This window comes from Nocardia thraciensis, assembly GCF_054782435.1.
Genome location: NZ_BAAGSM010000018.1, coordinates 461,374 through 517,929, shown reverse-complemented (window position 1 = coordinate 517,929; position 56,556 = coordinate 461,374). Strand labels below are relative to the sequence as shown.

Genomic DNA, 56,556 nt, shown 5'->3' with positions numbered 1-56,556 from the left:
GGCTACTTATGGGGGTGCGTACAGCCGTGCCCGATGAATACGACGCCGTACGGCGAGACCTGAGCAACTACGAGCGCGGCCTGTACTTCGAACTCGGGCGGGCACACCTCCGCGGCGAAACACCCGAAAGGGGGTGGGTGAAACAATTTCAGATACCCACCGCTCGCGGCCCTCGAATACTCGACAACGCCAACACTCAAGGCAAAGGCGCCCGGGGTATCGAGCGGAAATCCGGTCGAGTTGATGACAGAACCCTCGAACAACTGAAACGTGAACGCGTCGGGCTGCAGACGGGGAAGATCACTCACAGCCGATGGGAGACTGTCGCCGGAGAGAAAATCAGCCCCCAGGTTCGTGAGTACATGGAACAACTCGGCCGTGACTTCCCCGGCCGATTCGAACACGCCGAGATATCCCGCAAGGATGCCGCGAGGGCTATCGAGGTCGGAAGGAGTCTCGCGTCCCGGCAACTCGAATTGGTCAAGGCGTACGCGCTGGATCGCGCCGACCGCGCCCGGAAACGTCTGGCCAATATCCGTGAGATCGTTCGCAGACGGGAAGCCGAGGCCAAGGCGAAAGCGGAACGCGAGCGACAGGCCCGAGAAAAGGCCGAGCGAGAAAGACGAGAACGCGAAGCCAAGGAAGTCAGAGACCGGGCCGAACGCACCCGAGTGCAGGAGAAGGCAGCTCGGGAATTCCCGACGCTCGGGGAGCTGATGTCGCGGGGGCAAGGCGACGAGAACACCGCGCGGGGGCGCGGCGCGCCGGACGCGGCCGAGAAGGCCCGCCAACGCGAAGCGGCCGACGCTGCCACCGCGAAGGCCACCAAGGCGCGGGACGCGGCCGACGCCGCCGCACGGAAACAGCAGCGGGACGCGGCGGATCGGCTCGGGCAGACGGCCCGGGAAGCGCGCGAGGCTGCGGCCCGGGGACAGCGGGGCGACATGGCTCGCGAGGTCGCGGACCTGCTGAGGGTCACCCAGCCGACACCTGGTGTGGAACGGCTCAGCCGCGAAGCGATAGAGGCGGCCCGGACGCGCGCCGGTCGGGAGGAGCGCGGCCGAGAACGCGAGCGGGAACCACGAGAACGCAACTGACCCAGCGGATTCCGCTGCGCAACCGGTAGATACCGGGAACTTTTGAACCCTCCGCACCCCCGAACGCCCTCGGCCGGGGTCGCGCGGCGGGGGTGGGGTCGGGTACCTCCCGGTGGGGTGGGCCGGGGTCAGCGCGCCCCCTTCGCCGAGTTGCATGACCTGCACAGAACTTGCAGCGGCCCGGCCGCTCGGCCACTGATCGCGACGGCAATTACGTGGTCGGCGGTGAGGTCGGTGGCCGCTGCCATCCGGGCACCAATCACCGTGCCGGGCCCGGTGTTGGGCGACGGCAGCGGCGCGGCGCTGGCGTTCTGCCCAGTCCAATGTTCTCTTGGTGGGCGTGGTGGCGCGCCGGTGCCGGTTGTCCTCGGCACGATGTGCAGCACATCGTGTTTCGGGTTGGAGCGCAGGACAACCGGGCACCGAGCACGGCCGCAGTGATGCTCTGGGCATCGGTCCGGGCTATGCCGCGTCGTAAAGGCGCACGAGCCCGGCGGGGTGCGGGAATCCGAACGCCAGGCGGGTGATTGCGCGGATGCTGATGCGGTCGCTGGTGAAGTGCGAGTGTTCGCTGATACGCAGGTCGGTGTCCTTGCGCAGCACCACGAACGTGCGGTCCTTCGGGATTCCCCAGATGGTTCCGGCGGCGACGGCCGGGGTCGGCATGAGTGGGACGCCGAGCACGGTTCGGTGGGTCGGCCGGGTGGGATCATTGCCCAGCAGCGGCTCATTCGATCCGGTGGCCTTCTTGACCTTGGCCAGCGCGAGCACGGTGGCAGGGTGGGCGGCAAAGGTGTTGATCTCCGCACCCACGGTCTCGGCCTTACTCAATGCCTCGGCGAACGGGTCGGTGTTCGCGATCGTCGCGCCGGTGTCGACCACTTGCACGCCGGTGACGCTGAGCAGCCCGTTCGGGCCGTTGGTGATGGTGTTGCCGAAAAACGCGGCGTCGATCTTCTTCGCCACGTCGCGGGCGATACCGGCGCCGATCACTTCCTGCGCCTCGGGCGAGCCGTCGTCGGCGAGCTCGGAGCTGATCACCGTCAACGTGGCGAGCTTCTTCGGGGTTACCACGATCTCATCCGAATCGGCGTCGGACGCAGGGATTTCGGCTCCTTCGGCGACCCAAGAACCCGGAGGGGACGCCGAAGCGGGAGGTGTTCATCGCAGACGAGGTGACAACCATCCTCAACGCGGCTGCGGCGCGCGGCCTACGGCTATTCATCGTGTGCCTGCTGGCGTTCGCTGGTCTACGGAAGGGTTAGATAGCCGGACTGCGCTGGGACGCAATAGATTTCAAGAACGAACGCATGTCGGTGTGGGAACAGCGGAAACGGAACCGACGCAAGAAGGCCGATCGCGCCGAGAGTGAGAGCGCGACCCTGGTCGGCGATACCAAGACTGAGGAATCGCACCGAGATTTGCCGCTACCGCCGACCCTCGCCGCCATGCTGAAGCTCGTGCGCCAGTGGCAACGCGAAATGCACATAGCCTCCGGTCGCCGGTTCGGTGTCGACGGGGAGCTACCCACACACGTCGTGGTGAACCCGTCCGGCGGCGCGGTACACCCGGAAACGGTGTACGAACGGTGGGCCGACTTCGTGCGGACGCTGCCCGTGCTCTACCTGCACTTGCACGCCGCGCGGGACACCTGCGCGACGCTGCTGGCGCTCCGCGGCGTACTCCCCCATCTCGTCGGCGCATGGCTGGGCCACAAGGCCAAGGGCATGATCGCATCGCCGGTGACAGGCGAATACATCCACGGGGAGTGGGAGTTTCGGGTGATCGTGGCCGCCGAGTGGGAGGCGATTTTCGCGCCCATTGTGACATCTTGTGACATGAAGAAGGCATTTCAGGGCGGGAAACACCAGCTCAGCGCATGATCAACGCTCGAAACCTGTCTTCCGAGGGGACGGCAGGAGCGCGGCCAGGGGTATTCATGAGTTCGAACAATGAAGGCGCGTCAACTCGACCCGGAAGCGCCGAGCCCGAGCTACTGGAGCCCGACGACCAAGTCCACTACCACCGCGTGATGGCTTTCTGGCTGAGTGCGTCGAAACGATCTCGGAAATCGCCGCCGATGGCGCATCGGTCCGCAGCACGCCGCACGGGTTCGAGCACGCGCAGGGTTCTGGTTGACGACACCTCGGAAAGCTTCTCCAGTACGGGAAGACCTTCATCGAGCGCCCCGCGCACATCGCCGGCGCCTACGCGTGTCGCGGCCGACCAGGCGCGCAGGTTCGTTGCGTTGCGGGTTCCAGCCTGCTCGGCGGCGGTAACCCGGACACGCGGCGACAGGGACGAACTCGGAAGAGAACGCGAGAAAGGTCCACGAACCAGACAGTGAAAGCAGCAGACGCATGACCGATAGGGAAACAGATCTACCCCTGCCGGCCACGCGCCAGAGATTAGCTGTCGGAGGACTCTTGCTTGGGGTGGTACCGAAGCAACGCGACATCGCCAATCTGCGTGACGTCGACCAAGTGCATTCGGCGCCGGGTTCCGCCCGGAAATTCCGCCGGGTTCAAAAACCGAGGCGCGTCGGTCTGACCGACCAGCAGCGGTGCGACAGCGACGTGAACTTCATCGGCGAGACCAGCGGACAACACCGCTGTATGGATGCTGGTACCACCTTCGATCATAAGCTGCCCGATTCCGCGGTCTCCCAGATCATCGAGCAGCGCACCGAAATCGACTGCCGCGCCCAGAGATACCACCGTGGCTAGCTCGCCGAGATGATCCCGCAGCTTCTCCGCCCCGGTGTCGGTGGTGTACACAATCGGCCGTCGTTCCTCGACACCGTGATGCCAGAACTTGGCGCCCGGGTCGAGGTCGCCGGACCCAGTGACCACGACCTTCTGCAGATGCCCCGGCTTGCCTGCCGCCACGCGGGCCGCCCGCCGTGCCTCGCACTTGATGATCAGTCGCGGATTGTCGCGCCGCAGCGTTTCCGCGCCGATGAGAATCGCGTCCGACTCGGTCCGTACCTGGTCGACGCGGTCGAAATCCTCCGCGTTGGACAGGTGAAGCCGCTCGGGAATCGCGTCATCGATACAGCCGTCGATGCTGACTGCAACGGAGCAGACTACGTACGGTCGGGGCAACTCGGGTCCTTCCACTCCTGGTACGCGGCAACGAACTCACCCACGCCGGGCTGCGCGCTGGCTGGGTCGATCGCTTCCCCCAGCTGTACCACCTTCGCCATGATCCGGCCCGACTCGGTACCGATCCCGATGCGGAGCGCCTCGAGGCCGAGTTGAGCGGCTGGCTCGATTTCTCCGGCCGCTATGTGCGCGACCGCGGCCCGCGCGAGGTAGACACCCTTGTCTCGTGGGTAGCCCGACTGCATGCGTGCGGTGGCGGTCGCGAACTGCTGTGTGGCGGAGCGGTATTTGCCCGTCTCGGCCAGGCTGTAGGCCTCGTAGGCGTCGATGTAGGACTGGTCCAGGAAGAACCCCCACGCGGGGTCTGTGTCGGCGCTTTCAACCATCGTCCGCGATTCTTGGTACCCACGGGCACTCGCGGCCGGTTCGCCCGCCAGCGCTTGGGCGTGGGCTCCGAATGTGACGGCCGCCGCGGCGAACAGCGAGTCGGGCGGGGCCGAACGTCTGGCTTCCTCGGCGAACTCCCGGCCGCCCTCGTAGTCGTCCATGTCGCAGGCCAGCTGGCTCATACGCACGAGCGACAACCCCACGTAGTAGTTATCCCCGAGCTGATGTGACCAGGTGAGCGCCTTCTCCGCCCAGTGCTGCGCCTTCTCGAACATCCGCTGATCCTGGAACTGCCAGGCCGCCGTCTCGGCGTACATGGCCAGCAGTCGCAGAATCGTCTGCGAGTCAACGACTTTGGCGCGGCGCAGCGCCTGCATCCGCGTGATGGCTGTGAGTACTTCGGGCAGCGTCTCCTTCGCGCCGTACAGGTTGTCGGACTCGATGATCGTCATCCGCTTATCGAGGAAGTGCTGGACGTGATCGATGTCCGTGTTGGCGAACATGGCGGCCAACGGCTGCGAGGACAACGCGGCACCGGCTACCCCGGCTCCGATACCGAGAACAAAATTGCGGCGCGGCACCGACACCAGAACAACCTCTCCCGTCGCCGTACGGGTCGGCACCAGCACATAGTCAGCGTCGATACCCGATTCCAGCAGCGCACCGAGTTTGTGCGCGGCATCGACGCCCACGGTAGTCGGACCGCCCAGTATGGACCAGAATCGCTCTACGACGCCGGTTTCCGCTTGCTGTAGCTTCCGGTCCAGCTGCTGCGCGTACCGCGGTGTGAGCTGAATAGTCTCCTTACGACGCTCCCACTTCTTCACAGCTTCGACGGAAACCCCAGCCCAGGCGGCAAATGCTTCCTGCCCCAGGAGAGTCGCCTCCCGCAGGGCCATCGCCTCACGGCCGGTCCATTTCGAGCACACATTCATCCGTTGAGCCCCTAATCAACAGGTTGAGTGCACCGAGGGTACCCCTCCGGTACACCGCCGGTACCTGGTCTGACCAGGCTCGTTGCGAAATGGTTGATTTGGCCCCCAGCCGCCAGGTTCGTAGCCGAAACGCCCAGGACCGCTTCTCGGCGGCGGGGCCGGTCACTGACCGAGCCGAGAGGAAGACATGGATACCAGCGCACAAGGCGCCCACAAACCGATCGCAGTCTGTCTGATCCGATCCGATGTACCGGGGCTCGAGGCACCGCGGCACGCGATGCTGGCGCAGCGCCACGCCGCACAACTGGGGTACACCTGCCTCTATACGGTGCGCCCGCCAGCCGACTCTCCGGACCCGATCGAGTACGGACTCGGCATGGCAGCCGGGCTCAACGCCAAAGCCATGATCGTCTACGACCTAGCCACGGTGAACGACAACCCCGCCCGCGTATGCGACATGTTCGACCTGGAGACGGTGAATCCGCCAACCACATGGGCGGCCGCGCTTGCCACCACCGCCGGACTGGACCACAGGCACCCCGAAGGCCCGCTCACTGCGCCGGAAGCGCACCGAATCATGCGCCAGCACATCGGTTGTCGTGCTGACGAGTGCCCACGCAAGGCAAGCGCCCACAACTGCCTCGTGCGGACGGGCAAGATCGTTCCCCCAGTGGACACCCTCCGAGAGCGAGCGGCCGCAAAAGGCATGGAACTGCCGCCCGCGATCACCGAACCGTCGCAGCCCTCCGGGCCGGACCTGCAGACGTTGCTGGATGTGCTCGACGGACTGGCAGACAGCACGACCGACTCCCAGCTGCTCGCGGCCCGGTTGTCACCAGGCTCCGAAGGCTAAGCGCGACAATGAGTTTCGACTGGTGGCGCGACCGCGCCGAGGAAGGGCACACGGTGCAGGAGATCCGCGAACGGATCACACAGGAACAACAGGCCGTCGGCTGGTACCACGCAGCACCCACCCCAACCACTGACAGTCGATAAGGCACACCGGATCACCCAACAGCACAAAGACTGCCAACTGGCAGACTGCCCACGCAAGAGCGCCGCATGGCAGACACTCATCGAGGCCGGGAAGATCAAACCCGACAGCGGCCGTATGCACTAGGCGCGGCCGATACGATCCGACATGTCATCGATGTCAACGGTTGCGAGGGGTGTGGAATTGGTGATCGACGAACGGATTAACCCTGGCTGGTTCGATGAGAGCGCTCAGCATGATCCAGCATGGCTCGCATGGAAGAATTCAGACCGCATCAGGAGCCAGATACAGAAACTGTTCACCGAATCCCTGCCGTCCATCCCTACCAGCGGGCCGGACCGGTGGCGCAGGTGGAACGGCGATTTCCTGCCACCGCTCCCCAGCGACGTGGACCACTACGACCGCGATTTCCTGGAGCACTGGATTCCCGAAGCTCTCGACTACTTCTTCCCTACTGTAGAGGACGCGTACGAGCCGCAGAACTGGGATATGGTCGACCAATTCACCTGCTACCTCGGCGAATACTTCGTTACCCGCTGTGGCGGGGTGTGGTTCAACGGCAGCAAAGACCCGAACCCCATGCACAACGAACAAGCGGTGAACCCGAGGGTCGGATACGAGTGGGCCTACGACACCGACCAGGAGGGGACGGCGGACGATCCCGTCGACTTGCTTTTCCAGGCGTTGACCCCGGTCGATGACGACGGCAACTCCGATGAGGAAGGCACGCGAGACTTCACCGTCGTCACGACCGAAATGGATGACCGCCTAGAGCAATACCGAGACATGCGCCAAGCGCAGATCTGACACGTAGAGGGGGCGATCGTGGACGGCGACGACGAGGAACGCCGCCACCGAGCCCGACGAGAAGGCAACACTCCCCAGGATCGGGGCCGCCAATTTCATCGGGGGATGGCCCAAGAACGCGGAGAAACCCGCGAAACCGGTTGGCGTCACGAGCAAACGATAAAAACTGAACTATCGGAAAGGCGGCACGATACGACCCGCACCAACGAAAAGGGTGGCCGCGACTTCACCGAATACAAGTACGGCAACCGCGTCGGCGGTCAGAAAACTCTGCTGCAAATCGACAAGGACCGCAACGTTCTGGAACGTGACCCGAACGCTACCGGGGCGTGGGTAGTGAAAAAGGGCGCCCTCGACCGGGAGGTCAGAGAAAAGCTCGGAACATTGATCCGGGATTTCCCGAACCGGTTTCGAGTGCAGGAGGTGAGCCGGGCCGATGCCGACCGGGCACGCCGACAAGGGAAGGCCCTGGAGGCGCGGGAGCGGTCGCAGCAGTTGGAACTGAACGTGAACGTGAATGCCTTGCTGCGGGCGCAGCGGGTACGCGACGCGGCCCGCCGAACACGAGACCGGGACCGCACCCAGGAAGCGGCCCGACGAGCGATCGACGCACGCAACCGAATGCAACGCCAGCGATCGGAGAGAGCGAAACAGAGAGAGGCCCAGGAGAAGACGGAGCGGACTGTCCGCGAAGTACGGGCCAAGGCTGCTCGTGAGGCGGCAATGCGATTCCCGACGCTCGGCGAGCAACTGGCACGTCACGGGGACTCGCAGGCCGCGGAGAAAGGAGCCCGAACCGAAGCGAACGCATCCGAGACGGCGCGCCAGCGCGAAGCTGAGGCCGCTGAGAAGGCCAGGAAGGCTCGCGAGGCGGGCGACGCGGTAGCGTGGCAGCGGCAGCGCGAGGCCGCCGACCGGCTCGCACAGACGGGACGGGAGGCACGAGAGGCAGCGGCCAGGGGTCAACTCGGCGATATGGCCCGCGAAGCCGCCGACATGCTGAGAGTTACCAGGCCGACACCCGGCGCCGAACCGCTGACCCGCGACCAGATAGAGGCAACCCGGACACGCGGCGACAGGGACGAACTCGGAAGAGAACGCGAGAAAGGTCCACGAACCAGACACTGAAAGCAGCAGACGCATGACCGATAGGGAAAACAGATCTAACCCCGGGCCCGCGCAGCGAGCCGGAAAACACACGTCACGGCAGGCGAGTGCACACCCAACCCGACGACGAACGGCTTCCGAGGGACGGCAGGATCGCGGACGGCGGGTGGCGGGCGGGCATCCGTTGCGGCGTTGTGATCTTGGTCGGCGGCGCGTCCGGCGATCTCGAGGAATGATGGGTGGTACGCGCGAATAAGGTTGGGAGCGACGATGGAAACCGCAGTCGTCTTCGTACTGGCCTGCCTGCTCTACTGGTGGGGAATGCTGTAGACCGGCCGGGCCGCTGCCCGTCACGACCGTCCATAACGAACTCTGCCCCGGCCTTAGCGGCCGGGGCAGAGTCATTCTCGGTTGTGGCCAGTGTGCGCCGGACAGAGTCCACTCGGTTGCGGCCAGTGTGCGCCGGGCAGGGTCCTCTTGGTTGCGGCCGGTGTGCGCCGGGCAGAGTCATTCTCGCTTGCGGTCAGTGTGCGCCGGGCAGAGTCGTCTCGGTTGCGGCGTGCGCCGGGGCGGAGTTGCCGTCGGGACTCGTCAGTGCGTGCCTACCAGTTCGTTGTCGGCGTCCTCGGCCGTATCGCCCTCGCCGCCAACGTTTTTCACATTGCGCATCAGCAGGGCCGCTACGATCGCGGCCGCCACGGCGCTCAGCGCGCCGATGGTGAAGGTGGCCGACATCGCGGAGCTGAAGGCGTGGCGGGCCAGGCCGATCACGCCGTCGTCGCCGCTGCCGAGGGCGCTGGCGATGGACTCCCGGGCACCGGTCGACACCCATTCCGGCATCTCGTCGGTGTAGGTCCCGGCGAGAATCGCGCCCAGCACCGCCACGCCCATCGACGCGCCCGTCTGCTGCACGGTGTCGTTCAGCGCGGAACCGACCCCGGCGTGCTCGGACGGCACGGCGCTCATCAGGGCGCCGATGGCCGCGGGCATCGCCAGGCCGCCGCCCAGGCCGAACAGCGCCGAGGCCAGGGCCACCGGCCAGAAGCCGCTGTCGGCGTCCAGCATCGCCAGTGCCCCGAAGCTCGCGGCGACGATCGCCAAGCCGGTCGCGGTGATGACCTTCGCGCCGAGCTTGGTCACCAGACTCGCGCCGATACCGTTGGCCGCCAGCAGCGCGATCGCCATCGGCGTGAACGCCAACGCCGTGCGCATCGGCGAGTAGCCGAGCACGAACTGCAGGTACTGGGTCAGCACCAGCACCAGGCCACCATTGGCGAAGTTGGCCAGGACCAGCGAGAAGCTGGAGCCGGTGAAGGTCCGGTTGCGGAACAGGTCGAGCGGCACCATCGGCGAGTCGGTGGTCACCTCGCGGATCACGAAGGCGATCAGCGCGACCACCGCCGTGCCGAACGCGATCAGGATGCGAGTGTCGTTCCAGCCGTGCTTGGGCGTCTCGATGATCGCCCACACCAGCGCCACCATCCCGACCATCGACAGCACCATGCCCGGGTAGTCCGGCTTGCGCCACGGACCTTTCGACTCCGGCATCAGCGCCAGCGCGGCCACGATGGCGATCACCGCGATCGGCACGTTCATCAGGAACACCGCACCCCACCAGAAGTGGTCGAGCAGGACGCCGCCGACCACCGGGCCGCCGACCATGCCGAGGGTCGCCACCGCGCTCCACGCCGCGATCGCCTTGGGCCGCTCGTCGTCGTCGAAGACGGTGATGAGGATCGACAGCGTGCTGGGCATGATCAGCACGCCGCCGATGCCCATGAACACTCGGCCCGCGATCAGCAGTTCCGGACTGTTCGCGTAGGCCGCGAGCAATGAGGCCGCGCCGAACAGCACCAGCCCGATGACCATCACCAATCGGCGGCCGTAGCGGTCGGACAGGCTGCCCGAGGTGAGCAGCAGGCCCGCGAACACCAGCAGGTACGAGTCGATGATCCATTGGATCTGCTGCGCGCTGGCGCCGAGATCGGTCGCGATATCCGGGATCGCGACGGTCAGCACCATGTTGTCGACCACCAGCACCAGCGAACTCAGGCACAGCACCACCAGGATCAACCAGCGGCGCGGGTTGCGGGCGACCGCATCCCGGGCGGCCGTTTCCAGTGTCTCCATCGTGAACCCTTTCCAAGAGCCTCCGCACGTCGTGCGCTATGGCGAACACTGTACGGTTAACGCACAGTGTGCGCAATAGGTACGTCGTTCGTGATTCCGCACACTGTACGAACGGTGCGCTATGCTCGGGGCACGAGGAAGGAGCGGTGATGGGCACCCCCACGGAGAAGGCCACGACGGCGCAGCAACTTCCGTCGGTATGGACGCGGCCGCAGCGGGCGCGGCGCGAGACCCCGGCGCTGAGCCGGGACCAGATCGTGAACGAGGCGATCGCGCTGCTGGATCAGGAGGGCTTCGAGGCGCTGAGCATGCGCAAGCTGGGCGCACGCCTCGACGCGGGCGCGACCTCGCTCTATACCCATGTGGCGAACAAGGACGAACTCCTCGAGCTCGTCGTCGACCAGGCCATGGGCGAGGCACGGATTCCGGACGCCATCGAGAATGGCGACTGGCGCGCCACCATCTTGCACGTCTGCCGCGAGATCCGCGCGACCATCCTGCGGCACCCGTGGATCGCGGTGGTCCTCAGCAGCGCGGGGCTGGCGCTGCTCGGCCCGAACATGATGCGGGTGACCGAGTCGATGCTGGCGATCTTCGAGGAGGCGGGCTTCGACGACGACACGACCGATCTGGGAGCCGACGCGATCTTCGCCTTCGTCGTCGGCACCACCTCCGCCGAGGCGGCGACGATGAGCTCGATCGCGCGCAGCGGACTCGAGGAGAAGGAATGGATCGGGCGCCTGCTGGATGCCACCGCGGCGGTGTCGAAACCGTATCCGCGGACCTACCGGCGCGCCGTCGAACATCGCGACCGGGACCACGCCAGCCTGCGCGAGGACACCTTCGAGCGCGAGGTCGGCCTGATCATGGACGGAGTGGAGGCGCAGCAGCGGCGCAAGCGCTGAGCAGGACGAAGGCCCGCACTGGAATCCCGGTGCGGGCCTTCATATCTCGTTATCAGGCGTGGCCGTTGAGGCCGGTGCGCACGCCCTCCTCGATGCGCTTGCCGATCTCCGGGTCGACGCTCTTCCAGTAGTCGAACACCCGGCTCAGCACGGGCTCCCGCACGCCGCCCAGCACATGGCCGACGACGTTGCCCACCAGGCGATCTCGCTCCTCGTCGTTGTACACCTCGCGGACCAGGGTGCCCGCCTGGGTGAAGTCGCCGTCCTCGCGGTGCTGGATGTATCCGGCGCGCACGGCCTCCTGCCCGAAGGTCCAGGCGCCCTCGTCACCCGCTCGGGCCGGATCGGCGTGCGGGCCGCCGTACGAATTCGGCGCGTACACAGGCACTTCCGGTGCGTTGTAGTCGTACCGCATCGCGCCCTCCTTGGAGTAGGTGTTCACCTCCGCGGCGCGGGCCCGGTTCGGCGGCAGCTGCGCGTAGTTGGTGCCGATGCGGTAGCGGTGCGCGTCGGCGTAGGAGAACACCCGGCCCAGCAGCATCTTGTCCGGCGAGAAACCAATGCCCGGAACGACATTCGACGGCTCGAAGGCGGCCTGCTCGATATCGACGAAGTAGTTCTGCGGGTTGCGATTCAGCGTCCACCGGCCGACCTCGATCAGCGGGTAGTCCTTGTGCGACCACACCTTGGTCAGGTCGAACGGGTTGAACCGGTAGCCCTCGGCCTCGGACTCCGGCATGACCTGCACGTGCAGGGTCCAGCTCGGGAACTCGCCGCGCTCGATGGCCTCGTACAGGTCCTGGCGGTGGAAGTCGGGATCGGTTCCGGCCAGCCGGTCCGCCTCGGCCTGGGTCAGGTTCTCGATGCCCTGATCGGTCTTGAAGTGGTACTTCACCCAGAAGCGCTCACCCTTGGCGTTGACCCACTGGTAGGTGTGCGAGCCGTAGCCGTTCATGTGGCGGTAGGTGGCCGGGACGCCGCGGTCGCCCATCAACCAGGTGACCTGGTGCGCGGTCTCCGGGCGCAGGGTCCAGAAGTCCCACTGCATGTTGTGGTCGCGAAGTCCGCTGCCCGGCAGGCGCTTCTGCGACCGGATGAAGTCGGGGAACTTGATCGGATCCTTGATGAAGAAGACCGGGGTGTTGTTGCCGACGATGTCGTAGTTGCCGTCCTCGGTGTAGAACTTCACCGCGAAACCGCGCGGGTCGCGCCAGGTGTCGGGGCTGCCCTGCTCGCCCGCCACCGTGGAGAAACGCACCAGCGACTCGGTGCGCGCGCCGGGCTGGAACAGCTTGGCCTTGGTGAAACGGCTGACGTCGTTGGTCACGACCAGTTCGCCGTACGCGCCCGCACCCTTGGCGTGCACGATCCGCTCCGGCACGCGCTCCCGGTTGAACTGCGCGAGCTTCTCGATCAGGTAGTGGTCGTGCAGCAGGATGGGGCCCTGCGTGCCCGCGGTCAGCGACTCGTTGTCGCTGGCGACCGGGATACCGGTGTTCGTCGTGGTCGGCTTGGTCATTCGACGCCTCCTCGGGCTGGTGAACGGCAGTCAGGGCACAGCCCCCAGTACACGACCTCGGCCTCGTCGATGGCGAAACCGTGCGCATCCGACGGGTCGAGGCAGGGGGCGCTGCCCACGGCACAGTCCACATCCACGACCGTGCCGCAATTCCTGCACACCAGGTGGTGATGGTTGTCGCCGGTGCGGGCCTCGTAGAGCGCCGCCGATCCGGCCGGTTCGATCCGCCGCAGCAGGCCGGAGTTCACGCAGGCGCGCAACACGTCGTAGACGGCCTGCGTGGACACCGAGCCCAACTGCTTGCGAACCGTGGCGGCAACTCGATCGGCATCCGAATGTGGTTGGGCTGTCACCGCATCCAGCACCGCGACCCGCGGGGCGGTAACCCGCAGGCCGACCGAGCGAAGTCGCTCGCGCGGATCGAAACCACCGGTGTGCATGAACCCAGTCTGCTCATTTTCTGGAATAAGTCAAGAAAAGACTTTCAGGTCTGTTGTGGGTGGCGGGACCGTCGACGAGGATGATCGCGTGACCGCTTCGGAGATGCGACGCAGGCTGGGGCTTGCGGACTCGGTGACCATCGGCTTGGGCTCGATGGTGGGTGCCGGTATCTTCGCGGCGCTGACACCGGCGGCCGCGGCGGCCGGGCGCTGGCTGCTGCTCTCGCTGGCGGTGGCGGCGGTCGTCGCCTATTGCAATGCGATGTCGTCGGCGCGGCTGGCGGCGCTGTACCCGGTGTCGGGCGGCGCCTACGTCTACGGGCGGGAACGTCTCGGGCCGTTGTGGGGGTATCTCGCCGGCTGGGGCTTCGTCATCGGGAAGACGGCCTCGTGCGCGGCGATGGCGCTGACCGTCGGCAGCTACGCGTGGCCCGAGCGGGCTCGAATCGTGGCGGTGCTCGTGGTCGTGGGGGTCACCGCCGTGAACTGTGCGGGAGTCCGGAAGTCGACGCTGGCCACCCGGATCATCGTGGCGGTGACGCTGGCGGTGCTGGCGGGTGTCGTCGGCATCTGCGTGCTCGGAAGGCATTCCGCCGCAACGTCGCTGGCCGAGGGCGTCGGTGCGACCGGTGTCCTCCAGGCCGCCGGGCTGCTGTTCTTCGCCTTCGCCGGGTATGCCCGCATCGCCACCCTCGGCGAGGAGGTGCGCGACCCGCGGCGCACCATTCCACTCGCGATCGGCATCGCGCTGGGGGTGGCGCTCGCCGTCTACGCGGCCGTCGCGGTCGCTGTGCTCACGGTCCTCGGTTCCGGCAGGCTGGCGGACGGGATCGATCCCCTCGCGCGCGCCGTATCCGCCGCGGGCGCGAGCGAATTCGCCCCGGTCGTCCGGGTGGGCGCGGTCGTGGCGGCAAGCGGATCTCTCCTGGCGCTGCTGCTCGGCGTATCGCGCACGACGCTGGCCATGGCTCGCGACCGGCACCTGCCCGGTGCGCTGGCGGTCGTGCACCCACGCCTCGAAGTACCGCAGCGGGCGGAAGTTCTTGTCGGCGCGGTGGTGGCCGTCATCGCTGCTACGGCGGATCTGCGTGCGGCCATAGGCTTTTCGTCCTTCGCGGTACTGGTGTACTACCTGATCGCCAATCTGTCGGCGGCAACATTGAGCGAGACGGAAGGCCGCCCACCCCGGTGGATTCCGGTCCTGGGCACCCTCGGTTGCGCGGTCCTCGGCCTCACGCTCCCCCTCACCTCCGTCCTGATCGGCCTAGGGGTGCTGGCCCTCGGAGCGGGTGTCTACGCGGTCCGCGGCAAGCATCGAGGCTGACGTCGGCGGAACATGCAGCGGTTATCGCGCGCTGTCCGCTGTGGACACGCGGGATAGCCTGAGATCATGGGGCGCATCCTGGGATGGCTGGCGGGTGTGGTGGTCATCGGATCGATGACGGGCGGGGTATTCGCAGTGCCCGTTCGGGCCGAACCGGAGGCTGTGTGCGAGGTGTCGTCCGGGCGTGAGTTCGCTCGAGTCGCGCCGGAACAGGCCGGGCTGGACCCTGGTCGGCTGGATGCCGCGATGCGATTTGCCATGGAGCGAAATCGGTTGAATGTCAAGGTGTTCCGGCACAATTGTCTGATCGGCGCCGGGCCGCGCAATGCGGAGACCGATCACATTCCCTGGAACGCCTGGAGCGCCACCAAGAGCGTGGTGTCGCTGATCGCCGGAGTCGCGTGGGACCGTGGCGCACTCGATATCTCCGCCCCGATCGGACACTATCTGCCGCCGGGCCTGGGCGACGCGGCGCACCGCGCGATCACGGTCGAGAACCTGCTCACCGAGACCTCCGGACTGCACATCGGGCTGCTCAACGAGGGCGCCACCGCGGTTGTCCCCATCGATCCCAACAGCGCCGTGCAGGCGCTGGGCCTGCCGCTGGACAATCCGCCCGGTACCGAGTTCGCCTACAGCCAGCGCAATGTGGATCTGCTGAGCTACGTCCTGGAGCTAGCGGTCGGCGAGCCGCTGCAGCAGTTCGCGCAGCGGGAACTGTTCGATCCGCTGGGTATCGCGCGGAGCGACTACTACTGGGCCCGCGACCGTTCCGGGCACACCTACGGGTACGCCCACCTGATGATCCCGCCCGACGACCTCGCCAAGCTCGGTCTCCTGGTGAGCAATGACGGCCGGTGGGGTGAGACCCGGGTGGTGTCGAGCGAATACCTGCGCCGCGCGACGCGTCCCTCGCCGGCCGATCCCTGCTACGGATATCTGTTCTGGGTCGGGTCCGGATGCGTCGAGATGCCGCAGTTCCTGCCCGCGGATGTGTACGAGATGTCGGGGCTGGGCCTGCAGAACGTCTTCGTCATCCCCAGCCTCGACCTGACCGTGACGTGGACCGGGTTCTTCGGCAATCACAGCGATCTCGGCGTGAGCGGCACCCTGCAGAACACCTCGGAGCTGACCCACGAGTTCTTCCGGCGCCTGTTCGCCGCGTTCGAGGAGCCACCGGTACCGGATCCGGGCCCGTATGTGGAGCCTCCCGTCCGCCTGGATCCCCGCAACTACTTCGACCCGGACATCACCCTGGGCGTATTCGGCCTCGGACCGTACGCGTATCCCGGCTGCAATGTGCTGTCCTGCTTGAACGCCCCCCTCGCGCCGCCGTTCACCGACGCTCCGCCGGGCTGCGCCCTCATCGCATGCCTCGGCCCCGACCCGCGAACGCCCGGAATCCGCTGACCGCCCACTCCCGCACCCCGCACGTGATCTCGCACCCCGTGCAAGCCCTGCAGCGAGTGCGGGAATGGGCGCGGGGTGCGTGGATGCCGGTCACCCGCGGCCGACGGGGCCAGTGACGAGTTGGGCTCGGAGGTCGGCGTTGAGGCGGGCGGCGGCGTGGTTGAGCCAGCTCTGGTAGTAGTCGAGAAACGCTGGGCCCAACGACCATTCGCCGCGGCGGTACCCCAGGTAGACGACCCGGCCACGAGACGCTCCGGCGACGACCAGCCCGATGAAGTCCCCGTATCCGACATCGCTGATCACCAGGAACCCACCGTCCGGCCGCTCCGCACCCGGCCCGAGCGAACCCTGTTCGCCACACGGAAACGATTGCGCACAGGCATGATTCGCCGACCGGGTCATCCGCTCCCAGCTGATCCCGCAGTAGGGGCCGGCACCGACGCCCACCTGGGTGAGAAACGCCCGGAAACCGGAGTCCAGCACACCCGCCATCACCGATTCCAGCTCCGCGAGCCGCTCCGGGTGTACCGGCCAGGTGAGGTAGGAGTGCAGGTTTTCCCCGGAGGGAACATCGCCGTCGAAGGGCCTCGGTAGCAACGCATCCCGCTCGCGCAACCAGTCGAGGCGCCCACGAATCCAGTTCAACCGCACATGCAGTTCGTCCTCCATCGGACGATCATGACGATCGAACACCTCTGAGCGCCAACATCATTCGTCGTTGTGTCGCAGAGAAATCCCAGGTGGCCGCCGAAGTTACACACCTTTCACCAAGATTGAACATTCCGGAAAAGCGGCGAGCCGAACCGAGGGGGAAGCCGAACGAATCTTGTCAGCGTTGCGCGAGCAACACTTCCGCGATCTGAATCGTATTGAGGGCGGCGCCCTTTCGGAGGTTGTCACCCGAGATGAACAACGCCAGGCCACGGCCCTCCGGGACGCCCGGATCCTGGCGGATGCGGCCCACCAGCGACTCGTCCTTACCGGCCGCCTCCAGCGGGGTGGGTACCTCGACCAGGCGCACGCCGGGGGCGCCGGCCAGGATCTCCTGGGCACGCGCGACCGAAAGCGGCTGCGCGAATTCGGCATTCACCGACAGCGAATGCCCGGTGAAGACCGGCACGCGCACGCAGGTGCCGCTGACGAGCAGGTCCGGCAGGCCGAGGATCTTGCGGCTCTCGTTGCGCAGCTTCTGATCCTCGTCGGTCTCGCCGGAGCCGTCGTCGACCAGCGAGCCCGCCAGCGGCAGCACGTTGAACGCGATCGGCGCGACATACTTGTCCGGCTCGGGGAACTCGACCGCGGAACCGTCGTGCGTCAGCTTCTCGGCGTCGCCGATCACCGCGCGCGCCTGCGCCGCGAGCTCGTCGACACCGGCCAGCCCGCTGCCGGACACCGCCTGGTAGCTGGAGACGATCAGGCGCTGCAGGCCCGCCTCGTCGTGCAGCGGCTTGAGCACCGGCATCGCCGCCATGGTGGTGCAGTTCGGATTGGAGATGATGCCCTTGGACAGGTTGCGGACCTGCTCCGGATTGACCTCGCTGACGACCAGCGGAACCTCGGGATCCTTGCGCCACGCCGAGGAATTGTCGATGACGGTTACACCGGCGGCGGCGAACCGCGGCGCCTGCACCTTCGACATCGTGCCACCCGCGGAGAACAGGGCGATGTCGAGCCCGCTCGGGTCGGCGGTCTCGGTGTCCTCCACCACGACCTCGCCGCCGCGCCAGGGCAGTTTCTTCCCGGCCGAGCGGGACGAGGCGAAGAACCGCACCTCGTCGGCGGGAAAGTCGCGCTCCTCCAGCAGTTTTCGCATGACGGCGCCGACCTGCCCGGTCGCGCCGACAACGCCTACGCGCACGCCCATGATCAGATCCCCGATCCGGCGTGCACGACCGCCACCTCGTCGCCGCCCAGATCGAAGGCCTTGTGCAGCACCTTCACGGCGTCGTCCAGTTCGGTGTCCTTGACCAGCACCGAGATCCGGATCTCCGAGGTGGAGATCAGGTCGATGTTGATCCCGTTCTGCGCCAGCGCCTCACAGAAGGTGGCGGTGACGCCCGGGTGGCTCTTCATACCGGCGCCGACCAGCGACACCTTGCCGATGTGGTCGTCGAACAGGACCTGCGAGAAGCCGATATCGCCCTGCCGCTTGGTCAGGAACTCCACCGCCTTGGGACCGTCGGTCTTGGGCAGGGTGAAGGTGATGTCGGTCTTGCCCGTCTCCACCTTGGAGATGTTCTGCAGCACCATGTCGATGTTGATCTCGGCGTCGGCGATGGCACGGAACACCTTGGCGGCGTAGCCCGGCTCGTCCGGCAGGCCCACCACGGTCACCTTGGCCTCGCTGCGATCGTGCGCGACGCCGGTGAGGATTGCTTTCTCCAAGGGGATGTCCTCCATCCATCCGTAAACGTAGGTGCCGTTCTTGTCGGTATACGAGCTGCGCACGTGCACAGGCACGTTGAAGCTGCGCGCGTATTCCACGCAGCGCAGCATGAGCACCTTGGACCCGCAGGCCGCCATCTCCAGCATCTCCTCGAAGGAGACCTGTTCCAGGCGCTGCGCATCCGGGACGATCCGCGGGTCGGCGGTGAAGATGCCGTCCACGTCGGTGTAGATCTCGCAGACGTCGGCCTCTAGCGCCGCAGCCAGCGCGACCGCGGTGGTGTCGGATCCGCCGCGACCCAGCGTGGTCACGTCCTTCGAATCCTGCGACACGCCCTGGAACCCGGCGACCAGCACCACGAAGCCCTCGTCGAGCGCCTCGCGCACCCGCGACGGGGTCACGTCGATGATCCGCGCGTTGCCGTGCGACCCGGTGGTGATCACACCGGCCTGCGAACCGGTGAACGAACACGCCTCCGCACCCAGCGAGTGGATCGCCATGGCGACCAGCGCGTTGGAGATGCGCTCGCCCGAGGTCAGCAGCATGTCCATCTCGCGCGGCGGCGGCGAGGGCGCCACCTGCTGGGCCAGGTCCAGCAGTTCATCGGTGGTGTCGCCCATCGCGGAGCAGACGACCACGACGTCGTGGCCCTGCTTCTTCGTCTCCACGATCCGCTCAGCGACGCGCCGGATACGCTCGGCTGACTCGAGCGAGGATCCTCCGTACTTCTGAACGACGAGAGCCACGACGGGGTCCTCCAAAGATCGACTAGCTGCATTACCAGGACCCCAGAGTACCGATCGGCATCCAGCGATTATCGATGCACCTCTACCGGGGGCATTGCCGACGACGCCATCCGAGCGTCGAATTTCGCGGTCAGCGGGGCCAGGATCCACGCGTACTTCGTATTGTGGAAAGCCGAAATTTCCCAATTGTCGCCGCGGCGGACCAGCACCCACGTCTGCACCTTCGTGTTACGGCGGGTGCGGCGCTGCTTGCCCTTCACCAACGCACCCCTGCCGTGCACGACGGCGACGTCCGGGGTGAGAAATCGCACCTGGGTGATCTCGCCGTCCTGGCGTGAGCCCTTCTGGAACTTCTCGAACAGCGGCACGTGGCTCGCCTCGATGTCGGCGCGGCCCTTGTGATGGGTGCCCAGGAAGGTCACATAGTCGGCATCGGGCGCGAAAACGGCCGCGTAGGCCGCGGCATCGCCCGCCGCCCATGCGGCGCTCGCGCGGTCGAGGACGGCACGGACGGCGAGTTCGTCGGCGCTGCGGTCGGTCATGAAGGTCTCCATTCCATCTGCTTCATGCAGTAACTGCATGACACATTAGCTGCATCACTAAGATAATGATCGGCCGAAGGGCTATCGTCAAGGCCCGCGCCGTTCGGCGCGCGGGCGAGTCCGGCCGGGGATTGCCGCGGACCGGAAGTGTGCTGCCGATGCGACGGGAGATGCGGTGACGACGAACAAGGCGGACTTGGGCGAGAAACTCACCCTGGCCGCGCAGCGCAACGCCACGGACGCGGTGATGATGCACCAGGCGGTCGCGGACCTGCTGGGCCTGCATGTGACGGATCTGCGCTGCCTGAACCTGCTGCGCCTGGGCGGGCCCGCCACGCCCGGCGAGCTGGCGACGCGCACGGGGCTTACCACCGGCGCGGTCACGCGGATGATCGATCGCCTACTCACGGCCGGATTCGTCACCCGAGAACACGACGCCCAGGACCGCCGCCGGGTCATCGTCACCGCCGTGGAGGACCGCATCGCGGAGATCGCCCCGCATTACGAACTATTGGCGCGCGAATTCGGAAAGATCATGGGCGACTACAGCACCGAGCAGCTGGAACTGCTGCTCGAGCTGTTCGACCGCCTGCACGAGACCTCGTTGCTCGTGACCACGAGGCTGCGTGAGATCCCGGCCAAAAGCGCGCCGGGAATGCAGGAGTGACGCCGCCTGCGCGGTGCGGAAGGGATACGGGTGTGCCGTCGCCTGCGGGGTGCGCCCGGGAATGCAGGAGTGACGCCACCGGCGGGGTACGGCAGGAATACGGGAGTGCCGCCGCCTGCGGACGCGACCGGGATACAGGAGTGCCGCCACCAGCGGGCGCGACCGCAATACGGGAGTGACGCGACCGGAGAGGGGACGATGGGATCATGAAGAGCACAGAGATCGAGGTGAGCACGGGGCGGTCCGAAGTTGTCCACGACCTCACCCCGCAGTGTGCGGCCTTTCTGCGCGAGGCCGCCGGGGGCAGGGACGGGCTGCTGCACGTGTTCGTCCCGCACGCGACCGCCGGGATCGCGCTGATCGAGCTCGGCGCCGGGAGCGACGACGACCTGCTGGCCGCGCTGGGTGATCTACTGCCCGCCGACGACCGGTGGCGGCACGCGCACGGCACGCGCGGGCACGGCCGCTCCCACGTCATGCCCGCGCTGATCGCGCCCTATGCCACGATCCCGGTGCTGCGCGGCGAGATGGCGCTGGGCACCTGGCAGTCGGTGGCCTTCGTCGACCTCAACGTCGACAACCCGAACCGCCGGGTGCGCCTCTCCTTCCTTGCCGACCCCAGTTGACAGTGCGGATGGGACGCACGGGGCGATTGGCGAACCGCTGCTGAACGGCGTAGTTACGGACCGGCTTTCGCATGGGAGTACCACCTTTGCTGAACAGTCTTTCGACACTTGCTGATTCGGGCCTTACGCCCGGGTGAACCAGGTGACCTAGGCGCCGTTGTCGAACTCGTGGCGCTGGGTCGGACGGAACAGCGTCGGGCGGAAGTTTCCGGACAGCACCGGCACACCGGCGCCCGCGATCACCGGGTAGCTCTTGATGATCAGTTCATCGATCTCGTCGACGAGCTGACTCGCGAGCTTCCCGCCGCCGCACAGCCAGATGTCGCGCCCCTCCTCCCGCTTCAGCCGCCGCACCAGCTCGACCGGGTCGCCCTGCACGACCTCGACGTTCGGATCGTCGACCGGATCGAGCGCGGACGACACGACGTACTGCTTCATGTGCGCATAGGGACTCGGAATCCCGGCGTCGATCGCGGGCTGGTAGGTCCCGCGGCCCATGATCAGCGTGTCCCACTCCTTGTTCGGTACGTCGACGGCCATTCCCACGTGCGGCCGGATGTGCGTCGGGACCACCTCCGGGTACCGCTCGTTCATCCAGGCCGTCATCTCCTCGGACACCGGATAGAACTCGACCTCCCCGGCGGGCCCTGCGATGTAGCCGTCCAGGGACACGCCGACGTAGTAGACAAGCTTTCGCATTTGGTTACCGCCTTGATTGTTGTACTCTGTTTATAGTGATTAGAAATGTAGTACTACGGATGGAGTGGTGTCAAGTGCGGACCAACCCGGAACGTCGACAGACCCTGCTGGATGCGGCGATCGAGGTCCTGGCCAGGGACGGGGCACGCGGCCTGACGTTCCGCGCGGTGGACCGGGAGGCGGCCGTACCCGCGGGCACGGCCTCGAACTACTTCGCCAATCGCGACGACCTGCTCACCCAGGTGGGCAGCCGGTACTACGAGCGCCTGCAGCCCAGCCCGGAAACGCTGGCGCAGGTGACCACCGCGCCCCGCACCCGGGACGCGGTCGCGGACCTGATGACCGAGGTCGTCGAGCGGGTGGCCGCCTTCCGCACCGGCTACCTGGCGCAGCTGGAGTTGCGGCTAGAGGCGGCCCGGCGCCCGGAGCTGCGGGCGGTCCTCACCGAGCGGGTGCGCGCCGACCTCGATTTCAACGTCCGCAATCACCTGGACAACAACATGCCCGGCGACGAGACGACCGTGCTGCTGCTGTATCTGTCGCTGAACTGGCTCATTCTCGAAAGGCTCACGCTGCCCGAGATCTTCACCGAGGAGCAGAGCCGCGAACTGATGCGCGCCGCGGTCGCGCGCGCGATTCCCGAGGACGCGGGCCGCGGATAGCGGCGCGGACTGGCACTCGACCACCTTGTGATGCTCATCACTGTCGGCCGATAATGCGGTCATGCAAGCGAATGTCGGTGACCAACTTCTGGTGCACAGCCGAGTGGTGGGGATGCGCGTCCGAACGGGCGAAATCATCGAAGTGCGCGGCGACGACGGGAACCCGCCGTTCGTGGTCCGGTTCGATGACGGGCACGAAAGCCTGATGTTCCCGGGCCCCGAATGCGAGATCCGCCCGCCGCGTTGACCGGACTCGCTCCCGCCCCCGCGATGAGTCGCCGCGGCCGGACCAGCCGAGAGCGGCGAAAGGCCTTGCGACTCTTGCGCGGATCGAGTCTGTCTGCTCAACAGACCACACGGTTGACGAGCGCTGTGGCCCCGGAGACAATCGGGCCGAAGCATTTGGGGGGTGGAGGGCATGACATGCGCACGAAGACCGACCATCGATTCGTCATAGATATCGATCCCGAGCAGGTCATGGAAGCGTTGCTCGCGGTCGATCGGATTCCGGAATGGTCACCGTCGCACAAGGACGTGCGCGTGGCGACTCACGATGACTACGGGCGGCCCAAGCGGGTGTACGCCACCGTGACACCTTTGGGCAACTCCGATCGCCAGGTCATCGAATACGACTGCGCCGACGACCGGATCACCTGGGAGGTGATCGAGAGCGGCGCCGGCGGCGGCGGGCGCGGCTGGTTCGAACTCGACGTCAGCGACGAGGGCACCGAGGTCTGGTACCACGCCGAGCTCTATCTGCCGATCCCGGTGCCGGGAATCCTGATGAAACGCAGCATTGCCCGCGTCAACGAGGAAGCGGTGCAAAATCTGATCGAGTTCATCGAGAAGTTCCGATTCGAGAACTACGAAGTCGGCTGAACTTACCCTTTCAGCACCCGCCGCAACCGCCGAGAACTGGCACGATATCCCCCATGACCGGTGTAAAACGGCGGATTCGCGCGGTTTCCGAGGATGCCTCGGTGACGCAGCTGGAGCTGTTCTTCGATCTCGTGCTGGTATTCGCGTTCACTCAGGTGACCGATCTGGCCGCGCACGAGGCCACGGCGGCGAACATGCTGCGGGCGCTCCTGGTGCTCGCGGTCATGTGGTGGGTGTGGATTGCCTACGCCTGGCTGGGCAATGTGGTGAAGGCCGACGAGGGCATCGCGCGGGTCGCGATGTTCGTGGCGATGGGTGCGGCGCTGATCGTCGCGCTCGTCATTCCCGAGGCCTTCCACGACATGCCCGGCGGCTGGTACGCGCCGCTGGTGTTCGCGATCGGCTACCTGGTGATCCGGCTGGTGCACCTGTGGGTGTTCTGGCTGGCCAGCAGCGAGGACACGCAGTTGCGCGGGCAGGTGACGCGCTGGGCCGCGGGCTCGATCACGATCGGCACCACGCTGCTGATCATCGCCGCCCTGAACCACGGGACGGCGCAGTTGCTGCTGTGGATCGCCGCCATCGCGGGCGACATGCTGTGGACCTTCTTCGCGGGCAACGAGTGGCGGGTGAATTCGGTGCGCCACTTCGCCGAGCGGCACGGGCTGATCGTCATCGTGGCGCTCGGTGAGTCCATCGTCTCGATCGGCATCGGCGTCGCCGGACTGCCGATCTCCTGGCCGATCACCGTGGGATCACTACTGGCACTGACGGTTTCGGGTCTGCTGTGGTGGGCCTACTTCGACGTGGCGGCGGCGATGGTGGAGCGGGCGCTGATCCGCGCCCACGGCGAGCGGCGCGTCCAGATCGCGCGAAACTGCTACACCTACTGGCACTTTCCGATGATCGCGGGCATCATCGCGCTCTCGCTCGGGTTGAAGAAGGTGCTCAACTACCTCGGCGGCGCCGAAGGCCACACGTTGCACGATGCGCTGCACGGGATTCCGCTGTTCTCGCTGTACGGCGGCGTGGCGCTGTATCTGATCGCACTGGTCGGATTCAAGCAGTACGCCACCGGGCAGGTGTCGACGGCGCGGATCGTGACCGCGGTGGTGCTCGCCGCGCTGACGCCCGCGGCGTGGCACCTGCCCGCCATGGCGCAGCTGGGGCTGATGTGTGCGGTGCTGCTGGCCCTGATCATCTGGGAGACAGTGCGTTTCGCCGAGCCGCGGGAGGAGATTCGACACGGGGCGGAGCATTGATCCCGGCCAAAAGCATGCCGGGAATGACGGGGGTCAGCGCTCTCGCGGGGTCGCGTGGTAGATCGTCTCCGGGACCTGGATACCCTCCCGCACTGCCTCGCGCATTTGATTCACGTTCTCCCGCAACACGTCTCCGATCAGTTCGTCGGTGCGCGGGTCGGACAGCGCCTGGAACAGGATGCGGAAGCTGATGTCGGCGATGGTCCGGATGATGTCCTCGTGGAACGGGAGGTAGCGCACGCGGCCGATCTGCGGATCCTTGCGGATCAGCTCCACGATCATGGCGTCCAGTTCGCCGCGGTTCTCCTCCAGCGCCGCGGCGATATTGCGGGTGTACTGTCCCGCCCGCAGCACCGTAGCGACTTCCTCCAGCACCGCCATCGTCACCGGGCGCTTGATGGTCTCGACGATCGTGCCGACCGAGCGGTTCACCACCGCCGCGGTCACCCGGTCGCCGAAGGCGCGGTCGGCGACCCGGGCCAGCCGGACCAGGACCACCACGATGCGGAGCAGCCGCAAGCCGCGGAACAGTGGGCTGGTCACCGGAATCATGCCCAGCACCTCGTACCAGTACACGAACGGGAACGTCCACGGCCAGCCCGCGCGGTGCCAGCGCCACAGGAACTCGGCGGCGAATATCGCGCAGATGGTGTAGTCGGCGATCACGATCGCGTGGTAAGCGCCGGGCGGGACCGAGAAGAAGGTCACCCAGCCGACCAGCACCACCGACACCACGGCCAGCGCGAGCATGACGAAATCCGTCCACAGCGCCGGTGGTTTGCGCGGGAACTTCTCCGACCCGGCCGCGGGCTCGGGCTTGCGTGCCCACCCCGTGCCGGTCCGGCCCCACGGGTCCGTTCCGGTGCTGTACTGCGCCACGGCGATCCCTTCCACATCGAACGGTCCCGCCGAGGGTAATAGGTATCGGCAACCATCGGGCACATCCGGCCGCTACCGGCCCGCGCGGATGATCGCTTCCACGTTGCGTTCGGCGAGGGCGGTGATGGTCAGGGATGGATTCACCGTGCCTGTGCTGCCCGGAATTGCCGCGCCGTCGACTACGTACAGGCCCGGATGGCCGTGCACGCGGCCATAGTTGTCGGTGGCGCGGCCGAGCACCGCGCCGCCCAGGGGGTGGGCGGTGAAGACGGCGTTGGCGTCGTAGCCGAGTGGGGTGACGTAGTCGAATACGGCGCCGGCGCGCTGGGCGATGCGGTGGTCGACCGCGCGGCACGCCTCGACCACCTGGTCCTGCGCGGGCCGCGGCCAGCTCAGGGTGGCGGCGTTGCGACCGGCGTCATAACCGAAGCGCGCACGGGTCGGGTCCAGCGCCATGCCGAGCGACGCCAGGGCCCCGGTCTCCATCGGAATGCCGGGAATGAACCAGCTTTCCAGCGTCAGCGGCATTCCGGAGTCGTCGAAGATGCGACTGACGCTCGGCACGCCCTGGCCCGTACCCGACAGCGAATTGTCGACCCGGGCCAGCACGACGTCGCCGTTGGTGCCCCAGCCGTCGCCGACGTGCTCGTTCAGGCGCGGCAGCGCGCCGGTGGCCTGGGCACGCACCAACAGCTCGGAGGTCCCGACCGAGCCCGCGCCGAGGAACAGCCGATCGCAGGTGAGCGTGCGGGTGGCCAGCACCGCGCCGGTCGGGTCCAGTTTGGTCACGGTGACGACGTAGCGGCCGCCCGGCTCCTGCGCGATGGCGTCGACGCGATGGCCGGGGTACACCGCCGACTTGCCGGTCCCCTGAGCGTATTTCAGGTAGTTCTGGTTGAGATCGAACTTCGCGCCGTTCGAGTTGCCGAGGTTACTGCGCGCCGCCGTCGCGGAAGGCCTTGTCCCGCCGGACAATTCGCTACGCAGGATATCCCAGTTGAAGATGGAGTCGTTGGCCTGCGGCTGATAGCCCGCCTTGCGCACCTGCTCGTCCCAGCGCCGTGAATGGCTGAACGGGGACGTGCCGTACAGGTCGGGCGGCAGCGGGCTCAGCCGCAGCTGCTGACGCACCCGCGGGTAGTACACCCGCTCCATCTCGTCGAAATCGACAGCGCCGCCGAAGACCTGGTCGAACCAGCGGCGCTCCGGGGCGACCATGGCGCCGGTGAACACGACGGAGCCACCGCCCACGGCCGCCGCGCGCCACACGTCGATGCCGTGGAACTCGGTGACGTCGAGGACGCCGCCGAAGTCGGCGAACTGCATGGGCACCTTGGTGACACCGGTGAAGCTGGTGCGATGCCAGAAGCCGCGCCCGTCGGGCAGGTCGTCGCCGGTGAAGATCTCCCGCCACGGATCGTTGGGCCAGCGCGAGCCGCGCTCCAGGACCGTGTTCGCGATGCCCGCCTCGGCCAGTCGCAGCGCGGTGACCGCCGCGCCGAATCCGGAGCCGACAACGATGGCGGGCGAATGCTCGGGGGGATCCGGCAGCGGAGCGAAGATCTCCGGCACCCAGCCGCGGAACAGCTCGTTCCAGAGCGGATCGGCCGCGGCGGTACCGGCGCCGTGCGCGGACCCGGCCACACCCAGCAGGGCCGCCGCTCCGGCGGCCTTCATAAAGGTACGTCTGCGCACCCGGGCCACCTCCCTCATCGCGCATGGCCGCGCGAAGAGTACCCGGCAGATACCTTCCGGCTCAACAGAATCGGTATTCCCAACAGCCCAATCGAATAGCATGAAGCTATAACTAGTGATCAGCGCCCCGTTTGAGAAAGGTGAGGAAATCGTCGGCGGCCGAACGGGTCGTCCTGCGGCCGACATTGCCCCACTGATGCGGCGGGGTCAACCGCGGCGGACATGCGTCCGCGTGCTGCTCAGGCGCGGAGGCGTTCGCGGCGGAGCTGGTCCACCTCGGGGAGGTCGAGGGGGGCGAGTTCATCGACGCCCAGGGCTCGCAGGAGCAGATAGTCGGCGAGTTCCGGATTGCGGGCCAGGGCGGGGCCGTGCATGTAGGTGCCCAGCACCGAGCCCTGGACGACGCCCTCCAAGCCGTCGCCGACGCCGTTGCCGACGCCACGGGTGACGCGCGCCAGACCGGACGCGTCGCTGCCGAGTTTCGTTCCGCCGCGGTGGTTCTCGAACCCGGTCAGCGGCGCCGAGAGGCCGGGGAGCAGCGGCGTGGAGGCCACCTCGCCGATGGACCGCTCGGCCTGCGGCGCCGTGGTGACGTCGAACAGGCCCACACCCTCGACCCGCTCGCCGCCGGAGGTCTCGTACCAGTGGCCAAGCACCTGGATCGCGGCGCAGATCGCCAGCACCGGAACACCTCTCGCGGCGGCCCGCTGCATGCCCGGATAGCGCCGCAGGTGCCGGGTGGCCAGCCGCTGCGCCGAATCCTCCGCGCCGCCCAGCAGATACACGTCCAGTGATTCGGGAACCGGGTCGTTCAGGGTGATCTCGATGATCTCGGCGGCGTAGCCGCGCAGCCGCAGCCGCTGCCGCAGCACCACCGCGTTGCCGCCGTCGCCGTAGGTCCCCATCACATCGGGCAGCACCAGCCCGACGCGCACGGTCGAATCACTCATGCCCGGGCCTCCAGATCGCGGTTCAGGTCGCGGAACGCGGTGTAGTTGGCCAGCACCTCCACCTGCCCGGGCGGGCAGGAAGCGATGGCGCGCAACGGGTTCGGCACCGTGGTGTGCCGCACACCGGCGTAGGTGAGGCGCACCGCGAGATCGGTGGCGCGCTCACCGGCGGCCACCACCTGGGTGCCCTCGAAGTGTTCGAAACGCACGTCCCACAGCCACGACAGGTCTTCCCCGTCGGGTACCTGGCCGTTGACCGCGATCACCAAACCCGTTGCGGCCGGGTCGATCATAGACAGCGCCTCCTGCCAGCCAGCCGGATTCTTGGCCAGCAGCAGCCGCGCGCTGTGGTCGCCCACCTGCACGCTGCGGTAGCGCCCGGCGATCTCGCGCACCGTCCCGGCCGCCTCGGCCGCCGCCTCGGCGCGCACGCCCAGCGCCACCGACGCCGCCACCGCCTGCGCCGCGTTACCGCGATTGGCGCGGCCCGGAAGCGCAAGGTACAGTGGGAGTTTGAGGCCGTCCGGGCCGTGCAGATGCTCCTCGTCCACCCACCAATCCGGCTCCGGCCGATGGAAGTCGGCGCCGGTGCTGCGCCAGTGCGTGCCCTCCCACACGATCGGCTCGCCGCTGCGCGGGCAGCTGGTGGCGTCGACCGCCCAGCCGCTGCCCGCGGCCACCCACACCACGTTGGGGTGGTCGTAGGCGATCGAGGTGATCAGCACATCGTCGCAGTTGGCGATGAGGACCGTGTCCGGGTGCCGCGCCATGCCCGCGCGCAGCTTGCGTTCGATCATGTTGATCTCGCCGACCCGGTCCAGCTGATCGCGAGACAGATTCAACAGCACCACCGCGGCGGGGCTCAGCGCGTCGCTGACATGGGGCAGGTGCAACTCGTCCACCTCGATGGCGGCCAGCGGCGCGGTGCGGTCCGTGCTCAGCGCCGAGACGATCCCGGCGTCCATATTGGCGCCGTCGGCCTGGGTCACCACACGTCCCAGCGTGCCGAGCGCGGCCGCGGTCATCCGGGTGGTGGTTGATTTGCCGTTGGTGCCGGTCACCAGCACCGTGCGCCGCCCGCGGCCGAGCTGGGGCATCAGCTTCGGATCGATCAGCAGCGCGATCAGGCCGCCGATCATCGAGCCCTTACCGCGACCGGCCTTCTGCGAGGCCCAGGACGCCGCCGCCGCCGCGCGCAGCGCCAGCCGTCCGCGCACCGAGATGTCTGCCACCACTGGATCCTATCCGCAGCGCGCAGCGCCTCCATCGAGGGCGGCGGCAGTGCGCGAGCGGCCGACGTGAGCTTGACTACCGGCGCTCGTACAGCAGTTTTTCGTAGGTCTCCGGCGAGTAGTACTGCTCCAACTGCTCGACGGACTCGGTGATGTGGGGCTGCACCTCCTTGGCCAACCGGCCGGGGCCGGGCAGTTCGTCGACCGGCCAGCCCTCCGGCTGCCACAGGCTGCTGCGCATGAACGCCTTGGCGCAGTGGAAGAAGATCTGCTCGATCGCGACCTCGACGGCCAGCACCGGGCGGTGGCCCTTGACGATCATGTCGTCGAAGTACGGCGCGTCGCGCACCAGGCGGGCGCGACCGTTGATCCGCAGCGTCTCGTTGCGGCCGGGGATCAGGAAGATCACGCCCACATGCGGATTGGCGAGGATATTGCGGTAGCCGTCCGCGCGGCGGTTACCCGGTCGCTCCGGGATGGCGATGGTCCGGTCGTCCACGACCCGCACGAAGCCCGCCGGATCGCCCTTCGGGGAAGCGTCGCAGTTGCCGTCGGCATCGCTGGTCGCGAGGACGACGAAGGGCGAGGTGGCGATCCACTGTCGGTCGCGCGGATGTAGCGCGACGCGTTCCTTGGTGGCCGCGCGGTGGTTCGGCTCGCCGAGCAGCTCACGCAGCTCGGCGGCGGACGTGATCTCGCTCATCCCATGATTGAACTGCCGATCCCCGCTCGGCGCCAGGGGTTTGTGAGCAATCGAATTCTCAGACCGGCACATCGAACAGGTTGGGCTGCCCGGCCGCATAGCGGTCCGCGTCGAGTCCGCGCAGCGGTTCCAGCTCCGCGGCGCGGTACAGCGTGAACAGTCGGCAGCGTTCGGCAGCGGAACCGGACACGTCCAGCAGTGCGTTCACCGCCGCGCGGGCCGACTCGCAGGCCCCCTCCATGGTCGCGAGGTCCACGTTGGTGCGCACGTAATCGCCTGCCAGGAACAGGTTTTCGAGCGCACCGTGCGGATGGGGACGTGCCGACCAGGAGCCCGCCGTATTGACCAGTAGCGGATCGGCGTTGCGGTTGCCGCGTCGCGCGGCATCCCAGGTGATGCCGGGATCGAGCGACCACGAGTGCAGGTCCCCGTCACGCAGGTCCGCGGAGCCCGTCAGATGTTCCCGCAGCTGCGCCCAGACCTCGCGGGCGATCTCGTCGTGCGTACACTCGGCCGCCGGTTTGCCGAACAACACACCGGGCGTGTTCCAGTCGGAGACATCCACCGACAGGCAATCCCGGACTGTGCCGTCACCGTACTCGGAAAGCTTTGCGCGCGACCAGAATTGGTTCTGGGCGATCGAGGTCAGCGACCACGGCGAATCGACATACGCGGTGTGCCCGCGAGCGATGTGCGCCGGGCGCCGCAGATAGAACTGGATCCCGGCCATCCAGTCGGTGACCAGCCGATCCATCGCGGCCAGTTCCGGTCGCGCGTCGAGGATCTCGGGCGTCCACAGGCCGCGGGCGACCTCGACCGGCACGGCCAGCACGAAATAGTCTGCGGCGACGGTAGTTCCGGCCCCCGCACCGTCGGCGACGCGGGCTCCCGAGATCCGGCCGTCGCGCACGTCGAGGCCCCGCAGTTCGGTGGTCACGAATCGCACGCCCAGCTCGCGCAGCCGCCGCACCCACGGATCGATCCACGCCTCGTTGGTGGGCCCGTCGAGGACGCGGTCCCGCGGGCCGTCGTCGCCGATCCCGAACGGGTTGCCGAGGAACTGCTCTCCCATGTTCCCGATCGTGCGGGCGCTGGCGTGCTCGTCCTTCGCGGCCACCAGCAGCGTGGTCAGGGTGCGCGACAGCAGGGCGCGGAACTCGTGCGAACGCCTGTGCGCGCCGACGAAATCGCGCCAGGGCAGATTCTCCCACTGACCGAATCTGCGGGCTTCGCAGCTGCTGTTGAACACCAGCAGGCGGTTGGCGAAGTAGGCGGCATCGGCCGCGGGCATCCGCGTGGAGGTGGCGATGAGCGAGGCCACAGTCTGCCGGAAATCGTCCGGACCGGACCATCCCCGGCTGCCGCCGCTGCGCATGGGGAGGATCGCGTCGTCGGCGTCCTGCCGGGAGAATCGCGCCTCCGACGCGGGGACCAGATTGCTCCACACCCCGTTTGCTCTGCCAGGGAACGGAATTCGCCGCATGGTGTCCGGAAGGTGGCGGTAGAAGCCGGGGAAGAAGCGGAAACCGTGCTCGCCCGGCAGGTCTGGTCGGCCGTCGCGGCCCGTGCCGGGGACCGGGATGCTGCGCGCCTTGCCGCCCAGCGCGCGCCGCTCGTAGACCGTCACCCCGAAGCCGCGCTCGGCCAGCTCGTGCGCCGCGGTGAGACCGGCCACGCCGCCCCCGAACACCGCGACCCGCGGACCCGCGTCCGCCGCCGCCCGCGCCGGTCGCAACACCGCCGCGCCCGCCATCCCCCCGACGAGTACACCCGCCGACCCACGAAGCATCTCTCTCCGCGAGACGGTCCCCTGCCGTTCTGCCATCTACCGAAACCTCCAAGCCGCGCCTACTGTATGCGCTCGAGGCCCACATGCAGAGCCAGACAGTTCAGACCCCACAGCACCACGACGGCCAGTCCGAGTATGTTCGTCGACGCGGCCGCCGGAGGGTGTCCGGCGGCCGCGGGTGAGGGTGGATGTGGTTAGTAGCCCTGGGGGCCCGGGTAGCGGTCGTGGCTCGGGTAGGGGTCCTGACCGGGGTAGGAGCCCGGGTAGCCGCCTTGCGGGCCTCGGGAACTCGGGTAGCCGCCCTGCTGCGGGCCGGAGTACTGGGTGTGCGGGCCGGGGAACGGGGGCTGCGGGACGTGGTAGCCGAAGTCGTCGGCGACCATGGCGGCCAGTTCCAGCAGGGCGGTGCGGGTCGGCTTGCCGACCAGCTCCAAGTCGATCTCCGCGCCCTCGGCCAGGTGGTCGTCGAACGGGACCACCTGGACGGCGCGGGTGCGGTCCAGGAACAGCTTGCGCAGCTGATCCAGGTCGACCGTGGAGGCGCCGCGACGAGAAGCGTTGACCACCACCACCGTTCGCTCGACCAGCTTGCCGTAACCGTGATGCTCGAGCCAGTCCAGCGTGGCCGAGGCGCTGCGGGCGCCGTCGATCGCCGGTGAGGTGACCAGGATCAGCGAGCTGGCGAGATCGAGCACACCCTTCATCGCCGAATGCATCAGACCGGTGCCGCAGTCGGTGAGGATGATGTTGTAGAACTGCTGCAGGATGCCGATCGCGCGCCGGTAATCGGCCTCGCTGAAGGCCTCCGATACCGCCGGATCCTGTTCGCTGGCAAGCACTTCCAGGCGGCTGGGCGCCTGGGAGGTGTGCGCCCGGACATCGGAGTAGCGGCTGATGTGCTGGTCCTCCAACAGGTTTCGCACCGTGGAGCGAGTCTGCCGGGGCACCCGGTGGGCGAGCGTGCCGAGGTCGGGGTTGGCGTCGATGGCGATGACCCGGTCGCCGCGCGACGAGGCGAAGGTGGAGCCCAGGCCCACGGTGGTCGTGGTCTTCCCGACGCCGCCCTTCAGCGACAGGATCGCGATCCGGTAGTCGCCGCGCACCGGCTCGTTCACCCTGTCGACGAGCTCGCGCTGGATCACGTCGGCCGGGGCCTCGCCCGGGTTGATCGCACCGCCGGTGACCTTGTGCACGGCCTTGCGCCAGCCGCTGCGCGGCGCGCGGCGCTGCCGCTTGAGCAGATTCAGGTCGCCGATCGACTGACCCGGACGTCCGGGCGGTCCCGGATGCTGCGACTGGAAGCCCGCGGGCAACTGCTGCGGCGGGCCACCCTGCCAGTTGTCGTGGGACTGCGGCTGCGGCGGCTGCTGATACGACGGCTGCGGCGGTCGCGGCGGCTGCTGCGGTGGTAGCGGCGGCGGCGCCCAGCTGTACTGCTCGCTGCCTCCGCCCGACTGTTCCGGACCCGGCGGCGGGCTGGGCGGCTGGTCCTCGTCGAAGACGCGGCGGACCATGCCGTCGGCGCCGATCTCCTGCCGTATCTCGCCGTACGCGGTCTCCTGCCGCACCTCACCGTAGGGCGCCGATGCGAACGAGTTCGGATCTCCCGGACCACCGGGCCCGGAGCCGTACTGCTCGGTGGGTTCGGCCGAGGGCGAGGGGTACTGGCCCGTGGGAGGCTGCGAGAACTGCCCCTGCTCGCCCGGAGGCGGGAACTGGCCGCGCTCGCCGGGAGACGGGAATTGGTCACCAGGGGGCAGGAATTGGCCCTGCTCACCCGGGGCCGCGAATTGGCCCTGCTCACCCGGAGGCGTGAACTGCCCTTGCTCACCCGCAGGCGCAAACTGACCGTGTTCGCCCGGGGGCGGGAACTGCCCCTCGCCCGGTGGGGCGAACTGCCCCTGCTCACCCGGGGGAGCGAAGGGACCGCCCTGCTCGGGCATCGGGAACCCGCCGCCCGGCGGGAAGCTCTGGTTCGGCGGATACGGGCCGCCGGGCGGGCCGTAGGGCCCCGGCGGCGCGAAGCCCGGCTGCTGCGGCGGCGAGAAGGGGCCGAACTGCTGCTCCTGGCCGTACGGCTGGAACGTGGTCTGCTCGATCGAGTCCGGAACGGGCGGAAGGATGCCCGCGGCCTGCTCTTCGTGCGCCGAATCGGAGTCGGTGGACTCCGCGTCCGGAGCAGGCGGCGACCCGGCGTCGGCCTGGGCGGCCTCGGCATCGTCGGCCTGTTCGTCGTGCACCGGCTTCGAGGTCGGATCGTCCTGCTCGGCGGTCACGTCCACGCTGTGGTTCTGCAACCAAGGTGGTGAGGTCGAGTTGTCGTTAGGTGTCACGTTTCCCCCATCTGCTCGGGTCGTTTCGAGCAGAGAGCTCGGCGCTGAATGCCCCCCAAAACTAGCACGCTGGGCAGCGGCCCGTGCCGCCGCAGACCGGGTCGGTACCAGCGGCGAGCCGGAGTTATCCACATGTGGACAACCCGAATTCGCACTCCCCCCGGGAGTGGGAACCGCCTCGCGAGGGCGAGGCGGTCCCACTTGCTGCTCAGCCGTTCCGCTGGGCGCGGTTGACCGCGGAGACCACGGCGCGCAGCGACGCCGTGGTGATGGACGTGGCGATGCCGACACCCCACGACACCTTGTCACCGACGGCGCATTCGACATAGGCCGCGGCCTGGGCGTCGTCGCCCGCGGACATGGCGTGCTCGGAGTAGTCCAGCACCCGCACGTCGTAGCCGATGGTCGACAGCGCGTCCACGAACGACGCGAGCGGGCCGTTGCCCTCGCCGGAGATCTCCTGTTCGACGCCGTCCACCTTCACCACGGCATCGATGTGGTCGGTCCCGCCGTCGGTCTCGGACGCGCTCACCTTCTGTCGCATGCGCTCCAGCGGCACGATCGGGTTCAGGTACTCCTCGGCGAAGACGTCCCACATCTCCTTGGGCGTGACCTCGCCGCCCTCGCCGTCGGTGATCTGCTGGATCGCCTGCGAGAACTCGATCTGCAGCCGCCGCGGCAGCGCCAGGCCGTGATCGGTCTTCATGATGTAGGCGACGCCGCCCTTGCCGGACTGCGAGTTCACCCGGATCACGGCCTCGTAGGTGCGACCCACGTCCTTCGGGTCGATGGGCAGGTACGGGACCTCCCAGGTGATGTCGTCGACATCGGAGTCGGCGGCGTCCGCGGCCACCTTCATGGCGTCCAGACCCTTGTTGATGGCGTCCTGGTGACTTCCGGAGAACGCGGTGTAGACCAGATCGCCGCCGTAGGGGTGGCGCTCGTGCACCGGCAGCTGGTTGCAGTACTCGACCGTGCGGCGGATCTCATCGATGTTGGAGAAGTCGATCTGCGGATCCACGCCGCGGGAGAACAGGTTCATGCCCAGCGTGACCAGGCAGACGTTGCCGGTGCGCTCGCCGTTGCCGAACAGGCAGCCCTCGATGCGATCCGCGCCCGCCTGGTAGCCCAGCTCCGCGGCGGCCACGGCGGTGCCGCGGTCGTTGTGCGGATGCAGCGACAGCACGATCGACTCGCGGCGGGCCAGGTTGCGGCTCATCCACTCGATCGAGTCGGCGTACACGTTCGGGGTCGCCATCTCGACGGTCGCGGGCAGGTTGATGATCATCGGCTTGTCGGGGGTGGGTGCGATGATCGCCGAGACCGCGTCGCAGACATCGCGGGCGTACTCCAGCTCGGTACCGGTGTAGGACTCCGGGCTGTACTCGTAGCGCCAGTTGGTGTCCGGGTACTGCTTTTCGATCTGCAGGCACAGGCTCGCCGCGTCGGTGGCGATCTTCTTTACGGCCTCGCGGTCGGCGCGGAACACCACCTTGCGCTGCAGGATGGAGGTGGAGTTGTAGAAGTGGACGATCACATTCGGCGCACCCTGGCAGGCCAGGAAGGTGCGCTCGATCAGCTCGGGGCGGCACTGGGTCAGCACCTGGATGCTGACGTCGTCGGGCACCGCGCCGTCCTCGATGATCTCCCGGACGAAGTCGAAATCGGTCTGGCTGGCCGACGGGAAGCCGACCTCGATCTCCTTGTAGCCCATCCGCACCAGCAGGTCGAACATGCGGCGCTTGCGGGCCGGGCTCATCGGGTCGATCAGGGCCTGGTTGCCGTCGCGCAGGTCCACGGCGCACCACGCCGGGGCGCGGTCGATGACCTTGTCGGGCCAGGTGCGGTCGAACGGGACCGGCTCGGCGATGCCGCCCGGCACCTCCTCCGCGAAGGGCCGGTACCGATAGCTCGGCATGGACGAATTGCGCTGCTTGTTCCACGCGGGCTGGTCGGCGGGCGCGGGCTTGGACGGCGCGGTGATGGTGCGCGATCCGGATACGAAGGCGTCAGCGGGTGACATGCGATTCTCCGAGAGTGTGGGTTTGGTGTGTCCCAATTACTTGGGTCGACCGGCACAGCTGAACCCCGCGACGGGAGCCGGTCCGTATCAGACCCCGTCGCGGCGGCCGAGAAGGAGTGCCCGCTGCATGATGATCGCGAGCTTACAGGTGCGCGATCGGGGGGTGAAAGTCCGACCCGCCGAACGGCCCCGGCCAAGGGTCTCCACCCCCGGAACTCGGCCGAGAAGCGTTGGCCAAGTAACTTCACCCCGCAAGGGTTTCGGAGCGAAGCGGAGGCCAAGAACTGAGCATGACCTTGCTGGAGCAATTGGCCGTGTTCGGGGCAGGTATCGCGGCGGGATGCATCAATACGATCGTGGGCTCCGGCACGCTGATCACCTTTCCCGTGCTGCTTGCGCTGGGCTATCCGCCGGTGACGGCCAATGTCTCGAACACGATCGGCCTGGTGCCGGGCGGGCTCAGCGGTGTGGTGGGCTACCGGCGCGAACTCGCCGGGCAGCGCGACCGGCTGCTCCGGCTCGGCGCGGCATCGCTGCTGGGCGGTGCGGCGGGGGCGATTCTGCTGTTGAAACTCCCCGCCGAGGCGTTCAAGGCGATCGTGCCGGTGCTGATCATCGCCGCCTTGGTACTGGTGGTGGTGCAGCCGCGGCTGTCGAGATGGGTCAGGCGACGACGAGAGGCCGACGGCAGCGCACCCGAACACGGCGGGCTGCTGCTGTGGCTGGCGGTGCTGGCGACGGGCGTGTACGGCGGCTATTTCGGCGCGGCTCAGGGCGTGCTGCTGATCGGGCTGCTCGGAATATTCGTGCACGAGGAACTGCAGCGCCTCAACGCCGTGAAGAACTTCCTGGCGCTGCTGGTGAACGCCCTGTCGGCGCTGATCTTCATATTCATCGCCGATGTGGCCTGGCAGGTCGTCGCCCTGATCGCGGTGGGCTCGATCATCGGCGGGCAACTGGGGGCGACGGTGGGGCGGCGGATGCCCCCGGCGGTACTGCGCGGGGTGATCGTCGTGGTCGGCATCATCGCGGTGGTACGACTGCTGACGACCTGACTACAGGCTTCCGGTTTCGAGGAAGGTGCGCAGCCGGGACTGCCAGGGCTCGATGTCGATGCCTTGGGACGCAAGCCAATCCGTGGAGTAGTACTTGTCGATGTAGCGGTCGCCCGGATCGCAGAGCAGGCCGACCACGCTGCCCTGTCGCCCGTCGCGCGCCATTTCGGACATGATGTGGAAGGCGGCCCACAGTCCGGTGCCGGTGGAGGCGCCCGCCTTGCGGCCGATCAGGTCCTCCAGCACCTGGATCGCGGCGATGGCCGCGGCGTCGGGGACGTGGATCATGCGGTCGATCGCGGGGGCGACGAAGCTGGGCTCCACGCGCTGGCGCCCGATTCCCTCTATGCGCGAACAGATCTCGGTGGTGACGGTGGGATCGTCGTCCCGCCAACCGGGGAAGAATGCCGAATTGTCCGGGTCGGCGACGCAGATGCCGGTCGCGCGGCCGGTGTAGCGGATGTAGCGGGCGAGGGTCGCCGAGGTGCCGCCGGTGCCCGCCGTCGCGACGATCCACGCCGGTTCCGGATGCCGCTCCTCGGCGAGCTGGTGGAAGATCGACTCGGCGATGTTGTTGTTGCCGCGCCAGTCCGTGGCGCGTTCGGCGAAGGTGAATTGGTCCATGTAGTGCCCGCCGGTCTCGCGTGCCAGGCGCGCCGCCACATCGTAGACCTCGTTCGCGTTGTCCACGAAATGACAACGCCCGCCGTGGAATTCGATCAGCCGCACCTTCTCCCGGCTGGTGCCGCGCGCCATCACCGCAATGAACGGCACCCCGATCAGCCGGGCGAAATAGGCCTCGGAGACCGCGGTCGAACCGCTGGACGCCTCGATCACCGGGCGGTCGGGGCGAATCCAGCCGCTGCACAGCGAATGCAGGAACAGCGAGCGCGCCAGCCGATGCTTCAGCGACCCGGTCGGATGCGTCGATTCGTCCTTCAGATACAGGTCCACCCCGGGCACCGCGGGCGTCGGCACCCGCAGCAGGTGGGTGTCGGAGGAGCGCCGCATATCCGCCCGCACCTTGGCGACCGCCTCGGCCTGCCAGCGCCGGTGCTCCGCGTCGTACCGATTGATGTCGACCATGCCCGGCTCGGCGCCGGTGGGTGTGACGGCGGCTGTCATGCGCACTCCTCGCCCTGAAACCCGTGGAGGTAGAGGTCGATGATTTCACAGCGGCCGGTACCGGTTGCGGAGGGGTTGCCCTACCGGACCTATCGTGCGCCCGGCCGTCACGGGGGCTTCCGGACAACCGCGGACGACACGCTGTCAGGGTCGCGAGCCTGTCGGACGGGAATGGTAGACCGATAGTGCGGACGGTCTTCTCATAGGAGGTCTTCATGCACGTGCGGGTCTGTCTCTCCTGCGATTCGGCGCTCGACCATTGCCACGGCACGCTTGTCGTACACCGCGACAGGTCGGTGGAGTGCACCGATGCGGACTGTTACGACGCCGACCATTCCCGGCACGCCTTCGTCGTCGATTGTTTCGACGTGGCCGGAGGCTGCGGCTGTGCGGTCACGGAGACCTGCACCGGGCCCCGTAGCCTGGCCGGGTGAGCTACGACCACGTACTACTGCCGTCAGGCGCCGCCGCGAGCCCCGACGAGGTCGACGCGTATCTGACCGCCCAGCGGGGGCTACCGGAGGCGGAGACGGTGACCCAGATCGCGGCCGAGCTGAACAAGCGCAACGAGCAACTGCCCGAGCCCGACAGCTTCCTGGCGAACCCGCCGGTCGGCGGCGCCGAAACCGGTGCGGCACTGTATGTTTCGAGCCCCTACGATGCGATCGGCCACCTGCGCGGGCTGCTGTTCGATCTCGCCACGCCGCGCGGTTACGCCGTCTACGACCCGCAGCTCACCTGGCTGATCGATCCGGCCGGGCTCGTCCCGGTCATCGTCAGCCACGGCGGTGCGGGCGAATTCCCGTATCTCACCGAGGTCCTGATCCACGACTGGATCCCGAACCTGGCCCCGCCCAATCCGTATCTGATCGTCGAACGCGCGCCCCAGGACTACATCCAGACGTTCCGCGACGGCGCGGGCGCCTACACGCTCGAGTACCGCGACGGTTCCCCCGAGCGGCATTTCGGCACGCGGCTCACCGACGCCGCCCAGGTGGCCGACCTCATCTGGGACTGGACCACCGGCGACCGGACCCGCCTCGACGCTCTGGACTGGCAGTCCGTCGAACTCTGAACTCACCTACTGGTTCTGGAGAGCGAGGCGGCCCGCGAGAGCGAGGAACGACGCGCCGAATACGCGACACAGCCAGGTGGTGATGGCGGGGCGGTCGATGACATGGCGGCGCACCGCGGCGGCGCAGGCGCCGTAGGCCGCGAACACCAGGAACGTCGCGAGCATGAAGACCCCGCTGAGTTCCAGCATGCGCGGCAGGGCGTGCGCCTCCTGCGGGCTGACGAACTGCGGCAGGAACGCGAAGAAGAAGATGGTCAGCTTGGGGTTGAGCAGGTTGAGCAGCACCGCCGACACGATCACCCGCAGCGCCGTGGGCGCGGGCCCGGACGCGCGCTGCTCATCGAGCGCGAGCGTCCCCCTGTCCCGGAACGTGCTCCAGGCCATGTAGAGCAGATAGGCGACGCCCAGATACTTCAGCGTCTGGAAGGCGATCGCGCTGGTGTTGAGCAGCGCTGCCAGGCCGGTGATCGCCGCGACCATGTGCGGAACGATCCCGAGCGTGCACCCGAAGGCGGCGATCACGCTCGCCCGCGTCCCCCGGCTCAGCCCCGCGGCCAGCGTATACAGCGCACCGGTCCCGGGCGTAACGACGATAACCAGCGTTGTCAGCAAGAACTCGGGACTCACCTCCGTGACAGTAACCGGAAGTGCCGTTTTCCGCTGTTCCCGGCGTGTTTTCGGCCGGGATCACAAGGTGCGGCGGCCCGAGAGGGCGCGGCCGAGTGTGAGTTCGTCGGCGAATTCCAGGTCGCCGCCCATGGGGAGGCCGGAGGCCAGGCGGGTGACGGTGAGGCCCGGGAAATCGCGCAGCATGCGGACCAGGTAGGTGGCCGTCGCCTCGCCCTCGGTATTCGGGTCGGTCGCGATGATCACCTCGGTGACGTCCACGCCGTCGTCCTGATTTCCGATGCGCGCCAACAGTTCCCGGATGCGCAGCTGGTCGGGGCCGACCCCGGACAGCGGATCCAGCGCGCCGCCGAGCACGTGGTAGCGGCCGCGGAACTCGCGGGTCCGCTCCACGGCCTGCACGTCCTTGGGCTCCTCGACCACGCAGATCAGGGTGCGGTCGCGCCGCGGATCGGCGCAGATGCGGCACAGCTCACCGTCGGAGACCGTGCCGCACGCCGCGCAGAACCGCACGCCGTCGCGGACCTTCTGCAGGACGGCCTGCAGCCGGTCGATCTCCGGCGGCTCCACCGACAGCAGGTGAAAGGCGATGCGCTGCGCGCTCTTCGGACCGACGCCGGGCAGCTTGCCCAGCTCGTCGATCAGATCCTGAACCGGACCCTCGTACACCTCGCGCCTCGATCAGAAGGGGAGGCCGGGCATGGAACCACCGCCCATGCCACCGGCCAGCGGGCCCAGTTTCTCCGCGGCCAGCTGCTGCGCGTTGGACATCGCGTTGTTGACCGCGCCCACGACGAGATCCTGCAGGGTCTCGACATCGTCGGGATCGACGACCTTCGGATCGATCCGCAGCGACTGCACCTCACCGGTCGCCTTGATCGTCACCTTGACCAGGCCTCCCCCAGCCTCGCCCTCGACCTCGGCCTCCGCGATCTCGGCCTGTGCGGCCATCACGGCCTCCTGCATCTGCTGGGCCTGCGCAAGCAGTGCCTGCATGTCGACCTGTCCACCGGGCTCCACGGGCTGTCCTCTCTGCGGGAAGTGGTTGTGCTCCAGCGTAGTCACGGTTGGGTCTACTCCCCTATCCACCCGGCGATAGCGATCTACGATCGAAGACGGGTCGGGTTACTGGTGGAGGCAGCAATGCGTGTAGACCGTGCGAATGTAGGCAAATCCGTCGCGCGTTCGGTGGCGCCGGTATGCCTGGCGGCGGTGCTCGCCCTGGTACCGGCCGCGATCAGCGCGCCCGTCGCGCACGCCGACGCCGACTACGGCGGCGGTTGTGCGCTGTACACAGACAACCCGCAGGCGACCATCATCGCGCTGCGCGATATCTGTTCCCCGGAGCAGCAGGACCGGATCTTCATGGATTCGGCCCCGGGGGCCGTGCCCAGCGGCGTCACCAACGGCTGGGTGGCGCGCCCGCCCGTCGTGGAGGCGATGGCGCCGACGTTCTGGCTCGGCAAGAAGTTCTACACCGGCCCCGACGGCGGCCGGTTGATGAACCGCATCACCGGCGCCGGAATCGAGGGGTTCCCCGCCAACGTCTACCTCGCGCCCTCGCTGATCGACGGGCAGCCGATGTGGGCACTGGACTACCAGCCCTCGGTCACCCCGCAGATCTGGGACGAGATCCGCGAGGTCACGCCGAACGTGTGGTTCGGCTACTCGTGGTGGAGAGGGGCGCTGCAGACGACCCCGCTGCTCACCTTCGTGCTCACCTACCCCTGACGCCCGGCGGCTGTTGACTCTCCACCGACTGGAGGGTGTTTGCTGTGAGTCATGACCGCGACAGTCTCCATCGGAGAATTTGCCCGGCTCACCTACCTGAGCGTGAAGACGCTGCGGTATTACCACGAGATCGAGCTGCTGGAGCCCGTCACGATCGACCCCGGCTCCGGGTATCGGCGCTACTCGACCGGGCAGGTCGCCGAGGCGCACCTCATCCGGCGCCTGCGTGACCTGAACATGCCGCTGCCGGAGATCCGCACGGTACTGGCCGCGCCGGACCGGGCGGCGCGCGACGAGGCGCTGCGCGCGCACCTGGAACGCATGGAGGCGGAGCTGGCCCGCACCCGCGACGTGGTCGCATCGCTGCGGGCCCTGCTGCTGCCGAGCGCGCCGATCGCGGTCGAATACCGTTCCGTCCCCGCGTTTCCCGCGCTGTCGATGACCGATGTGGTGGCCACCGCGGGCATCGGCGACTGGTGTGGCGTCGCCTTCGACCGGCTGTTCGGACTGCTGGACGCGGCGGGTGTGGCGCCGGCGGGCATCAGCGGCGCCACCTACTCCCCCGAATTCTTCGAGAACGAGGTGGGCCAGGTGGTCGCGTTCGTACCGATCACCGCGGCCGACCGCGAGCGGCTCGCGGATGCGAAAGGCGCTGCCGTGATCGAACTTCCGGCCCGGCGCTTCGCGATCGCCGTGCACGCCGGGCCGTTCACCGATTTCGACCGCACCTACGGCACGCTGGGCAGCCATGTCGCCGAGCACGACACCGCGCTGCACGAGCCCATCCGGGAGATGTACGTCGTCTGCCCGGACGACGTCGACGACCCCGAGACGCTGCGCACCGAAGTCTGCTGGCCGGTCGGCCAGCTCTGAAGAGAGGAAAACCCATGCCGCCCAGGCTCGTGAACATCACCATCGACTGCACCGACGCGGCCGCGCTGGCGCAGTTCTACGCGGAACTGCTGGAGCAGCCGATCGATCCGGAGGCGAACGCGGAGTTCGCGACGATCGGCCGCGAGACCCTATCGCCGACGCTGATGTTCCTGCGCGTCCCGGACCGGAATCCGGGGAAGAACGTCGTCCACCTCGATCTGGCCGCGACCGACTGGCGCGACCAGATCGAGCGGGCGATCTCGTTGGGCGCCAAGCACATCGCCGATTTCGACGAGTACGGGATCACCTGGTCGACCCTCGCCGACCCGGAGGGCAACCTGTTCGATATCGCGAAGGGTTGACGAGCTAGGAGAGTTCCTTCTTCAGGTTCTCCAGCACCTCGGCCTGAATCTTCTTCAGCCCCAGGGGTGCGAAGATGCCCTCGAAGAATCCGGCGACGCCGCCGGCGCCCTTCCAGCTGGTACGGATCGTGACCAGCGAACCGGTGCCCGACGGCGTCACCGTCCAGGTCGTCACCAGCGTGGAGTTCGAATCCCGCTCGGTCACCATGGAATCCGATACCGACACCACCGCGTGCACGTTGCGCGACCGCTTCTCGGTGGCCTGCAGCGTCCACTCGGCGACGGTGCCCGCGCCCTTGCCGCCCTCGAGCACCTTGTAGTCGTGATAGTGCCCGGAGAGGATGCGGGGGCGCACCGTCTCGTAGTCGGCGATCGCCTCGAGTGCGCGCTGCGGATCGGCCGGAACGACGATCGAACTGGAGGCGTTGACCTGTCCCACTGTGAACTCCTTGTTTGAGTCTGCGGTGTGCACGTTGACTACCGCCGGGCCATGCTACGCCGCGGTCCGGGGCCGCCGGGTCGCCAGCGTTACCGGGGCCACCTGCGTCACCACCGGCAAGCACGAATCCACCTCTGCGATGGCGGATCCCGGCCGAAAGCATGCCGGGAAATAGAGGAGGGAAGCGCCTCGCCGGAACTGGAGAGCGCGGGCCACGTTGCCGGAACTGGAGAGCACGGGCCACGTTGCCGGAACGGGAGAGTGAGGCGTCTTGCCGGTGAGGTCGGCGAGTTGGTGCGCACCGGGATCCCGAGGGTGATTTCGCGTGGATGTTCCTGGATGTGGCGTTAGGCTGCGACGTGGCCCCGGCTATCGGGAGCCGGTATCGAGCGAAATGCAGGGGGGAACATGGTGAAGGCTAAGCGGAGCGTTGGGGCGGTGGTTCTGTGGTGTGCGATCGGGCTGGTGGCCGGAGTGGTGCCGTTGGGGTACGGCATTCATGGTCTGGTCACCTCCGGGAAGGTCACGTGCGACAACCGGGTGATGAAGCCCGGTGATACCTGCACCACCAAGAAGCGCAAGCGCGGCATGACCACCCGCAGCTACCAGGAGCAGAAGAAGCGGGATCGCAATTCCGCCCTCATCGCGCTCGGCATCGGGTCGGTGGTCACCCTCGGCGTCGGCACGCTGCTGGTCGTCGGGTTGCGCAGACCGGACGAGAATCCACAACCCTGATCGTCGATCGGTGATCCGCGTCCCCATCGGTCGCGGGCACACATGTCGACGGCGGCCGCTGTGCCCGGAAACCCCGGAAATCACACAGTTAGACCCGCTAATTACCGCCGTGAGCTGCGTGGAAGCCTTCGAATCGGACATCGGGACAATTCCCCAACGCTGTGCAACATGTGCGTGAAAATTCGGACGGATAGGTACCCTCACAGTGGCCTCTCTTTTCGGAGAGAGATAGCGTCATGGGGTGGCAGTGAGTCTGTTGGGGAAGGCCGGCCGCGCACCGGCCGCACACGAATCAGGATTTGCCGCGCATCGGGCGGGGGTGGACCGACTGCTGGCGAGTTATCGCGCCATACCTCGGGACGCGAACGTGCGGCTGGCCAAGAAGACGTCGAACCTGTTCCGCGCCCGGGCCAAGAACCCCGCACCCGGCCTCGACGTGTCGGGCCTGACCCGGGTGATCGCGGTCGACCCGCAGGCCGAAACGGCCGACGTGGCCGGTATGACCACCTACGAGGACCTCGTCGCCGCGACGCTGCCGTACGGGCTGGCGCCACTGGTGGTGCCGCAGCTGAAGACGATCACGCTCGGCGGCGCGGTCACCGGCCTGGGCATCGAGTCGACCTCGTTCCGCAACGGTCTGCCGCACGAATCGGTCCTGGAACTCGACGTGCTGACCGGCGCGGGAGAAATCATCACCGCGACGCCCGAACAGCACGCCGATCTGCTGCGCGGATTCCCGAACTCCTATGGCACGCTCGGCTATTCGACCCGGCTGAAGATCGAACTGGAGGCCGTGCAGCCCTACGTGGCGCTGCGGCACGTGCGCTTCCACGATCTGAAAGAGCTGGAAGCGGTGATGGCGCAGATCGTCCTCGACCGCTCCTACGCCGACGAGCGCGTCGACTACCTCGACGGCGTCGTATTCACCGCCGACGAGAGCTACCTGATTCTCGGCCGCCAGACCGACGAGCCCGGCCCGGTCAGCGACTACACCGGAATGGACGTCTACTACCGCTCCATCCAGCACGACTCGAAGCAGCCCAAGCGCGACCGGCTGACCATCCACGACTACTTGTGGCGCTGGGACACCGACTGGTTCTGGTGCTCGCGAGCCTTCGGCACGCAGAACCCGAAGATCCGCCGACTCTGGCCCCGGCAGTACCGGCGCTCCAGCTTCTACTGGAAGCTGATCGCCCTGGACCACAAGTACGACATCGCCGACCGGCTCGAGGCCCGCAAGGGCAATCCGCCACGCGAGCGCGTGGTGCAGGACATCGAGGTGCCGATCGAGCGAACCGCCGAATTCATGCGGTGGTTCCTCGACGAGATCCCGATCGAACCGGTGTGGCTGTGCCCGCTTCGATTGCGTGACACGGGGCATACCACCGATGAACGCCCCTGGAGCCTGTACCCGCTGGAGCCCGAGCGCACCTACGTGAATGTCGGCTTCTGGTCGTCGGTCCCGTCCGTGCCCGGGCAGCAGGAGGGAGCCGCGAACCGCGCCATCGAGCGCAAGGTGTCCGAGCTGGACGGGCACAAATCCCTGTACTCGGATTCCTACTACGACAAGGATGAGTTCGCCGAGCTGTACGGCGGCGACGTCTATCCCGAACTGAAGAACCACTACGACCCAGATCATCGTTTGCTGGATTTGTATTCGAAGGCGGTGCAACGCAAGTGACCACGTTCAAAGATCGTTCCGACGTCTTCGCGGAACTGGGAACCAGGCTGACCATTGCCGAGATCTTCGAGACTCTGGTCGATGGCCCGGTGCCGATCCGGTTCACGGCCTACGACGGATCCAGCTGCGGCCCGGAGGATTCGCAGTACCGCCTGGACATCCGCACGCCGCGCGGGATCAACTACATCGCCACGGCCCCCGGCGATCTCGGCATGGCCCGCGCCTACATCTCCGGCGATATGCTCGCCGAGGGTGTCCACCCGGGCGACCCCTACGATTTCCTGCGCGCGATGAGCGACCTGAAGTTCCGGCGCCCGTCGGCACTGGCGCTGGTCACCATCGCCCGCTCGCTCGGCTGGGATGCGCTGAAGCCGATCGCGCCGCCGCCGCAGGAGACGCTGCCGCGCTGGCGGCGCATCGCGCTGGAGGGCCTGCGGCATTCGAAACACCGTGACGCCGAGGCGATTCACCACCACTACGACGTCTCCAACGAGTTCTACGAGTACGTGCTCGGCCCATCCATGACCTACACCTGCGCGGTGTACGGCGACGAGAACTGGACGCTGGAGCAGGCGCAGGAAAACAAGTACCGCCTGGTGTTCGACAAGCTGCACCTGAAGCCGGGTGATCGACTGCTCGACATCGGCTGCGGCTGGGGCGGCATGGTCCGCTACGCGGCCAAGCGCGGGGTCAAGGTGATCGGGGCGACCCTGTCCAAGGAGCAGGCCGAGTGGGCGCAGAAGAAGATCGCCGAGGAGGGCCTGCAGGACCTGGCGGAGGTGCGCCACTCCGACTACCGCGATGTGCCCGAGTCCGCGTTCGACGCGGTGTCGTCCATCGGCCTCACCGAGCACATCGGCGTGCACAACTACCCGGCGTACTTCGGCTACATCCAGAGCAAACTGCGTGACGGCGGCCTGTTCCTCAACCACTGCATCACCCGGCCCGACAACACCCGCACCACCAAGGCCGGTGACTTCATCGACCGCTACGTGTTCCCGGACGGCGAGCTGATCGGCTCCGGCCGCATCATCTCCGACATCCAGAACGTCGGCCTCGAGGTCCTGCACGAGGAGAACCTCCGCCCGCACTACGCCCTCACCCTGCGGGAATGGTGCAAGAACCTGGTCGCCAACTGGGACGACTGCGTCGCCGAGGTAGGCGAGGGCACCGCGAAGGTCTGGGGCCTGTACATGGCGGGCTGCGTACTCGGCTTCGAGCGCAACGTCATCCAGCTGCACCAGGTCCTCGGCATGAAGCTCGGCGAGAACCAGACCTGGGATGCCCCCCTGCGCCCCTGGTGGAACGCCTGACCCGGCCAAAAGCACGCCGGGGCACGAGGGTGGCGCACGCCGAGACACGAAGGCGACGCACACCCGGACACGAAGGTGACGCACGCCCGCACGAGAGTGACGCACGCCCGGGCACGAGAGAGTGATGCGTGCCGGGGGACGACGGTGATACGCACCGGGGACGGGAGGGTGGTGTCTTCTCAGAGGAGGGTGTCCAGGAACTTCTTTGGGATGTCGGGCATTTCGGCGTGTTCGGTGCCCAGGAGCATCTCGTTGCGGAGGGTGTGCAGGAGCGCGAGCACGCCGGGGCCCGCATCCAATAATGGCCGCGGCCATCCCAATTCGGCGCAGCGGGCCACCGCGGGGGCGAGGGTCGCGATGGCCTCGCCCGTCCAGCCCGCCGCGGACAGGCATTCGGCCAGCAGCAGGGCCGCGTCCAATTCCGCACGGGGACGGTGTTGTTCGGTCATTCGGCCGTACAGGGCACGCGCTCGCTTCACGGCGGAATCGCTGGTGCCGAGCGGAGCCAGGTCGTCGCCGAAGGCATCGGTGCCGCCGCGGTAGTGGTGGGCCAGCAGGGCGCGGATGGTGGCGATCTCCTCAGCCTCGGCCGTCAGGGCGGCCGCGCCCGTGCTGTGGCGCATGGGCCGGATCGCGGGCTCCGACCCCAGCAGTCCGGCCACCTGGTCGCCGGGCAGATCCAACCGGAGACGTTCGGCGCGGATGTGCGCGGCCAGCCGGGTCAGCTTGCGGTCGGCGGCGATTCGCGCGCCCTCGTCGAGCCGCCGGCCCGCGGTCTCCCGGTCGCCACGCACCGCCTTCACCCGCGCGCCCACCACGAAGGTGGTGACCATGAAGTCGACCGGCCCCACCCGGGCGACCAGTTGGTGGCTCTGGTCCAGCAGGGGTTCGGCCGCATCCAGATCGCCGCGTCGATAGGTGACCTCGCCGAGCAGCGCCGCCGCCACCCGCACCGCGTGCGACCGCGGGCCGGAGCGGTCCCGGGCGGTCTGCCACGCCTGCTCGAAACATTGTGTGGCCGTGTCGATATCGAGCTGTTCATAGGCGGCGGCGCCCTTGCCCAGCAGCCCGAAGACGATGCCCAGCGGGTCCTTGGAGCGGGCGTGGTACTGCGCGGCCCAGTCCTGCATGCCGCGCGCCCCCTCGAAGTCGAAGTCGCACAACCGCACGAACGACACAAGGTTGGCGGCGGTCGACACGGTCCACGGCGGCAGGTCGTCGGCCAGCCGCAGGCAATCCGAAACCTTGTCCAGCACACCGTCCGTGCGGTCGCGCGCGACCTGATCGGCGGCCGCCAGCACGGCGGCCTCACAGCGCTGCCGCACGGTCTCGGCATCGGAGGACGAGCCGCGCGCCAGCATGCTCGACAGCCGTCCCAGGGCGGTGCGGGCGGCGCCGGACTGCTGCAGGTTGGTATTGGCCCGGGCCAGCGCCATCAGCAGCTTGGATCGCGAAGCCACCTGCTGCACCGGCAGTTTCGACACCGTCCCCAGCAGCGTGGCCAGGCGCGAGGTGTCGATCAGATCCATGCCGCCGCTCTCCAGCAGGTCCAGCGCCATCTTCATATCGGCGGCCGCCAGCGCGTGCTCGACCGACTTGCGCACCAGCTGGTGTTCGGCGTACCAGCGGGAAGCCTTGCGGTGCAGCGACTTCAGCTTGCCGGGACGCACCCGCTCGAGCCGGGCGCGCAGCTGTTCGGCGAACAGCGGCTGGATCCGGAACCAGTCCGGGTCGTGGTCGACGCGGCTCACGAACAGCTCCCGCTGCTCGGCCTGCTCCAGCAGTTCCTCGGCGTCCGGTTCACCGCTCAGCGCGGCGGCCAGCGACCCGCTGACCTTCTCGGCGACCGAGACGGACATGAGGAACTCGAGCATGCGCGCGTCCAGCGTGTCGAGCACGTTCTCCGACAGATAGTCCCGGATCGCCTGGTTGCCGCCGGACAGGTGCGCGATGAGCTGGGCCGGATCGATCTCCCGCGACGCGCCGCCCGTCTCCGCCGGTCGGCCGCCGCGCAGCGACAGGCTGACCAGCTGGATCGCGGCGGGCCATCCGTCGGCCGCGTGGTGGATCTGCTCGACCTGCTCGTCGGTGAGGGGAAGGCCGTTGCGCTCCACCAGGATCTGCCGGGTCTCCGCGGCCGTCAGGCGCAGTTCGTTACAGCCGATCTCCACCAGTTCGTCGCGCACCCGCAACCGGCTCAGCGGCAGCCCGGTCTGCTCCCGGGTGGTAACGACGAAGCGCAGGTGATGACAGGCGTTGTCCAGCAACGCGTCCAAGGCCCGATGCGCCCCCGGATCGGCGATCCGGTGCCAGTCCTCGATCACGACCACGACCGGCCGCCCGCCGGTGTGTATCTCGTCGATCAGCGTGGCGATGGCGTAGGGCACCGCCTCGGCGGGGCGCTCCTCCAACACCTGCTCGAGCCCGGCGCCGATATCGGGATACACCCGCCGGATCGCCTGCACGAGGTGGGCGAGGAACCACACCTCGTTGTCATCGTCGTGATCGATGCCGATCCAGGCCACCGCGGTCCCACCGGCGCTCAACTCGGCCCGCCACTGCGCCGCGAGCGTGCTCTTGCCGAATCCGGCCGGGCCGTGGATCACCGCCAGCCGACGCCGATCGGCGGCCCGGAGGATATCCAGCAGCCGCGGCCGCGCCGCCGGCTCCCGCGCCGGTGTCGGCGGCCGGAATTTCGTCGCGGCCGTGGGCGGCAGCGTGGCCGTCGGGTGCGCTGCCTCGGCTGGGTGGCGCGTCGCCGGCCCGCGCGCCGCGGTCAGCAGCGAACGCGAACGCAGCGACGGATGCGCCTGCTGCCCGCCCTCGCTCTCGCCCTCCCGGACGGGGGCCAACAGCGCCATCTCGTCCGGCAACTGCCCTTGGTCGTGTTGCACTTTCCGCAGCAGCTCGCCCAGCTCCAGCGCCGACTCCGGCCGGTCTTCCGGCTCGGCCGACATCGCACGCTCGATCACGCCCGCCACCGCCGGGGGAATATCCTGCTCCCGCAGATCCGGAATCGGCTGGGTGGTGATGCGCAGGAACTGCGCCACGATCTTCTCCCCCGACTGCCGTTCGAATGCCGCATGCCCGGTCAGCAACGCGAACAAGGTGGAGCCCAGCCCGTATACGTCCGAGCGCACGGTCGGTTCCTCGCCTTTGAGCACCTCGGGGGCGGTGAATGCCGGGGAGCCGGTGATCATGCTGGTGGAGGTCCGGAATCCGCCCGGGATGCGGGCGATGCCGAAATCGGTCAGCTGCGGCTCGCCGTAGCGGCTCAGCAGTACGTTGGCGGGCTTCACGTCCCGATGCAGTACGTCCACCCGGTGCGCGCTCTCGATGGCGCCCGCCAGCTTCACCCCGACCCGTAAGGAATCCGCCCAGGTCAGCGGGCCGTGATCGCGGACCACCTGTTCCAGGGAACCATGCGCGGCATAGGGCATCACGATGAACGGCAACCCGCTCACGGTGACGTCGACCTGCAGGATGTCGACGATGTTGGGATGGCCGGACAGTCGGCCCATCGCCTGTTCCTCGCGCAAGAAACGCTCGCGGCTCTCGTCGTCTATCTCCGAGGACAGCACCTTCACCGCGACGGTCCGATCCAGGGCGCGCTGGGCACAGCGATAGACGACCCCGAAGCCGCCGCGCCCGATCTCCTCGGCATCGAACAACCCCATCGCCGCCAACTCGTCGGCGATGCCTATCTGTGGGTAACGCTGGGTGTTCGATTCGGCGGGAGTATCGGTGCTGCGGACCTTGCCCGTGTGTGGGTTCATTGGACCACCTCGAACTCATCCGCGCTGACTCCAACGTAGCGCGGAGATCGGTGGTGCGGTGGAAATTCAGCCCGCGTGTGTGAGGACCGACCAGTCCCGGCGAAAGCTCTTCGCACGCAATAGGGCCCGGACCACGAGATCCGTGATCCGGGCCGTACCGGGGCCGAGCGCTACTTACGCAGCGAAGCCGGAACCTCGAACCGCTTGCCGTACTTGGCGGCCAACTCGTCCGCGCGGGCCACGAAGGCCTCCTGTCCACCCGGGTAGCCGACGATGAACTGGTGCACGCCACCGGTCCAGGCCGGATACCCGATACCGAAGATCGAACCGATATTCGCATCGGCCGTCGACGTCAGCACACCCTCGTCGAAACACTTCTGCGTCTCGATGGCCTCGATGAACAACTGCCGATCGATCAGATCCTGGAACGGCGCCTTGTCCTCGGTACTGGTCTTGAAGTGCTCACGCAACCCCGACCACAGACCCTGACGCTTCCCATCCTCGTCGTACTCGTAGAACCCGGCCTTCTCCAGACGACCCGGACGACCCTGCTCGACCATGTAGTCGATGACATCCTGCGCCGGATGCCGCTCCGCGCCCAGCTTGGTGTCGCCCGCCTTGGCCGCCTCCAGGGTCTCCTTCGCGATCTTCTGCATGAGCTTCATGTTCAGCTCATCCGACAACTGCAGCGGCGCCGCCGGATACCCCGCCTGCAGACCCGACTGCTCGATCGTCTGCGGGTCGATACCCTCGTTCAACATCGCGATCGCCTCATTGACGAACGTGCCGATCACCCGCGAGGTAAAGAAACCACGGCTGTCGTTGACCACGATCGGGGTCTTGCGGATGGCCAGGGTGTAGTCGAACACCCGGGCCAGCGCCTCGTCGGAGGTCTTCTCACCCTTGATGATCTCCACCAGCGGCATCTTGTCGACCGGCGAGAAGAAGTGGATGCCGATGAAGTCCTGCTCGCGCTTCACGCCGGTGGCCAGGCCGGTGATCGGCAGTGTCGAGGTGTTGGAACCCAGCAGCGCGTCCGAGGTGACGATGTCCTCGATCTCCTGGAACACCTTGTGCTTGAGCTCGGTGTTCTCGAAGACGGCCTCGATCACGAAGTCGACGCCCGCGAGATCCTTGGCCTCGGCGGTCGGGTGGATGCGATCCAGCAGCGCCTTGGACTTCTCCTCGGTGGTCTTGCCGCGCGAGAGGGCCTTCTCCTCGATCTTCACCGAGTAACCCTTGCCGCGCTCGGCCGCCTCCTGCGAGACGTCCTTCAGCACGACCTCGTACCCGGCCTTGGCCGAGACGTAGGCGATCCCCGCGCCCATCATGCCCGCGCCGAGTACGCCGACCTTCTTGATCTCCTTCTTCGGCACGTCCTTCGGACGCGAACCACCGTTGTTGATGGTCTGCAGGTCGAAGAAGAACGCCTGGATCATATTCTTCGCGACCGGCCCGGTGAGCAGGTTGACGAAGTACCGCGACTCGATCAGCGACGCGTTGTCGAAGTCGACCTGCGCGCCCTCGATGGCCGCGGCCATGATGTTCTTCGGGGCGGGCATGTTGGCGCCCTTGAGCTGCTTGCGCAGGTTCGCCGGGAACGCCGGGAGGTTGGCGGCCAGCGACGGGGTGGACGGGGTGCCACCGGGGATCTTGTAGCCCTTGACGTCCCAGGGCTGCACACCCTTGTCCGGGTTGGCCTTGATCCACGCCTTGGCGGCCGGGACCAGCTCCTCGACCGAGCCGACGACCTCGTCGACCAGGCCGATACCCTTGGCCTTCGCGGCGTTGAACTCGTTGCCCTGCAGCAGGATCTGCATCAGCGCGTTCTGGATGCCGAACATGCGCACGGTGCGGGTGACGCCGCCACCGGCGGGCAGCAGGCCCAGCTTCACCTCGGGCAGGCCGATCTTGAGGCCCTTCACGTCGGCGGCGATGCGGTGGTGGGTGGCCAGCGTGATCTCCAGGCCGCCGCCGAGCGCGGCGCCGTTGATGGCGGAGACGACCGGCTTGCCCAGCTGCTCCAGGCGGCGCAGCGCGCCCTTGATGACGGTCAGCTCCTCCATGATGCCCGCGGCGTCCTCCGGCCCGGTCTTCATCATGTTCTTGAGGTCACCGCCGGCGAAGAAGGTCTTCTTCGCGGAGGTGAGGACGACACCGGTGATGTCGTCCTTCTCGGCCTCGAGCCGCTCGACGGTGGCCTGCATCGAGCTCTTGTACAGCTCGTTCATCGTGTTGGCGCCCTGGTTCGGGTCGTCCATGGTCAACACGACGATGCCGTCGGCGTCCTTCTCCCAGGCGATCATGTTGTCGGTCATGTGTTTTCGTCTCTCCTGTGAGTCTGTGTTAGATGGCGGCGTTTCCGAGGCCCTGCGTGGTTACGCTCCGCTGCCGCCTTCGGGCCGCCGGTGCACGCCGCGGTGCGTCAGACGCGCTCGATGATGGTGGCCACGCCCATGCCGCCGCCGATGCACAGGGTCACCAGGGCGTAGCGGGCGTTGCGGCGCTCCAGCTCGTCGACCATGGTGCCGGTGATCATCGCACCGGTGGCGCCCAGCGGGTGGCCCATGGCGATCGCGCCGCCGTTGACGTTCAGCTTCTCGTTCGGGATGTTCAGGTCCTTCTGGAACTTCAGAACGACCGAGGCGAAGGCCTCGTTGATCTCGAACAGGTCGATGTCGTCGACGCTCAGGCCCGCCTTGGCGAGGGCCTTGTGCGCGGCCGGGGTCGGGCCGGTCAGCATAATGGTGGCGTCGGCGCCGGAGATGCCGGTGGAGACGATGCGGGCACGTGGGGTCAGACCCGAGGCCTTACCGGCCTCCTCGTTGCCGACCAGCACCAGCGCCGCGCCGTCGACGATGCCCGAACTGTTGCCGCCGTGGTGGACGTGGTTGATCTTCTCCACGAAGTGGTACTTCTGCAGCGCCACCGCGTCGAAGCCGCCCATCTCGCCGATGCCCGCGAACGAGGGGTTGAGCTTGGCCAGGTCCTCGGGCTTGGTGCCCGGGCGCATGTGCTCGTCGCGGTCCAGCACGGTCAGGCCGTTGAGGTCGCGGACCGGCACGACCGACTTGGCGAAGTACCCGCCGGTCCACGCCGCGGCCGCGCGCTCCTGCGACTGCACCGCGTAGGCGTCGACGTCGTCGCGGGTGAACCCCTCGATGGTCGCGATCAGGTCGGCCGAGATGCCCTGCGGGACGATGTAGCTCTCGTAGCTGGTCCACGGGTCCATGAACATGGCGCCGCCGTCGGAGCCCATCGGCACGCGCGACATGGCCTCGACGCCACCGGCGATGACCAGATCCTCGAAGCCGGAGCGGACCTTCTGGGCGGCGAGGTTGACGGCCTCCAGGCCGGAGGCGCAGAAGCGGTTGATCTGGGTGCCGCCGACGGTGTCGGGCAGGCCCGAGGTCAGCACGGTGGTGCGGGCGATATCGGCGCCCTGGTCGCCCACCGGCGAGACGACGCCGAGGACGACGTCCGAGATGCGCTCTTCGTCCAGGTTCGGGAAGCGGTTACGCAGCTCCTTGACCAGACCGGTCGTCAGATCGATCGGCTTGACCGAGTGCAGCGAGCCCTTCTTGTTGCGGCCCCGCGGAGTGCGGATGGCCTCGTAAATGTAGGCCTCTGTGGTCATATCGGAGTTTTTCCTTCCTTAGGCTGCGCCGACACCGCAGTGGCCGGTATCGCCGCAGGTAACCTCGCCGACCGGCCAGGCGACCGACCGTGTAGACGCTGTACAAACGTCGACATGCCACGGCCCACGCATGTTCCGGTCGCCCGTACGCCTGGGCATACCATAGAACCTCGTAGCACCGCTGCTGACGACCACCCGTTCATAGTACAGCCGGATGCGAACTCCGGTTAACTTAAGGCCGTCGGGCAGGTGTCTGTCAAGCCTCCAGACGTGTGGCGCCCAGCTCACTCACGAGCAACTCCAAGGCCACCTCATCGGGGTCGCGACGGTCTCCCTGCGGGACCGGGCGGGCCGATTCCGCGAGCATCTCCTGCTCTTCCTCCGGCGTCGACGCAGGTGGGACGCCCTCATAACCTACCGACGAGTAGTCGACCGGGCCGGGATCGTCGGGGGTATCCGGCCCGTCGGGCAGCGGAATGTCGTCGTCCGGGGGGGCCGAACGCGACCCGGAATCGGTGTGCGCCGGACCCGATTCGCGGCCTCGCGCGCCAGGTGTGGCATCGGGGTTGTCGGCGCTGGCGGCCTTCAACTGGCTCGGCCGGGTGAACCGGGGAGCCTCGGCCTGGGCCGGACCGGACTGCCCGGGACCGGAGCCGTGCGCGGGCCCGGCGGCACCGCGGTTCGGTGCGCCGCCACCGGCGGGCGCACTCCCCGAGCCGACCTCCCAGCGCACCCCGTGCTCGCGACCCAGCACCGCATGCACGGCGGACTGCACCGCCTCGATGTACTTCGGATTCGACAACCGCTGCGCCAAGGGCGCGTGCTGATGCGCGAACACGATGGTGTCCCCCTCCACCCGCACCACGGACGCCCCCGACAACAGCGCATGCACCGCCGCCCCGAACTCCCGCACCTTGGCCCGAATCTCCCCCCACTTCGCCTCGACCTCCCGAGCGAGGTCCCCCGAGGAAGCTGCCCCTTGGCCAGACGCAGGGACAGCTTGCTCAGACGAGGTCGCAGGCGTCGCAGCGGGGGCTGGAGGCTCCGGGCGGAGCTCGGCGTCCGCGGGCACGATACCCAACTCCGTCGCCTCGTCTGCGTCCCCGAGTCCGTCCGATCCGACGCCCGGTTCGACCGCATCGCTGGACTCGACCGCGGAATCGACCTGTGCCGTCGCAGTTTCGACGTCATCGCCCGACCCGGACTGCGCGGATCCGGACTCGACCGCGGCCTGCGGCACCGCAGAGTCGGTGCTGCCGCTCCCGGAAGGTCCGGCCACGGTCTCGGGTCGCGCCGCAGCAGTACCACTGTCCGCGGATCCTGCCGTTGTTGCGGAACCGCTCTGCGGTGCTTGCGTTTCCGGTTCGGGCGGAACCGGCGCACGCTGAGCATCGGGACCCGTGGGCGCTTGGGCGCGTTGGGCGGGATGGGGGCGCGGCTCTGCGCCCGGCGCGGAAGCAGGGGGCTCGTCCGTCCTCGACGGCGCTGTCGCCGCCTGCCCGGAGGCGGGGGCGGCCTCCGATTCCTGCGACACCGCCTGGGAGCGTGGCGATTCGGCTGTACGCGGGCTGGGCTCGGGCTGTGAGGGCGCCGCCTCGGACCCGGGTTGCACTGCGGTGCCGGACTTTTCGGCGCGCAGCGCGGCCAGTGCCTCGGCGCCGCGGCGGCGGGGAGTGTCGGAGGAGGGCGCGGACCGTGGCGCCGGGCTCGGTGCGCCGGTACCGGCGGGCGCCATTGCGCCACCGGCCATTCCGCTCTCCAAGCGCTCCAAGCGCTGCAGGGTGGCGGACTCGGTGTCGGAGACGGCGGGGAGGAGCATGCGGGCGCAGACGACCTCGAGCAGGAGGCGCGGGGCGGTGGCGCCGCGCATCTCGCCCAGGCCCTCGTGCAGCAGC

At 67.8% G+C, this 56,556-nt stretch carries 50 protein-coding genes and 1 pseudogene (1 of these 51 only partly in view); 22 read left to right on the top strand and 29 right to left on the bottom strand.

Features of this window, described 5'->3' with window-relative positions; translation table 11 throughout:
• Positions 1–2: 2 nt before the first annotated feature.
• Positions 3–731 (bottom strand): hypothetical protein, encoded by a 729-nt coding sequence (locus tag ACYVLQ_RS11775; protein ID WP_460697423.1) that lies wholly within the window; start codon positions 729–731, stop codon positions 3–5.
• Here ACYVLQ_RS11775 and ACYVLQ_RS11770 point away from each other — a divergent pair.
• On the top strand, positions 717–1,097 hold the full coding sequence (locus ACYVLQ_RS11770; RefSeq protein WP_460697422.1) for a hypothetical protein: 381 nt from the start codon (positions 717–719) through the stop codon (positions 1,095–1,097). The two genes, ACYVLQ_RS11775 and ACYVLQ_RS11770, sit on opposite strands and share 15 nt — an antisense overlap.
• A gap of 462 nt (positions 1,098–1,559) precedes the next feature.
• Here the strand turns inward: ACYVLQ_RS11770 and ACYVLQ_RS11765 are convergent.
• Positions 1,560–2,231: pseudogene (locus ACYVLQ_RS11765) on the bottom strand (phage major capsid protein); the annotation flags it as partial.
• A 314-nt stretch (positions 2,232–2,545) separates the two neighbouring features.
• On the opposite strand from ACYVLQ_RS11765, the gene ACYVLQ_RS11760 reads away from it, so the two are divergent.
• Positions 2,546–2,980 (top strand): hypothetical protein, encoded by a 435-nt coding sequence (locus ACYVLQ_RS11760; RefSeq protein WP_460697421.1) that lies wholly within the window; start codon positions 2,546–2,548, stop codon positions 2,978–2,980.
• Positions 2,981–3,505: 525 nt separating this feature from the next.
• Here the strand turns inward: ACYVLQ_RS11760 and ACYVLQ_RS11755 are convergent.
• Together ACYVLQ_RS11755 and ACYVLQ_RS11750 are read right to left on the bottom strand one after the other, a co-directional pair.
• Positions 3,506–4,201: a RibD family protein gene (locus ACYVLQ_RS11755; protein WP_460697420.1), complete on the bottom strand. Its 696-nt coding sequence runs from the start codon at positions 4,199–4,201 to the stop codon at positions 3,506–3,508.
• Positions 4,183–5,487 carry a helix-turn-helix domain-containing protein gene (locus ACYVLQ_RS11750; RefSeq protein WP_460697419.1) on the bottom strand — a complete coding sequence of 435 codons (1,305 nt, stop codon included), beginning with the start codon at positions 5,485–5,487 and terminating at the stop codon, positions 4,183–4,185. Before ACYVLQ_RS11750 ends, ACYVLQ_RS11755 begins: the two co-directional genes overlap by 19 nt.
• Before the next feature lie 223 nt (positions 5,488–5,710).
• Here ACYVLQ_RS11750 and ACYVLQ_RS11745 point away from each other — a divergent pair, with 223 nt between their 5' ends.
• The 3 genes from ACYVLQ_RS11745 to ACYVLQ_RS11735 all read left to right on the top strand — a co-directional run bounded on the left by ACYVLQ_RS11745 (position 5,711) and on the right by ACYVLQ_RS11735 (position 8,452).
• Positions 5,711–6,376 carry a hypothetical protein gene (locus tag ACYVLQ_RS11745; protein WP_460697418.1) on the top strand — a complete coding sequence of 222 codons (666 nt, stop codon included), beginning with the start codon at positions 5,711–5,713 and terminating at the stop codon, positions 6,374–6,376.
• A gap of 318 nt (positions 6,377–6,694) precedes the next feature.
• Positions 6,695–7,324, top strand: coding sequence for a hypothetical protein (locus ACYVLQ_RS11740; protein WP_460697417.1), 630 nt, complete (start codon positions 6,695–6,697; stop codon positions 7,322–7,324).
• A gap of 105 nt (positions 7,325–7,429) precedes the next feature.
• On the top strand, positions 7,430–8,452 hold the full coding sequence (locus ACYVLQ_RS11735) for a hypothetical protein (protein ID WP_460697416.1): 1,023 nt from the start codon (positions 7,430–7,432) through the stop codon (positions 8,450–8,452).
• A gap of 570 nt (positions 8,453–9,022) precedes the next feature.
• Here the strand turns inward: ACYVLQ_RS11735 and ACYVLQ_RS11730 are convergent.
• Complete coding sequence (locus tag ACYVLQ_RS11730; RefSeq protein WP_460697415.1) at positions 9,023–10,561, bottom strand: MFS transporter; 1,539 nt, start codon at positions 10,559–10,561, stop codon at positions 9,023–9,025.
• Between the two features lie 149 nt (positions 10,562–10,710).
• On the opposite strand from ACYVLQ_RS11730, the gene ACYVLQ_RS11725 reads away from it, so the two are divergent.
• Positions 10,711–11,466: a TetR/AcrR family transcriptional regulator gene (locus tag ACYVLQ_RS11725; protein WP_460697414.1), complete on the top strand. Its 756-nt coding sequence runs from the start codon at positions 10,711–10,713 to the stop codon at positions 11,464–11,466.
• A gap of 52 nt (positions 11,467–11,518) precedes the next feature.
• On the opposite strand, the gene ACYVLQ_RS11720 is transcribed toward ACYVLQ_RS11725, so the two are convergent.
• Together ACYVLQ_RS11720 and ACYVLQ_RS11715 are read right to left on the bottom strand one after the other, a co-directional pair.
• Positions 11,519–12,985, bottom strand: a complete 1,467-nt coding sequence (locus ACYVLQ_RS11720) for a catalase (protein ID WP_460697413.1) — start codon at positions 12,983–12,985, stop codon at positions 11,519–11,521.
• Positions 12,982–13,425 (bottom strand): Fur family transcriptional regulator, encoded by a 444-nt coding sequence (locus ACYVLQ_RS11715; RefSeq protein ID WP_460697412.1) that lies wholly within the window; start codon positions 13,423–13,425, stop codon positions 12,982–12,984. Before ACYVLQ_RS11715 ends, ACYVLQ_RS11720 begins: the two co-directional genes overlap by 4 nt.
• A gap of 103 nt (positions 13,426–13,528) precedes the next feature.
• Between ACYVLQ_RS11715 and ACYVLQ_RS11710 the strand changes: the two genes are divergently transcribed.
• Together ACYVLQ_RS11710 and ACYVLQ_RS11705 are read left to right on the top strand one after the other, a co-directional pair.
• Positions 13,529–14,749: an APC family permease gene (locus ACYVLQ_RS11710; protein WP_460697463.1), complete on the top strand. Its 1,221-nt coding sequence runs from the start codon at positions 13,529–13,531 to the stop codon at positions 14,747–14,749.
• Between the two features lie 66 nt (positions 14,750–14,815).
• Positions 14,816–16,159, top strand: a complete 1,344-nt coding sequence (locus ACYVLQ_RS11705; protein ID WP_460697411.1) for a serine hydrolase domain-containing protein — start codon at positions 14,816–14,818, stop codon at positions 16,157–16,159.
• 90 nt (positions 16,160–16,249) lie between these two features.
• On the opposite strand, the gene ACYVLQ_RS11700 is transcribed toward ACYVLQ_RS11705, so the two are convergent.
• The 4 genes from ACYVLQ_RS11700 to ACYVLQ_RS11685 form a co-directional block, all read right to left on the bottom strand.
• The gene (locus ACYVLQ_RS11700) at positions 16,250–16,828 is read right to left on the bottom strand and encodes an SMI1/KNR4 family protein (RefSeq protein WP_460697410.1); all 579 of its coding nucleotides are present in this window, start codon (positions 16,826–16,828) and stop codon (positions 16,250–16,252) included.
• 160 nt (positions 16,829–16,988) lie between these two features.
• A complete protein-coding gene (locus tag ACYVLQ_RS11695) occupies positions 16,989–18,023 on the bottom strand; it encodes an aspartate-semialdehyde dehydrogenase (RefSeq protein ID WP_460697409.1) in 1,035 nt (344 codons plus the stop codon).
• 2 nt (positions 18,024–18,025) lie between these two features.
• The gene (locus ACYVLQ_RS11690; RefSeq protein ID WP_068024289.1) at positions 18,026–19,291 is read right to left on the bottom strand and encodes an aspartate kinase; all 1,266 of its coding nucleotides are present in this window, start codon (positions 19,289–19,291) and stop codon (positions 18,026–18,028) included.
• A gap of 68 nt (positions 19,292–19,359) precedes the next feature.
• Positions 19,360–19,833 carry an SgcJ/EcaC family oxidoreductase gene (locus ACYVLQ_RS11685; protein WP_460697408.1) on the bottom strand — a complete coding sequence of 158 codons (474 nt, stop codon included), beginning with the start codon at positions 19,831–19,833 and terminating at the stop codon, positions 19,360–19,362.
• A 175-nt stretch (positions 19,834–20,008) separates the two neighbouring features.
• Here ACYVLQ_RS11685 and ACYVLQ_RS11680 point away from each other — a divergent pair, with 175 nt between their 5' ends.
• Both ACYVLQ_RS11680 and ACYVLQ_RS11675 read left to right on the top strand, forming a co-directional pair.
• Positions 20,009–20,500, top strand: coding sequence for a MarR family winged helix-turn-helix transcriptional regulator (locus ACYVLQ_RS11680; protein ID WP_460697407.1), 492 nt, complete (start codon positions 20,009–20,011; stop codon positions 20,498–20,500).
• 206 nt (positions 20,501–20,706) lie between these two features.
• Positions 20,707–21,126: a secondary thiamine-phosphate synthase enzyme YjbQ gene (locus ACYVLQ_RS11675; RefSeq protein ID WP_460697406.1), complete on the top strand. Its 420-nt coding sequence runs from the start codon at positions 20,707–20,709 to the stop codon at positions 21,124–21,126.
• A gap of 147 nt (positions 21,127–21,273) precedes the next feature.
• Here ACYVLQ_RS11675 and ACYVLQ_RS11670 read toward each other — a convergent pair whose 3' ends face one another.
• Positions 21,274–21,825: a dihydrofolate reductase family protein gene (locus ACYVLQ_RS11670; protein WP_460697405.1), complete on the bottom strand. Its 552-nt coding sequence runs from the start codon at positions 21,823–21,825 to the stop codon at positions 21,274–21,276.
• A gap of 59 nt (positions 21,826–21,884) precedes the next feature.
• Here ACYVLQ_RS11670 and ACYVLQ_RS11665 point away from each other — a divergent pair, with 59 nt between their 5' ends.
• From ACYVLQ_RS11665 to ACYVLQ_RS11650, 4 genes are all read left to right on the top strand, one after another.
• Positions 21,885–22,487, top strand: a complete 603-nt coding sequence (locus tag ACYVLQ_RS11665; RefSeq protein ID WP_460697404.1) for a TetR/AcrR family transcriptional regulator — start codon at positions 21,885–21,887, stop codon at positions 22,485–22,487.
• A 61-nt stretch (positions 22,488–22,548) separates the two neighbouring features.
• Positions 22,549–22,734, top strand: a complete 186-nt coding sequence (locus ACYVLQ_RS11660) for a DUF1918 domain-containing protein (RefSeq protein WP_460697403.1) — start codon at positions 22,549–22,551, stop codon at positions 22,732–22,734.
• Between the two features lie 176 nt (positions 22,735–22,910).
• A complete protein-coding gene (locus ACYVLQ_RS11655; RefSeq protein ID WP_460697402.1) occupies positions 22,911–23,366 on the top strand; it encodes an SRPBCC family protein in 456 nt (151 codons plus the stop codon).
• 53 nt (positions 23,367–23,419) lie between these two features.
• Positions 23,420–24,628, top strand: a complete 1,209-nt coding sequence (locus ACYVLQ_RS11650) for a low temperature requirement protein A (RefSeq protein ID WP_460697401.1) — start codon at positions 23,420–23,422, stop codon at positions 24,626–24,628.
• A gap of 33 nt (positions 24,629–24,661) precedes the next feature.
• Here the strand turns inward: ACYVLQ_RS11650 and ACYVLQ_RS11645 are convergent, their stop codons facing one another.
• The 8 genes from ACYVLQ_RS11645 to leuA form a co-directional block, all read right to left on the bottom strand.
• Entirely contained in the window at positions 24,662–25,507 is an 846-nt protein-coding gene (locus ACYVLQ_RS11645) for an ion transporter (protein WP_460697400.1), read from the bottom strand.
• Between the two features lie 72 nt (positions 25,508–25,579).
• The gene (locus ACYVLQ_RS11640; RefSeq protein WP_460697399.1) at positions 25,580–27,202 is read right to left on the bottom strand and encodes a GMC oxidoreductase; all 1,623 of its coding nucleotides are present in this window, start codon (positions 27,200–27,202) and stop codon (positions 25,580–25,582) included.
• Between the two features lie 239 nt (positions 27,203–27,441).
• Positions 27,442–28,152: a type 1 glutamine amidotransferase gene (locus tag ACYVLQ_RS11635; protein ID WP_460697398.1), complete on the bottom strand. Its 711-nt coding sequence runs from the start codon at positions 28,150–28,152 to the stop codon at positions 27,442–27,444.
• Positions 28,149–29,384, bottom strand: coding sequence for a MurT ligase domain-containing protein (locus tag ACYVLQ_RS11630; protein ID WP_460697397.1), 1,236 nt, complete (start codon positions 29,382–29,384; stop codon positions 28,149–28,151). Before ACYVLQ_RS11630 ends, ACYVLQ_RS11635 begins: the two co-directional genes overlap by 4 nt.
• Positions 29,385–29,460: 76 nt before the next feature.
• Complete coding sequence (locus tag ACYVLQ_RS11625) at positions 29,461–30,087, bottom strand: pyridoxamine 5'-phosphate oxidase family protein (RefSeq protein ID WP_460697396.1); 627 nt, start codon at positions 30,085–30,087, stop codon at positions 29,461–29,463.
• A gap of 58 nt (positions 30,088–30,145) precedes the next feature.
• The gene (locus tag ACYVLQ_RS11620; protein ID WP_460697395.1) at positions 30,146–31,912 is read right to left on the bottom strand and encodes a hydroxysqualene dehydroxylase; all 1,767 of its coding nucleotides are present in this window, start codon (positions 31,910–31,912) and stop codon (positions 30,146–30,148) included.
• A 158-nt stretch (positions 31,913–32,070) separates the two neighbouring features.
• On the bottom strand, positions 32,071–33,819 hold the full coding sequence (locus ACYVLQ_RS11615; RefSeq protein ID WP_460697462.1) for a MinD/ParA family ATP-binding protein: 1,749 nt from the start codon (positions 33,817–33,819) through the stop codon (positions 32,071–32,073).
• 598 nt (positions 33,820–34,417) lie between these two features.
• Positions 34,418–36,232: a 2-isopropylmalate synthase gene (gene leuA / locus ACYVLQ_RS11610; protein WP_460697394.1), complete on the bottom strand. Its 1,815-nt coding sequence runs from the start codon at positions 36,230–36,232 to the stop codon at positions 34,418–34,420.
• A 290-nt stretch (positions 36,233–36,522) separates the two neighbouring features.
• Between leuA and ACYVLQ_RS11605 the strand changes: the two genes are divergently transcribed.
• The gene (locus ACYVLQ_RS11605) at positions 36,523–37,287 is read left to right on the top strand and encodes a sulfite exporter TauE/SafE family protein (RefSeq protein WP_460697393.1); all 765 of its coding nucleotides are present in this window, start codon (positions 36,523–36,525) and stop codon (positions 37,285–37,287) included.
• On the opposite strand, the gene ACYVLQ_RS11600 is transcribed toward ACYVLQ_RS11605, so the two are convergent.
• Positions 37,288–38,373: a PLP-dependent cysteine synthase family protein gene (locus ACYVLQ_RS11600; protein WP_460697461.1), complete on the bottom strand. Its 1,086-nt coding sequence runs from the start codon at positions 38,371–38,373 to the stop codon at positions 37,288–37,290. It abuts the gene before it with no gap.
• A gap of 469 nt (positions 38,374–38,842) precedes the next feature.
• Here ACYVLQ_RS11600 and ACYVLQ_RS11595 point away from each other — a divergent pair, with 469 nt between their 5' ends.
• Positions 38,843–39,487: a hypothetical protein gene (locus ACYVLQ_RS11595; protein ID WP_460697392.1), complete on the top strand. Its 645-nt coding sequence runs from the start codon at positions 38,843–38,845 to the stop codon at positions 39,485–39,487.
• 6 nt (positions 39,488–39,493) lie between these two features.
• Here the strand turns inward: ACYVLQ_RS11595 and ACYVLQ_RS11590 are convergent, their stop codons facing one another.
• The 3 genes from ACYVLQ_RS11590 to ACYVLQ_RS11580 are packed head-to-tail and all read right to left on the bottom strand — an operon-like array spanning position 39,494 to position 41,134.
• Positions 39,494–40,114, bottom strand: coding sequence for a LysE family translocator (locus tag ACYVLQ_RS11590; protein ID WP_460697391.1), 621 nt, complete (start codon positions 40,112–40,114; stop codon positions 39,494–39,496).
• 60 nt (positions 40,115–40,174) lie between these two features.
• On the bottom strand, positions 40,175–40,783 hold the full coding sequence (recR, locus tag ACYVLQ_RS11585; RefSeq protein WP_460697390.1) for a recombination mediator RecR: 609 nt from the start codon (positions 40,781–40,783) through the stop codon (positions 40,175–40,177).
• A 12-nt stretch (positions 40,784–40,795) separates the two neighbouring features.
• A complete protein-coding gene (locus tag ACYVLQ_RS11580) occupies positions 40,796–41,134 on the bottom strand; it encodes a YbaB/EbfC family nucleoid-associated protein (RefSeq protein ID WP_460697460.1) in 339 nt (112 codons plus the stop codon).
• A 123-nt stretch (positions 41,135–41,257) separates the two neighbouring features.
• Between ACYVLQ_RS11580 and ACYVLQ_RS11575 the strand changes: the two genes are divergently transcribed.
• The 3 genes from ACYVLQ_RS11575 to ACYVLQ_RS11565 are packed head-to-tail and all read left to right on the top strand — an operon-like array spanning position 41,258 to position 43,080.
• The gene (locus tag ACYVLQ_RS11575; protein WP_460697389.1) at positions 41,258–41,845 is read left to right on the top strand and encodes a hypothetical protein; all 588 of its coding nucleotides are present in this window, start codon (positions 41,258–41,260) and stop codon (positions 41,843–41,845) included.
• Between the two features lie 51 nt (positions 41,846–41,896).
• Positions 41,897–42,718: a MerR family transcriptional regulator gene (locus tag ACYVLQ_RS11570; RefSeq protein ID WP_460697388.1), complete on the top strand. Its 822-nt coding sequence runs from the start codon at positions 41,897–41,899 to the stop codon at positions 42,716–42,718.
• A 14-nt stretch (positions 42,719–42,732) separates the two neighbouring features.
• Positions 42,733–43,080, top strand: a complete 348-nt coding sequence (locus ACYVLQ_RS11565; protein ID WP_460697387.1) for a VOC family protein — start codon at positions 42,733–42,735, stop codon at positions 43,078–43,080.
• A 4-nt stretch (positions 43,081–43,084) separates the two neighbouring features.
• Here the strand turns inward: ACYVLQ_RS11565 and ACYVLQ_RS11560 are convergent, their stop codons facing one another.
• Positions 43,085–43,519 carry an SRPBCC family protein gene (locus ACYVLQ_RS11560; protein ID WP_460697386.1) on the bottom strand — a complete coding sequence of 145 codons (435 nt, stop codon included), beginning with the start codon at positions 43,517–43,519 and terminating at the stop codon, positions 43,085–43,087.
• A 438-nt stretch (positions 43,520–43,957) separates the two neighbouring features.
• On the opposite strand from ACYVLQ_RS11560, the gene ACYVLQ_RS11555 reads away from it, so the two are divergent.
• From ACYVLQ_RS11555 to ACYVLQ_RS11545, 3 genes are all read left to right on the top strand, one after another.
• On the top strand, positions 43,958–44,254 hold the full coding sequence (locus ACYVLQ_RS11555) for a hypothetical protein (protein ID WP_460697385.1): 297 nt from the start codon (positions 43,958–43,960) through the stop codon (positions 44,252–44,254).
• A 247-nt stretch (positions 44,255–44,501) separates the two neighbouring features.
• Positions 44,502–45,935 (top strand): FAD-binding oxidoreductase, encoded by a 1,434-nt coding sequence (locus ACYVLQ_RS11550; RefSeq protein WP_460697459.1) that lies wholly within the window; start codon positions 44,502–44,504, stop codon positions 45,933–45,935.
• Complete coding sequence (locus ACYVLQ_RS11545; RefSeq protein WP_460697384.1) at positions 45,932–47,248, top strand: class I SAM-dependent methyltransferase; 1,317 nt, start codon at positions 45,932–45,934, stop codon at positions 47,246–47,248. Before ACYVLQ_RS11550 ends, ACYVLQ_RS11545 begins: the two co-directional genes overlap by 4 nt.
• Positions 47,249–47,427: 179 nt before the next feature.
• Here ACYVLQ_RS11545 and ACYVLQ_RS11540 read toward each other — a convergent pair whose 3' ends face one another.
• The 4 genes from ACYVLQ_RS11540 to ACYVLQ_RS11525 form a co-directional block, all read right to left on the bottom strand.
• On the bottom strand, positions 47,428–51,024 hold the full coding sequence (locus ACYVLQ_RS11540) for a protein kinase domain-containing protein (protein WP_460697383.1): 3,597 nt from the start codon (positions 51,022–51,024) through the stop codon (positions 47,428–47,430).
• A gap of 170 nt (positions 51,025–51,194) precedes the next feature.
• Positions 51,195–53,342: a 3-hydroxyacyl-CoA dehydrogenase NAD-binding domain-containing protein gene (locus tag ACYVLQ_RS11535; protein WP_460697382.1), complete on the bottom strand. Its 2,148-nt coding sequence runs from the start codon at positions 53,340–53,342 to the stop codon at positions 51,195–51,197.
• A gap of 107 nt (positions 53,343–53,449) precedes the next feature.
• Positions 53,450–54,661, bottom strand: a complete 1,212-nt coding sequence (locus ACYVLQ_RS11530; protein WP_460697381.1) for an acetyl-CoA C-acetyltransferase — start codon at positions 54,659–54,661, stop codon at positions 53,450–53,452.
• A gap of 256 nt (positions 54,662–54,917) precedes the next feature.
• Positions 54,918–56,556, bottom strand: the 3' portion of a protein-coding gene (locus tag ACYVLQ_RS11525; protein WP_460697380.1) for a DNA polymerase III subunit gamma and tau. Its footprint extends 1,001 nt past the window's final position; 1,639 of the gene's 2,640 nt are visible here — the last part of the coding sequence; its start codon lies beyond the right edge, outside the window — the gene reads right to left on this strand; it ends in the stop codon at positions 54,918–54,920.

What these genes read in the sequence shown, in the direction of transcription:
- ACYVLQ_RS11770 (WP_460697422.1), top strand. Translation starts at nt 717, where the DNA reads ATGTCGCGGGGGCAAGGCGACGAGAACACCGCGCGGGGGCGCGGCGCG.
- ACYVLQ_RS11760 (WP_460697421.1), top strand. Translation starts at nt 2,546, where the DNA reads ATGCTGAAGCTCGTGCGCCAGTGGCAACGCGAAATGCACATAGCCTCC.
- ACYVLQ_RS11750 (WP_460697419.1), bottom strand. Translation starts at nt 5,487, where the DNA reads ATGGCCCTGCGGGAGGCGACTCTCCTGGGGCAGGAAGCATTTGCCGCC.
- ACYVLQ_RS11745 (WP_460697418.1), top strand. Translation starts at nt 5,711, where the DNA reads ATGGATACCAGCGCACAAGGCGCCCACAAACCGATCGCAGTCTGTCTG.
- ACYVLQ_RS11735 (WP_460697416.1), top strand. Translation starts at nt 7,430, where the DNA reads ATGGCCCAAGAACGCGGAGAAACCCGCGAAACCGGTTGGCGTCACGAG.
- ACYVLQ_RS11730 (WP_460697415.1), bottom strand. Translation starts at nt 10,561, where the DNA reads ATGGAGACACTGGAAACGGCCGCCCGGGATGCGGTCGCCCGCAACCCG.
- ACYVLQ_RS11725 (WP_460697414.1), top strand. Translation starts at nt 10,711, where the DNA reads ATGGGCACCCCCACGGAGAAGGCCACGACGGCGCAGCAACTTCCGTCG.
- ACYVLQ_RS11720 (WP_460697413.1), bottom strand. Translation starts at nt 12,985, where the DNA reads ATGACCAAGCCGACCACGACGAACACCGGTATCCCGGTCGCCAGCGAC.
- ACYVLQ_RS11715 (WP_460697412.1), bottom strand. Translation starts at nt 13,425, where the DNA reads ATGCACACCGGTGGTTTCGATCCGCGCGAGCGACTTCGCTCGGTCGGC.
- ACYVLQ_RS11710 (WP_460697463.1), top strand. Translation starts at nt 13,529, where the DNA reads ATGCGACGCAGGCTGGGGCTTGCGGACTCGGTGACCATCGGCTTGGGC.
- ACYVLQ_RS11705 (WP_460697411.1), top strand. Translation starts at nt 14,816, where the DNA reads ATGGGGCGCATCCTGGGATGGCTGGCGGGTGTGGTGGTCATCGGATCG.
- ACYVLQ_RS11700 (WP_460697410.1), bottom strand. Translation starts at nt 16,828, where the DNA reads ATGGAGGACGAACTGCATGTGCGGTTGAACTGGATTCGTGGGCGCCTC.
- ACYVLQ_RS11695 (WP_460697409.1), bottom strand. Translation starts at nt 18,023, where the DNA reads ATGGGCGTGCGCGTAGGCGTTGTCGGCGCGACCGGGCAGGTCGGCGCC.
- ACYVLQ_RS11685 (WP_460697408.1), bottom strand. Translation starts at nt 19,833, where the DNA reads ATGACCGACCGCAGCGCCGACGAACTCGCCGTCCGTGCCGTCCTCGAC.
- ACYVLQ_RS11675 (WP_460697406.1), top strand. Translation starts at nt 20,707, where the DNA reads ATGAAGAGCACAGAGATCGAGGTGAGCACGGGGCGGTCCGAAGTTGTC.
- ACYVLQ_RS11670 (WP_460697405.1), bottom strand. Translation starts at nt 21,825, where the DNA reads ATGCGAAAGCTTGTCTACTACGTCGGCGTGTCCCTGGACGGCTACATC.
- ACYVLQ_RS11665 (WP_460697404.1), top strand. Translation starts at nt 21,885, where the DNA reads ATGGAGTGGTGTCAAGTGCGGACCAACCCGGAACGTCGACAGACCCTG.
- ACYVLQ_RS11660 (WP_460697403.1), top strand. Translation starts at nt 22,549, where the DNA reads ATGCAAGCGAATGTCGGTGACCAACTTCTGGTGCACAGCCGAGTGGTG.
- ACYVLQ_RS11655 (WP_460697402.1), top strand. Translation starts at nt 22,911, where the DNA reads ATGCGCACGAAGACCGACCATCGATTCGTCATAGATATCGATCCCGAG.
- ACYVLQ_RS11650 (WP_460697401.1), top strand. Translation starts at nt 23,420, where the DNA reads ATGACCGGTGTAAAACGGCGGATTCGCGCGGTTTCCGAGGATGCCTCG.
- ACYVLQ_RS11635 (WP_460697398.1), bottom strand. Translation starts at nt 28,152, where the DNA reads ATGAGTGATTCGACCGTGCGCGTCGGGCTGGTGCTGCCCGATGTGATG.
- ACYVLQ_RS11625 (WP_460697396.1), bottom strand. Translation starts at nt 30,087, where the DNA reads ATGAGCGAGATCACGTCCGCCGCCGAGCTGCGTGAGCTGCTCGGCGAG.
- ACYVLQ_RS11620 (WP_460697395.1), bottom strand. Translation starts at nt 31,912, where the DNA reads ATGGCAGAACGGCAGGGGACCGTCTCGCGGAGAGAGATGCTTCGTGGG.
- ACYVLQ_RS11615 (WP_460697462.1), bottom strand. Translation starts at nt 33,819, where the DNA reads ATGCCCGAGCAGGGCGGTCCCTTCGCTCCCCCGGGTGAGCAGGGGCAG.
- leuA (WP_460697394.1), bottom strand. Translation starts at nt 36,232, where the DNA reads ATGTCACCCGCTGACGCCTTCGTATCCGGATCGCGCACCATCACCGCG.
- ACYVLQ_RS11605 (WP_460697393.1), top strand. Translation starts at nt 36,523, where the DNA reads ATGACCTTGCTGGAGCAATTGGCCGTGTTCGGGGCAGGTATCGCGGCG.
- ACYVLQ_RS11600 (WP_460697461.1), bottom strand. Translation starts at nt 38,373, where the DNA reads ATGGTCGACATCAATCGGTACGACGCGGAGCACCGGCGCTGGCAGGCC.
- ACYVLQ_RS11575 (WP_460697389.1), top strand. Translation starts at nt 41,258, where the DNA reads ATGCGTGTAGACCGTGCGAATGTAGGCAAATCCGTCGCGCGTTCGGTG.
- ACYVLQ_RS11570 (WP_460697388.1), top strand. Translation starts at nt 41,897, where the DNA reads ATGACCGCGACAGTCTCCATCGGAGAATTTGCCCGGCTCACCTACCTG.
- ACYVLQ_RS11565 (WP_460697387.1), top strand. Translation starts at nt 42,733, where the DNA reads ATGCCGCCCAGGCTCGTGAACATCACCATCGACTGCACCGACGCGGCC.
- ACYVLQ_RS11540 (WP_460697383.1), bottom strand. Translation starts at nt 51,024, where the DNA reads ATGAACCCACACACGGGCAAGGTCCGCAGCACCGATACTCCCGCCGAA.
- ACYVLQ_RS11535 (WP_460697382.1), bottom strand. Translation starts at nt 53,342, where the DNA reads ATGACCGACAACATGATCGCCTGGGAGAAGGACGCCGACGGCATCGTC.
- ACYVLQ_RS11530 (WP_460697381.1), bottom strand. Translation starts at nt 54,661, where the DNA reads ATGACCACAGAGGCCTACATTTACGAGGCCATCCGCACTCCGCGGGGC.